This window comes from Asaia bogorensis NBRC 16594 (genome assembly GCF_001547995.1).
Lineage (GTDB): Bacteria > Pseudomonadota > Alphaproteobacteria > Acetobacterales > Acetobacteraceae > Asaia > Asaia bogorensis.
The window spans coordinates 2,830,218-2,887,888 of record NZ_AP014690.1 but is presented as its reverse complement, the minus strand read 5'-3'; the positions used below and the strand labels follow the sequence as shown (position 1 = coordinate 2,887,888).

General features: G+C 59.7%; 55 protein-coding genes (2 of these 55 cut by a window edge). 36 read left to right on the top strand and 19 right to left on the bottom strand.

The features are described from left to right. Together gyrA and ssb are read right to left on the bottom strand one after the other, a co-directional pair. Positions 1–1,183: the 5' end (the start) of a DNA gyrase subunit A gene (gene gyrA, locus Asbog_RS12665; RefSeq protein WP_231944719.1), read on the bottom strand. 1,622 nt of this gene lie to the left of the window's left edge; 1,183 of the gene's 2,805 nt are visible here — the first part of the coding sequence; it begins with the start codon at positions 1,181–1,183; its stop codon lies beyond the left edge, outside the window. 119 nt (positions 1,184–1,302) lie between these two features. Continuing rightward, positions 1,303–1,848 carry a single-stranded DNA-binding protein gene (gene ssb, locus Asbog_RS12660; RefSeq protein ID WP_023979306.1) on the bottom strand — a complete coding sequence of 182 codons (546 nt, stop codon included), beginning with the start codon at positions 1,846–1,848 and terminating at the stop codon, positions 1,303–1,305. A gap of 167 nt (positions 1,849–2,015) precedes the next feature. Here ssb and uvrA point away from each other — a divergent pair, with 167 nt between their 5' ends. Both uvrA and Asbog_RS12650 read left to right on the top strand, forming a co-directional pair. Beyond that, entirely contained in the window at positions 2,016–4,946 is a 2,931-nt protein-coding gene (gene uvrA, locus Asbog_RS12655) for an excinuclease ABC subunit UvrA (RefSeq protein ID WP_062165404.1), read from the top strand. Continuing rightward, positions 4,943–5,887, top strand: coding sequence for a 2-hydroxyacid dehydrogenase (locus Asbog_RS12650; protein ID WP_062165403.1), 945 nt, complete (start codon positions 4,943–4,945; stop codon positions 5,885–5,887). The genes uvrA and Asbog_RS12650 overlap by 4 nt, the downstream gene beginning before the upstream one ends. Positions 5,888–6,243: 356 nt before the next feature. Here the strand turns inward: Asbog_RS12650 and Asbog_RS12645 are convergent, their stop codons facing one another. From Asbog_RS12645 to Asbog_RS12625, 4 genes are all read right to left on the bottom strand, one after another. Beyond that, positions 6,244–7,854, bottom strand: a complete 1,611-nt coding sequence (locus Asbog_RS12645) for an efflux transporter outer membrane subunit (RefSeq protein ID WP_062165402.1) — start codon at positions 7,852–7,854, stop codon at positions 6,244–6,246. Then, entirely contained in the window at positions 7,851–9,032 is a 1,182-nt protein-coding gene (locus tag Asbog_RS12640) for an efflux RND transporter periplasmic adaptor subunit (RefSeq protein ID WP_062165401.1), read from the bottom strand. The genes Asbog_RS12645 and Asbog_RS12640 overlap by 4 nt, the downstream gene beginning before the upstream one ends. Next, positions 9,032–12,196, bottom strand: a complete 3,165-nt coding sequence (locus Asbog_RS12635) for an efflux RND transporter permease subunit (RefSeq protein ID WP_062165400.1) — start codon at positions 12,194–12,196, stop codon at positions 9,032–9,034. The genes Asbog_RS12640 and Asbog_RS12635 overlap by 1 nt, the downstream gene beginning before the upstream one ends. A 469-nt stretch (positions 12,197–12,665) precedes the next feature. Further along, positions 12,666–13,250, bottom strand: a complete 585-nt coding sequence (locus Asbog_RS12625; RefSeq protein WP_231944584.1) for a helix-turn-helix domain-containing protein — start codon at positions 13,248–13,250, stop codon at positions 12,666–12,668. A gap of 328 nt (positions 13,251–13,578) precedes the next feature. Between Asbog_RS12625 and Asbog_RS12615 the strand changes: the two genes are divergently transcribed. The 21 genes from Asbog_RS12615 (at position 13,579) to Asbog_RS12500 (ending at position 32,888) form a co-directional block, all read left to right on the top strand. After that, positions 13,579–14,088, top strand: coding sequence for a hypothetical protein (locus Asbog_RS12615; protein ID WP_062165397.1), 510 nt, complete (start codon positions 13,579–13,581; stop codon positions 14,086–14,088). A 575-nt stretch (positions 14,089–14,663) separates the two neighbouring features. Beyond that, on the top strand, positions 14,664–15,101 hold the full coding sequence (locus Asbog_RS12605) for a hypothetical protein (RefSeq protein WP_062165395.1): 438 nt from the start codon (positions 14,664–14,666) through the stop codon (positions 15,099–15,101). Next, a complete protein-coding gene (locus tag Asbog_RS12600) occupies positions 15,088–16,413 on the top strand; it encodes a phage terminase large subunit (RefSeq protein WP_062165394.1) in 1,326 nt (441 codons plus the stop codon). Before Asbog_RS12605 ends, Asbog_RS12600 begins: the two co-directional genes overlap by 14 nt. A 79-nt stretch (positions 16,414–16,492) precedes the next feature. After that, positions 16,493–17,866, top strand: coding sequence for a phage portal protein (locus tag Asbog_RS12595; RefSeq protein WP_231944583.1), 1,374 nt, complete (start codon positions 16,493–16,495; stop codon positions 17,864–17,866). Beyond that, positions 17,856–18,293, top strand: coding sequence for a phage scaffolding protein (locus Asbog_RS12590; RefSeq protein WP_062165392.1), 438 nt, complete (start codon positions 17,856–17,858; stop codon positions 18,291–18,293). Before Asbog_RS12595 ends, Asbog_RS12590 begins: the two co-directional genes overlap by 11 nt. A gap of 24 nt (positions 18,294–18,317) precedes the next feature. After that, on the top strand, positions 18,318–19,673 hold the full coding sequence (locus Asbog_RS12585; protein WP_062165391.1) for a hypothetical protein: 1,356 nt from the start codon (positions 18,318–18,320) through the stop codon (positions 19,671–19,673). After that, positions 19,673–20,158 carry a hypothetical protein gene (locus Asbog_RS12580; RefSeq protein WP_023979317.1) on the top strand — a complete coding sequence of 162 codons (486 nt, stop codon included), beginning with the start codon at positions 19,673–19,675 and terminating at the stop codon, positions 20,156–20,158. The genes Asbog_RS12585 and Asbog_RS12580 overlap by 1 nt, the downstream gene beginning before the upstream one ends. Positions 20,159–20,208: 50 nt before the next feature. Next, positions 20,209–20,799 carry a hypothetical protein gene (locus Asbog_RS12575; RefSeq protein ID WP_146926532.1) on the top strand — a complete coding sequence of 197 codons (591 nt, stop codon included), beginning with the start codon at positions 20,209–20,211 and terminating at the stop codon, positions 20,797–20,799. 2 nt (positions 20,800–20,801) lie between these two features. Then, positions 20,802–21,788, top strand: a complete 987-nt coding sequence (locus Asbog_RS12570; RefSeq protein WP_062165389.1) for a hypothetical protein — start codon at positions 20,802–20,804, stop codon at positions 21,786–21,788. A gap of 117 nt (positions 21,789–21,905) precedes the next feature. Next, a complete protein-coding gene (locus Asbog_RS12565; protein WP_062166005.1) occupies positions 21,906–23,396 on the top strand; it encodes a phage tail protein in 1,491 nt (496 codons plus the stop codon). Positions 23,397–23,399: 3 nt separating this feature from the next. Continuing rightward, positions 23,400–23,825, top strand: a complete 426-nt coding sequence (locus Asbog_RS12560; RefSeq protein WP_023979321.1) for a hypothetical protein — start codon at positions 23,400–23,402, stop codon at positions 23,823–23,825. Positions 23,826–23,827: 2 nt separating this feature from the next. Beyond that, positions 23,828–24,145, top strand: a complete 318-nt coding sequence (locus Asbog_RS12555) for a hypothetical protein (protein ID WP_231944718.1) — start codon at positions 23,828–23,830, stop codon at positions 24,143–24,145. A 1,192-nt stretch (positions 24,146–25,337) separates the two neighbouring features. Further along, the gene (locus Asbog_RS12540; protein WP_062165385.1) at positions 25,338–26,207 is read left to right on the top strand and encodes a hypothetical protein; all 870 of its coding nucleotides are present in this window, start codon (positions 25,338–25,340) and stop codon (positions 26,205–26,207) included. A 52-nt stretch (positions 26,208–26,259) separates the two neighbouring features. Further along, positions 26,260–26,460, top strand: a complete 201-nt coding sequence (locus Asbog_RS12535; protein WP_035440173.1) for a hypothetical protein — start codon at positions 26,260–26,262, stop codon at positions 26,458–26,460. Further along, complete coding sequence (locus Asbog_RS12530; protein WP_148640456.1) at positions 26,457–27,524, top strand: hypothetical protein; 1,068 nt, start codon at positions 26,457–26,459, stop codon at positions 27,522–27,524. The genes Asbog_RS12535 and Asbog_RS12530 overlap by 4 nt, the downstream gene beginning before the upstream one ends. 7 nt (positions 27,525–27,531) lie before the next feature. After that, positions 27,532–28,185, top strand: coding sequence for a hypothetical protein (locus Asbog_RS12525; RefSeq protein WP_062165383.1), 654 nt, complete (start codon positions 27,532–27,534; stop codon positions 28,183–28,185). Continuing rightward, entirely contained in the window at positions 28,182–28,556 is a 375-nt protein-coding gene (locus Asbog_RS12520) for a hypothetical protein (protein ID WP_062165382.1), read from the top strand. Before Asbog_RS12525 ends, Asbog_RS12520 begins: the two co-directional genes overlap by 4 nt. Before the next feature lie 39 nt (positions 28,557–28,595). Next, positions 28,596–29,738, top strand: a complete 1,143-nt coding sequence (locus Asbog_RS12515) for a baseplate J/gp47 family protein (protein WP_062165381.1) — start codon at positions 28,596–28,598, stop codon at positions 29,736–29,738. After that, positions 29,738–30,973, top strand: coding sequence for a hypothetical protein (locus Asbog_RS12510; protein WP_062165380.1), 1,236 nt, complete (start codon positions 29,738–29,740; stop codon positions 30,971–30,973). The genes Asbog_RS12515 and Asbog_RS12510 overlap by 1 nt, the downstream gene beginning before the upstream one ends. Further along, the gene (locus Asbog_RS12505) at positions 30,973–31,632 is read left to right on the top strand and encodes a hypothetical protein (protein WP_062165379.1); all 660 of its coding nucleotides are present in this window, start codon (positions 30,973–30,975) and stop codon (positions 31,630–31,632) included. The genes Asbog_RS12510 and Asbog_RS12505 overlap by 1 nt, the downstream gene beginning before the upstream one ends. Further along, positions 31,632–32,888 carry a glycine-rich domain-containing protein gene (locus Asbog_RS12500; RefSeq protein ID WP_062165378.1) on the top strand — a complete coding sequence of 419 codons (1,257 nt, stop codon included), beginning with the start codon at positions 31,632–31,634 and terminating at the stop codon, positions 32,886–32,888. Before Asbog_RS12505 ends, Asbog_RS12500 begins: the two co-directional genes overlap by 1 nt. Positions 32,889–32,930: 42 nt before the next feature. On the opposite strand, the gene Asbog_RS12495 is transcribed toward Asbog_RS12500, so the two are convergent. From Asbog_RS12495 to Asbog_RS12455, 9 genes are all read right to left on the bottom strand, one after another. Continuing rightward, complete coding sequence (locus tag Asbog_RS12495; RefSeq protein WP_083511010.1) at positions 32,931–34,262, bottom strand: c-type cytochrome; 1,332 nt, start codon at positions 34,260–34,262, stop codon at positions 32,931–32,933. Next, on the bottom strand, positions 34,262–36,040 hold the full coding sequence (locus Asbog_RS12490; protein ID WP_062165376.1) for a GMC family oxidoreductase: 1,779 nt from the start codon (positions 36,038–36,040) through the stop codon (positions 34,262–34,264). Before Asbog_RS12490 ends, Asbog_RS12495 begins: the two co-directional genes overlap by 1 nt. Positions 36,041–36,067: 27 nt before the next feature. Continuing rightward, entirely contained in the window at positions 36,068–36,763 is a 696-nt protein-coding gene (locus Asbog_RS12485) for a gluconate 2-dehydrogenase subunit 3 family protein (protein WP_062165375.1), read from the bottom strand. A gap of 151 nt (positions 36,764–36,914) precedes the next feature. Beyond that, positions 36,915–37,772, bottom strand: a complete 858-nt coding sequence (locus Asbog_RS12480; protein WP_062165374.1) for a hypothetical protein — start codon at positions 37,770–37,772, stop codon at positions 36,915–36,917. Between the two features lie 27 nt (positions 37,773–37,799). Beyond that, entirely contained in the window at positions 37,800–38,810 is a 1,011-nt protein-coding gene (locus Asbog_RS12475) for a hypothetical protein (RefSeq protein WP_062165373.1), read from the bottom strand. Beyond that, entirely contained in the window at positions 38,807–39,724 is a 918-nt protein-coding gene (hslO, locus tag Asbog_RS12470) for an Hsp33 family molecular chaperone HslO (RefSeq protein WP_031241176.1), read from the bottom strand. The genes Asbog_RS12475 and hslO overlap by 4 nt, the downstream gene beginning before the upstream one ends. A gap of 52 nt (positions 39,725–39,776) precedes the next feature. Continuing rightward, positions 39,777–40,760, bottom strand: coding sequence for an ornithine carbamoyltransferase (gene argF / locus Asbog_RS12465; protein ID WP_062165372.1), 984 nt, complete (start codon positions 40,758–40,760; stop codon positions 39,777–39,779). Continuing rightward, entirely contained in the window at positions 40,757–41,983 is a 1,227-nt protein-coding gene (locus Asbog_RS12460; protein ID WP_062165371.1) for an aspartate aminotransferase family protein, read from the bottom strand. Before Asbog_RS12460 ends, argF begins: the two co-directional genes overlap by 4 nt. A 129-nt stretch (positions 41,984–42,112) precedes the next feature. Then, complete coding sequence (locus Asbog_RS12455) at positions 42,113–43,699, bottom strand: D-aminopeptidase (protein WP_062165370.1); 1,587 nt, start codon at positions 43,697–43,699, stop codon at positions 42,113–42,115. Between the two features lie 60 nt (positions 43,700–43,759). On the opposite strand from Asbog_RS12455, the gene Asbog_RS12450 reads away from it, so the two are divergent. From Asbog_RS12450 to Asbog_RS12410, 9 genes are all read left to right on the top strand, one after another. Then, entirely contained in the window at positions 43,760–44,392 is a 633-nt protein-coding gene (locus Asbog_RS12450; protein ID WP_062166003.1) for a regulatory protein RecX, read from the top strand. A gap of 47 nt (positions 44,393–44,439) precedes the next feature. Beyond that, complete coding sequence (locus Asbog_RS12445; RefSeq protein WP_371861673.1) at positions 44,440–44,946, top strand: CHAP domain-containing protein; 507 nt, start codon at positions 44,440–44,442, stop codon at positions 44,944–44,946. 51 nt (positions 44,947–44,997) lie between these two features. Further along, a complete protein-coding gene (locus Asbog_RS14305) occupies positions 44,998–45,300 on the top strand; it encodes a twin-arginine translocase TatA/TatE family subunit (protein ID WP_146926528.1) in 303 nt (100 codons plus the stop codon). Between the two features lie 7 nt (positions 45,301–45,307). Then, positions 45,308–45,925: a methylthioribulose 1-phosphate dehydratase gene (locus Asbog_RS12435; protein ID WP_062165369.1), complete on the top strand. Its 618-nt coding sequence runs from the start codon at positions 45,308–45,310 to the stop codon at positions 45,923–45,925. Continuing rightward, positions 45,922–46,479 carry a 1,2-dihydroxy-3-keto-5-methylthiopentene dioxygenase gene (locus tag Asbog_RS12430; RefSeq protein WP_062165368.1) on the top strand — a complete coding sequence of 186 codons (558 nt, stop codon included), beginning with the start codon at positions 45,922–45,924 and terminating at the stop codon, positions 46,477–46,479. The genes Asbog_RS12435 and Asbog_RS12430 overlap by 4 nt, the downstream gene beginning before the upstream one ends. Beyond that, entirely contained in the window at positions 46,476–47,168 is a 693-nt protein-coding gene (mtnC, locus tag Asbog_RS12425; RefSeq protein WP_062165367.1) for an acireductone synthase, read from the top strand. The genes Asbog_RS12430 and mtnC overlap by 4 nt, the downstream gene beginning before the upstream one ends. Further along, on the top strand, positions 47,165–48,094 hold the full coding sequence (locus tag Asbog_RS12420) for a bifunctional riboflavin kinase/FAD synthetase (protein ID WP_062165366.1): 930 nt from the start codon (positions 47,165–47,167) through the stop codon (positions 48,092–48,094). The genes mtnC and Asbog_RS12420 overlap by 4 nt, the downstream gene beginning before the upstream one ends. A gap of 37 nt (positions 48,095–48,131) precedes the next feature. Next, on the top strand, positions 48,132–48,527 hold the full coding sequence (locus tag Asbog_RS12415; RefSeq protein WP_062165999.1) for a fosfomycin resistance glutathione transferase: 396 nt from the start codon (positions 48,132–48,134) through the stop codon (positions 48,525–48,527). A 122-nt stretch (positions 48,528–48,649) separates the two neighbouring features. Then, entirely contained in the window at positions 48,650–48,862 is a 213-nt protein-coding gene (locus Asbog_RS12410) for a hypothetical protein (RefSeq protein WP_023979346.1), read from the top strand. 44 nt (positions 48,863–48,906) lie between these two features. Here Asbog_RS12410 and Asbog_RS12405 read toward each other — a convergent pair whose 3' ends face one another. Beyond that, complete coding sequence (locus Asbog_RS12405) at positions 48,907–49,173, bottom strand: hypothetical protein (RefSeq protein WP_146926526.1); 267 nt, start codon at positions 49,171–49,173, stop codon at positions 48,907–48,909. Between the two features lie 371 nt (positions 49,174–49,544). Here Asbog_RS12405 and ileS point away from each other — a divergent pair, with 371 nt between their 5' ends. From ileS to mutL, 4 genes are read left to right on the top strand one after another with little or no spacing between them, the layout of a single operon-like run. Continuing rightward, positions 49,545–52,433, top strand: coding sequence for an isoleucine--tRNA ligase (gene ileS, locus Asbog_RS12400; RefSeq protein ID WP_062165364.1), 2,889 nt, complete (start codon positions 49,545–49,547; stop codon positions 52,431–52,433). Further along, positions 52,430–53,011, top strand: coding sequence for a signal peptidase II (gene lspA, locus Asbog_RS12395; RefSeq protein ID WP_083510875.1), 582 nt, complete (start codon positions 52,430–52,432; stop codon positions 53,009–53,011). Before ileS ends, lspA begins: the two co-directional genes overlap by 4 nt. A gap of 43 nt (positions 53,012–53,054) precedes the next feature. Next, positions 53,055–53,591, top strand: a complete 537-nt coding sequence (locus Asbog_RS12390) for a DUF3035 domain-containing protein (RefSeq protein ID WP_062165363.1) — start codon at positions 53,055–53,057, stop codon at positions 53,589–53,591. Between the two features lie 9 nt (positions 53,592–53,600). After that, positions 53,601–55,481: a DNA mismatch repair endonuclease MutL gene (gene mutL, locus Asbog_RS12385; RefSeq protein WP_062165362.1), complete on the top strand. Its 1,881-nt coding sequence runs from the start codon at positions 53,601–53,603 to the stop codon at positions 55,479–55,481. Between the two features lie 81 nt (positions 55,482–55,562). On the opposite strand, the gene Asbog_RS12380 is transcribed toward mutL, so the two are convergent. The 3 genes from Asbog_RS12380 to parE form a co-directional block, all read right to left on the bottom strand. Beyond that, positions 55,563–56,297, bottom strand: coding sequence for a YfdX family protein (locus Asbog_RS12380; protein ID WP_062165361.1), 735 nt, complete (start codon positions 56,295–56,297; stop codon positions 55,563–55,565). A gap of 125 nt (positions 56,298–56,422) precedes the next feature. After that, positions 56,423–57,328 (bottom strand): EamA family transporter, encoded by a 906-nt coding sequence (locus tag Asbog_RS12375; protein WP_062165360.1) that lies wholly within the window; start codon positions 57,326–57,328, stop codon positions 56,423–56,425. Further along, positions 57,328–57,671, bottom strand: partial view of a DNA topoisomerase IV subunit B gene (parE, locus tag Asbog_RS12370; RefSeq protein ID WP_062165359.1) — the end only. 1,675 nt of this gene lie beyond the right edge of the window; the window shows 344 of its 2,019 coding nt (coding positions 1,676–2,019); its start codon lies off the right edge, out of view; the stop codon is at positions 57,328–57,330. Before parE ends, Asbog_RS12375 begins: the two co-directional genes overlap by 1 nt.

Below are 57,671 nucleotides of genomic sequence, written 5' to 3'. Positions count from 1 at the left end.
CCATCAGGGATTCGCGTGCGGTGGCGGCATCGGGGGCGCTGCGGATGAGAGCGATCACCTCATCGATATTGGCGACCGCGATGACGAGGCCGACCAGCAGATGCCCGCGATCACGCACCTTGTTCAGGTCAAAGCGCGACCGGCGCAGGATGACGTCTTCACGGAAGCGGATGAAGGCTTCCAGAACGTCCTTGAGCCCCATTGTGCGGGGCTTGCCGTCATCAAGGGCAAGGCAGTTGACGCTGAATGAGGTCTGAAGCTGGGTGAAGCGATAGAGCTGGTTCAGCACGACTTCGGGCGTTGCGTCGCGCTTGAGTTCGATCACGATGCGCATGCCGGAGCGATCGCTCTCATCGCGGATATCGGAGATACCCTCGATTTCCTTGGCGCGGACGAGATCGGCGATCTTTTCCTGCAGCGTTGCCTTGTTCACCTGATAGGGAATTTCGGTGACGATGATCGCCTGACGATCCTTGCGGATATCCTCGATTTCGGCGCGGGCGCGCATGGGAACGGAGCCACGGCCCGTCTCGAAGGCCTGACGGATGCCACGACGGCCCATGATGATGCCGCCCGTCGGGAAATCCGGGCCGGGGATGATCTTCATCAGATCATCGAGGGTGGCTTCGGGATTCTCGATCAGGGCAAGCGTCGCGTCGATGACTTCGCCGGGGTTGTGCGTCGGAATATTGGTCGCCATGCCGACGGCGATGCCGGAGGCGCCATTGACCAGAAGATTGGGGAAGGCAGCAGGCAGAACCTTGGGTTCGCTTTCGCTTTCATCGTAGTTCGGCTGGAAATCGACCGTGTCGCGGTCGATATCGTCGAGCAGGAAGGACGCCGATTTGGCCAGACGCGCTTCGGTGTAACGCATGGCGGCCGGGCTGTCGCCGTCGACCGAACCGAAATTGCCCTGACCATCGATGAGACGGACGCGCATCGACCAGGACTGGGCCATGCGCACCATGGCGTCATAGATCGAGCTGTCGCCATGGGGATGGTATTTACCCATGACATCACCGACCGCACGGGCCGATTTGCGATAGGGCTTGTCGGAGGTGAAGCCGCTCTCACGCATGGCGTAGAGGATGCGGCGATGGACCGGCTTGAGGCCGTCACGGACATCCGGCAACGCGCGCGAGACAATGACCGACATGGCATAGGCGAGGTAGGAGGAGCGCATTTCCTCCTCGATGGTCACCGGGATCTGGTCAAAGGGTGCGGCTGGCGGCGTCAGGTCGGTCAAGGCAGTTCCGTCTTGTTGCTGTGTCGGTCAGGGAGAAAGGCGTGGAAAGGGGCCGATCAGAACGGGATCTCGTCGTCCAGATCGCCACCTGGTGCGTCCCAGCCACCGCCGTTATTGCCACCCTGATTGCGCGAGGGAGACTGGCTCATGCCATTGCCACCGCTGCGAGCCGGGGCATTGCCGCCGCCATAGGAACGTGATGGGCCGCTTTCATAGCCGCCCCCCATGCCGCCACCGGACTCACCATCGCGGTTATTGTCGAGCAGGGTGAGTTCTCCACGGAACCGGTCAAGCACGATTTCGGTCGTATAGCGCTCCTGTCCGCCCTGGTCGGTCCATTTGCGTGTCTGGAGCTGGCCTTCCACATAGACCTTGCGGCCCTTGCGCAGAAAACGCTCGGCGACATCGGCCAGACGCTCGTTGAAAATCACGACGCGGTGCCATTCGGTGCGCTCCTTGCGCTCGCCCGAGGCGCGGTCATTCCAGCTTTCGGAGGTGGCAACGGTCAGGTTGACGATCTTGGCACCGGACTGGGCATTGCGTGTTTCCGGGTCGCGGCCCAGATTTCCCACCAGAATGACTTTGTTTACACTTCCTGCCATGGCGACCGACCCTAAATACTGAAAATCGAGCCATCTTAGCCCAGCCCAGCGCTGGCGTCACGCCTCGGGCGGCATTGCTGCCGACTTTAATCCTGTGGGGGGCAATCCTACATAGGTCTCGAAACGTTCTCGTCTTTCCGTCCCCCAATCTGCCTTGCGTGGTGCTGATGTCTGATCTGCCGTACAACCAGTCCATTCGTGTGCGCGGTGCCCGCGTGCATAATCTGAAGAATATCGACGCCGATATTCCCAGGGACCAGCTGACGGTGATCACGGGACTGTCAGGCTCCGGCAAGTCATCGCTCGCTTTTGATACGATCTATGCTGAGGGGCAGCGGCGTTACGTCGAGAGTCTGTCGGCCTATGCGCGTCAGTTTCTGGAACTGATGGGCAAACCGGACGTGGATTCGATTGAAGGGCTGTCGCCTGCCATTTCGATCGAGCAGAAGACCACATCGAAAAACCCGCGTTCGACTGTCGGGACGATCACCGAGATCCACGACTATATGCGCCTGTTGTGGGCGCGTGCCGGTGTGCCCTATTCGCCAGCCACAGGGCTGCCCATCGAGGCACAGACGGTCAGCCAGATGGTCGATCGTGTGATGGCGATGGAGGAGGGTACACGGCTGATGCTGCTGGCCCCTGTAATTCGCGATCGTAAGGGAGAGTATCGCAAGGAGCTGGCCGAGCTTCAGCGCAAGGGCTTTACGCGTGTGAAGGTCGATGGCGAGACCTATGAGATTGCTGAAGCCCCTCATCTGAACCGCAAGCTGCGTCATACGGTTGAGGTTGTGGTCGACCGCGTGGTGGTGAAGCCGGGTATCGAGACGCGTCTGGCTGACAGTTTCGAAACAGCGCTGAGCCTTGCCGATGGTGTTGCCTATGCCGAGCAGGTGCGTCGCGCCGGAGAGGAAGGCGCGAGCGAGCACATCGTGTTTTCGGCCAAGTTTGCCTGCCCGGTGAGTGGCTTCACGCTTGAGGAAATCGAGCCGCGCCTGTTCTCGTTCAATGCGCCGATGGGAGCCTGTCCGGTATGCGACGGGATAGGCACAGAGACGCATTTCGATGCGCGGCTGATCGTGCCTGACGAGAATCTGTCTCTTGCCGAGGGGGCGATCGCCCCCTGGCGCGATGCCAAGACGCCTTGGTACGACCAGACGCTGGAAGCGATGGCGCGTCATTTCAGGGAGAAGATGACAACGCCCTGGAAAAAGCTCGGTGAGCATTTTCGCCAGGCGTTGCTTGAGGGAAGCGAAGACTCGGTTCTTTTCACCTACAAGGATGGCAAGCGGGCTTACGAACTCACCAAGCCTTTTGAAGGGGTGATGCGTAACCTGCAGCGTCGTCTGGCCGAGACGGACAGCATGTGGGTGCGTGAAGAAATGTCACGCTATCAGTCCGACGTTCCCTGTCATGCCTGCCATGGTGCGCGTCTGAAGCCTGAAGCGCTTTGCGTGCGTGTGAACCACCTGAATATCGCGCAGGCCTCCGATTTGACCATCCGGCGGGCACTCGATTGGTTCGGGGGCGTCGAGGCGTCCCTGACGCCGCAGCGTGCCGAGATTGCGCGGCGTATCTTGCGCGAGATCCTCGACCGGTTGAGGTTTCTGGATGATGTGGGACTCGATTATCTGACTCTTTCACGAGGTTCGGCCACGCTGTCGGGTGGAGAGAGCCAGCGTATCCGGCTTGCGAGCCAGATTGGATCGGGGCTGACGGGCGTGCTGTATGTGCTCGACGAACCCTCTATCGGATTGCATCAGCGAGACAATGAGCGTCTGCTCGGGACGCTCGACCGGCTGAAGAAGCTCGGTAATACGGTTATCGTGGTCGAGCATGACGAGGACGCGATCCGGGCTGCCGACTGGCTGATCGATATGGGGCCGGGGGCGGGTGCGCTGGGTGGCACAGTCGTAGCCTGTGGTCGCCCCGAGGAAGTGGCGCAGAACGAGAACAGCATCACAGGAGATTACCTCTCTGGCCGACGCATGATCCCGGTACCGGAAAAGCGTCGTGTCTGCGACGGGGACCGCATGCTGACCCTTGTGGGGGCGTCCGGCAACAACCTGCATGACGTGACGGCGCGTTTCCCGCTGGGTTGCTTTGTGGCCGTTACCGGGGTGTCGGGTGGGGGTAAATCGACCCTCGTGGTCGATACACTTTACAAGGCGCTATCGCGTGAGCTGATGGGAGCCAATCAGTCGCCGTTGCCGTACAAGGCGCTTGAGGGGCTGGAGCATCTCGACAAGATTATCGACATCGATCAGTCCCCTATCGGACGGACGCCGCGCTCCAACCCAGCGACCTATACGGATCTGTTTACGCCAATACGCGACTGGTTTGCCGAACTGCCGGAAGCCAAGGCGCGCGGGTACAAGCCGGGGCGTTTTTCATTCAACGTCAAGGGTGGGCGTTGCGAGGCATGCCAGGGTGATGGTGTGCTCAAGATCGAGATGCATTTTCTGCCCGACGTGTTCGTGACCTGCGATACCTGTAAGGGGCAGCGCTATAATCGTGAGACGCTGGATGTGAAGTTCCGCGGTAAATCGATTGCTGATGTGCTGGCCATGACGGTGGATGAGGCTCTGCCCTTCTTCCATGCTGTGCCGCGTATTCGTGACAGGCTGGCGATCCTTCAGCAGGTGGGGCTTGGCTATGTCACGCTGGGCCAGCAAGCCACGACGCTCTCGGGTGGCGAGGCCCAGCGCGTCAAGCTGTCGAAAGAATTGGCACGACGGGCAACGGGACGGACGCTCTATATTCTGGATGAGCCCACGACTGGTTTGCACACCGAGGACGTGCGCAAATTGCTGGATGTGCTTCATGCGCTGGTGGATCAGGGGAATACCGTTCTCGTGATCGAACATAATCTGGACGTGATCAAAACAGCGGACTGGCTGATTGATATTGGCCCGGAAGGCGGTGATGGTGGCGGACGGATCGTTGCCGAGGGGCCACCGGAGGTCATTGCAGCGACCGAGGGGAGCCACACCGGGCGTTTCCTCGGGCCGCTCCTGCCGCCTCGGGCCGTCGAGGTGCAAGCACCCGCCAAGAAGAAAGCTGCTCCAGCGGCTCGGAGAAAGGTGCGTGTGTCATGACCATCATAGTGCCCTTTTGCGGGCGGATCACGCCGCGCGAGAGGCAAGAGAGCCTTGAGTCGATCAATGCCTGCCTGAACAATATAAGGGTTATGCCGTTTGAGGACCTGACAGACGGAGAGCGACGTACGGCGCGTATGGCTGTGGTCGCCAACCCGGATCCGGCTGATCTGTCCGACCTACCCATGCTTGAATGGGTGCAAAGTCTGTGGGCCGGGGTCGAGCGGCTGGTCGAGGAAATGCCGAACCCGGCGATACGCATTGTCAGGATGACTGATCCGCAGCTGGCGCTTACGATGTCCGAGGCGGTGCTGGCCTGGACGCTTTATCTGCATCGCGACATGCCGCTTTATCGCGAGCAGCAGACAAAGACGCGCTGGTGTCAGCATCCGCTCGTCTTACCGCAGGACCGCCCTGTTGGTATTCTGGGCATGGGGAATCTGGGGCGAGCGGCTGCGCAGAGATTGAAGGAAAACGGCTTTCCCGTGACGGGCTGGAGCCGCACGCCTTGGGCAACGGCGGATATTCCCATGACATACGGTCCATCCGGGCTCGAAGCCCTGTTGAGGCAAAGTGCGATTGTTGTGGTCCTTCTGCCACTGACGCCGCAAACCCGTGGACTGCTTGATGACTGGCGTTTCGGGCAGATACGCGAGGGGGCATCACTCATCAATTTTGCCCGGGGTCCGATTATCGATCAGGCGGCGCTGGGTAGGGCGCTTGACCGTGGGCACCTGTCGCATGCTGTGCTTGATGTTTTCGAACGTGAGCCTCTGCCGAAGGACGACTGGTTGTGGAGTCATCCCAAGGTGACGGTACTGCCTCATATCTCTGCCCCGACCCAGACGGGGACGGCCTCGCAGCTTGTGGCGCGTAACCTTCAGGCGTTTTACGATCAGGGTGTTATCCCTGCCTGTGTCCAGCGCGATGTCGGGTACTGACAGGCGGGCCTGAACGTCAAAAAAATCTTGTGGTGCCGTCGCTGCTGGTGGGCTCGCTGGCCGATGCCGGGGGCCGAGGGTCATTTGATCCTTGTGGATCAGACGGGTGGCACTATCCACGCATCTCCGGGACTTTCCCATCAGAGCAGCATGATGCGCGTCTTTCTGACCAGGACCGGACGGATATAGAGGCGGATTGAACGGCTCGGCGAGACATGGGCCGCGACAGGGACGGTGGGTCTTGCGTCTGATTTTGTGGATTGCGCTGGAATGGTAAGTCGTCAGAGTGAACCTGCCATCCAGACAAGGTGCTCCGGCGTTGTCGTGAGGCGGACAACGCCGAAGGTGGGCGGGGTTTACTGGTCGTACATCGGGCGAAGGGTTTTGCCCGTTGCGGCAGCAGGTGCCTGAGGGGCGGCACTGCTGAGATTTTCGAACTGCTCGGGGTGCTGCGAGATATTGACGCCGCCAACGGGCTGTGGGTGGTGCAGATCGTCATATTGCAGCGGTGTGATGGAGAGCGTCTGATCCATCGTGGGCAGGAGCTTCACGTTCCAGCCGCCGCCAAGGGCGCGGACCAGTCCGATATCAGCCTGGTAGAGACGTGTTGCCACCTCGATCTGATGGATGCGGGTTTCCAGCGTCTGGACCTGGGCGAAGATGGCTTCAAGATATGTGCCTACACCGCCCTGATAGAGCGTCATGGTCATGTTCTGGGTCGCCAGGGTCGCGTCGACGGCTTTTTCGAGCGTACGATTTTCCTGATCGAGGCGGCTGGTGCGTGACAAGCCGTCTTCCACTTCACGGAAGGAGTCCAGCACCTTGCTGCGGTAGTTGTCGCGTGTCTCGCGATAGGCCGACCAGGCATGCTGGAGTTCGGCGCGTCTCATGCCGCCCTCAAAAATGGGAAGCTCGAACGAGGCGCCGTAGGACCAGAGCGAATTGGCCAGATTGGCGAGATCGAAGCCGTTCTGGGCGAAGCCGCCACCCGCCTGAAGCGAGATGTGCGGGTAGAACGCGGCACGGGCAATGCCGATCTCGCGATTGGCCTGAGCCATTTCGCGTTCGGCGCTCGCGATGTCCGGGCGGCGCTGAAGCAGCTCGGACGGGACGCCGGCGGGAAGGCTGGGTTGATGGAAGCCCATGACCTGCGTCGGCGCGATATGAAACGACGAGGGTGAGGCATTGGTCAGGATGGCGATGGCGTGCTCGGTGACTTCACGGGCGGCCTGCACATCAAGCTCGGCGGCCTGTGTCGAGTAGAGCTGCGCCTGGGCACGGGCCACGTCGAGGCGTGGGGCAGCCTGATTAAGCAACTGGTTCTGCGTGATCTGCAGAGCCTTCTGATAATAGCCGATCGACTGGTTGTAGATGGCGATCTGCGCATCATAGCCGCGCAACTGCACGTAGTCGGAAGCAAGCTCAGCCTGAAGGCTCAGCCGTGACATGGCGAAGTCGGCGGCTTTTTCCTGCGCGTACTGCTTCTGGGCGCGCACATGGTTGCGGATGGACGACCAGAAATCGGGCTCCCAGGAGGCCAGGCCGTGATATTCCTCATCCGTCTCGGTGATGTTGCCCTTGTAGCGGAACAGGCGGTCTTCGGACTGCTTGTTGTCAAAGGCGCCGGCACCGAGTGCGAGATGGGGTAACAACTCAGAACGGGCCTGAACGACGAGGGCGCGTGCCTGAATGAAGCGTTCGGCTGCGGCCTGCAGGTCGGCATTGGAGGTTGTGAGCGTCGCTTCCATCTGGTTGAGAAGCGGGTCGTTCAGCAATGTCCACCAATCTGTGGGCAGTGTGGTATCAGCCGGGGTGGCCGTGGCGAAGGGGCCCTGGCCGTGCCAGCTGGCTGGCACGACGAAGGTGGGCGGCTTGTAGGTTGGCGCGAGGTCACAGGCTGACAGACCGAAGGCTGTCAGAACCGTGCCGCAGGCCAGAGCCAGCTTCTTGATCTTGCTTGTGGTCATTCCGAGGCCCCGAATCCGGACTGGTTGTAGCCGCGCTGGGGTGTGGTGACGTTGACCTTGTCACCTTCCAGCAGGTCGGCTGGCGGGTTGGCGATAATGCGATCCTTGGGCGAGATGCCTGCCTGGATTTCGGTTGAGGTATCCGCCATGCGGCCTACGACGACGTTCTTGTAGTGGACCGTGTTGTCGTCATTCACGACGACGACCTGCATGCCTTTTTCCTCGAAGACGAGGGCGGAGGTCGGGACCTCGAACAGGTGGGCCGTTTCGTTGTGGGCCTTGAGCTCGACTGAGGCGAAGGTGCCGGGCCAGAGAACCTCACCGGGGTTTTCCATGGTGAATTCCGAGGTCACGGTGCGGGTGTTCGGGTCATAGCCGCGTGCTGTGGTGAGGAAGCTCGCGTGGAACTTCTTGTCCTTGAACTGGGGCACGCTGACATCGGCGGTGATGTCGGGCTGGAGGATATAGGAGAACACTTCCGGCACGGACACGAAGAGGCGCAGCTTGTGCACGTCGGCCACGGTAAACAGTTCGGACGCTGCACCCGTGCTGTTGAGATTGCCGCCACCATCATGGACGTAATCGCCCACATTGATGCTGCGCGACGTCACGATGCCATCGAAGGGGGCCACGATGGTCTTGAACTTCTCGAGGGCCGCGAAGTGATCGACGTTGCGCTGGGCGGCATCGACTTCGGCCTTGGCCGACTGCTCGTTCGCATTCGATACAGAGACCGACTGGCCTGAAACCGATTGCGACTTGCCCATCGCGCGCCAGCGTTCGGCGGTGACGGCGGCAAGGTGGTACTTGGCGAGTACCGCATTCAGGTCCGCCTGAGCCTGGGCGTACTGCGCATCCAGCGCGGGTGCGTTGATTTCGGCCAGTGCATCGCCGGCCTTCACATGGGCGCCGTAATCCTTGAACCACATCTTCACATAGCCCGAGACCTGCGGATAGATCGGCGCCTGATACCAGGCATCGATATTACCGGGGAGGGTGAGGGCTACCTTGTCAGGCGACTGGATGGGGTTCAGCACCGCGACATTCGGGATGGCGTTCTGTGCCGTTTCAGTGGCGAGGGCGTGATTGTGGTGGACGCGACCGACAACGAGGGCGCCGACCCAGAGCGCGAGGACGCATCCTCCCGCAACAGCGATGATCTTGGGGGAGGTGGCCATTAGACGGTTTCCTTCTGGCGGGCAGAGCGGTTGTGCAGGATCGCGTAGACGCAGGGCACGAAGAGCAGGGTGGAGATGGTAGCCACGATCAGGCCGCCGATAACGGCGCGACCGAGCGGCGCATTGGTGGAGTTCGATGTCGCCATCGGGATCATACCGACGATCATGGCGAGCGCGGTCATGAGAACCGGACGGATACGACCGTAACCGGCCTCGATGGCGGCGCGTAGTGCATCGCCATGAACCTCGAGGCGCTCACGGGCAAAGGACACGACGAGGATCGAGTTGGCGGTGGCCGTACCCATGCACATGATGGCGCCGGTGAGGGCCGGAACCGACAGGCGGGTGCCGGTCAGGAACAGGGCCCAGGCAATACCACCCAATGCGCCGGGAAGAGCCGTGATGATGATGAACGGGTCCAGCCAGGACTGGAAGTTCACGACGATCAGCAGATAGATCAGCACGACGGAGACGCAGAGGCCGAAGACGAGCTGGACATAGGCACCATGCATGGTGGTGGCCTGACCGTGGACATCGACCGCTGTGGTGCGCGGCAGGTTGGGCGCATCCTTGGCGATGGTGTCGTTCACGGCGTCGAGCACATTGCCCAGATCGGTGCCCTCGACGTTCACGTAGATATCGATCTCGGACATCGAGTTGTAGTGCGAGACCTCGCCCGGCGTGCCGGTGGGTACGACATTGGCAATGGCGCCCAGAAGCTGCGTCTGGTCGTTGGGGTTGCCGTCACCCTTGTCGATGGGAACCGTGAGCAGGTCGTTCAGGTGAGTGAGCTGGTCCTGCGACGTGTAGACGTTGAGCGGGAAGGTCACGTTATCGACCGGATCGAGCCAGAACTGGGGATCGACCACGCCGGAACCCGCGAGGGTGAGCAGTTCGTTCGTGGCGAGATCGTTCTCGCTCAGACCGGTTGCCTGACTGAAGGTACGGTTGCCATTCACCATGAGGGTGGGGGTGGACATCGTCTGCTGGATCACGACATCGGCCGTGCCCGGGATCTGGCGGATCTTGCCGATCAGGTGCTTGGCGTAATTGTAGTTATCCGAGACGCTGGGGCCGGAGAGCTGAATGTCGATCGGTGCGGCCGAACCGAAATTCAGGATCTTGTCGGTCAGGTCGGCAGGCTGGAAGGTGAACACCGTGCCGGGGAAGCGTGCCGAGAGATCCTTGCGGAGCAGGGCGCGGTAATCCCACACGGGTGATTCCTCATCCTTGAGCGCAATGGTCAGATCGCAATCCTGCGTGCCGATGGTCGGCGTGGGGATAAAGGCCTGGTTGTGCGGACCTTCAGGCAGGCCGCAATTGGAGATGATGTTCTCCACCTTGCCCGGCAGGAGCTGGTTGATGCGGTTATCGACCAGGGCGGCAATGCGGCCTGCGACTTCGATACGGGTGCCGAGCGGGGCACGCATATGCATCTGCAGCGAGCCCGATTTGACCTCGGGGAAGAAGTCACGCCCCGCGACGCCATAGAGACCCAGCGAAGCAATGGAGATCAGCAGGAACACGCCGACAAACATGCCGCGACGGGCCACGCAGCGTGTCAGCAGCGTGTTGTAGCCTTCGCGGAAATTGTTGAAGCGGTGTTCGAAGCCACGCTGGAAGCGACCGAAGAAGCCCTTGGGCGCCGGGGCATGGTCGTCATGGCCGTGGGCATGGTGGACCTGACCGGCGAGGAGGAACTTCGCCATGGTGGGCACAAGGGTACGCGACAGGATGAAGGACGCGATCATGGCGAACATGATGGCGAGCGCCATGGGCATGAAGAGATAGCCCGCGACCCCGGACAGCTCGAAGAGCGGCAGCCACACGATACAGATGCAGGTGGTCGAAACGAAGGTGGGGATGACGATCTGGTTGGCCGCATCAATGATGGCGAGTTCGAGATCCTTGCCCATTTCGAGATGGGTATCGATGTTCTCGATCATCACCGTGGCGTCGTCGACGAGAATACCGACGGCGAGGGCAAGACCGCCAAGGGTCATGATGTTGATGGACTGACCCGCCCAGCCGAGCCCGATGATCGAGCAGAGAATGGCAAGCGGGATGGAGGTGGCGATGATGACGGTAGAACGCCACGAACCAAGGAACAGCAGCACCACGATGCCGGTCAGGATGGAGGCCGTGATCATTTCACGGACCACGTCCTTGATCTGCTCCTTCACCATGACCGAGGCATCGGCCAGGATGGAGACCTGAACGTCCGGGGGCAGGATGGCGCGCAGGCGTGGCAGAAGGGCCTTGGTGGCGGAGACCACGTCGAGCGTCGAGGCCGTACCACCCTTCTGGGTGATCATCTCGACCGCCTGACGGCCCTTGACGAGCACGAGGTTGGTCTGGGGATGGCCGCCGCGATACACATCGGCCACGTCGCGGATATAGATGACAGCGTTGCCAACGCGCTTGACCGGGATGGCAGCGATGTCTTCCATCGATTCCGGCGCAGCGTTGGTCTGGACCATCCAGTCCGTGGCGTCGATCTTCTGGTCGCCTGCGGGGAGAACGATGTTCTGTGCGGTAAGCGCTGCCTGCACATCGGCAGCCGAGAGGTGATGGGCGCGAAGCTGCTCCTGGTTGAGAGACACCATCACGAAGCTGTCCATGCCACCATAAGGATGGGCGACGACGGCGCCGGGAACGGTGGCAAGGAGCGGACGAACACGGATGACGCCGAGTTTGAACAGATCGGAAGGTGTCTGTTTTTCGGAGGTGATCTGAAGCGCGATGACAGGAACCTGTGAGGGATCGAGCGCGACGATCATCGGGGCCGGCACCTTGGGCGGCAGGCCGAGGAGAATCGTTTGTGAAATGGCTGTCACTTCCGCTTCAGCCGTGCCGACAGGTGTGCCCGGCTGGAAGTAGATGTTGACGATCGAACGCCCGTAATAGGAGTTCGACTCCATATGCTCGATGTTCTGCACAGTCGTCGTGACTGCCAGCTCGAAATTATAGGTGATTCGCCCGGCGAATTCGTTCGGCAACAGACCGGGATAGGTCCAGATGACCGATACGACAGGCACCTTGATCTCGGGGAACACGTCGGTTGGCGTCTTGAAGATCGACATGATTCCAAACATCAGAATCAGGATCGAAAAGACGACAAAGGTCAGGGGCCGCCTTAAGGCAGTTACGACGATGGCGTTCATGAATTCATGCGCTCTCTTCTCGTACGAAGGGAAGATGCCTTACGGCAGTTTATGTTGTTGCATTAATCCGAATTAACATTAAGAAAATGATAGCGTAGCGTTGACGCCGATCATTACTTATCCAGATTACTCATCTTCGGATCGTATAGGCGCTGACATAAAATGTCGCATAAATGTTGTTTTAGAGAATGGTTGCAGAACGCATCTGCACCGGTCTTGTGGCTTATCGCCATAATCTATTCTTGACTTTATGGCACAATGCCATTAATAAGACGTTAATCGTCCAGAAGTCAGTTCGGCTTCAAGGCGCAGCTGGTCGGTTGTTGCTGATCAAAACGCAAGGGCGCGAGGCGCAAGGAATGGTTGAGAACGCGTATGTTCTCGTTTTGTTCTTGCTGCGTCCCGCTTCAGGCGCTATGTCTGCGTACGAAGAAGGCTGTTTTCTGGATGTGCGATAAAAACAAGGACGCTAAGAATGGTCCTGATCTTGTTTCCTGGGCGCCTCTTGCATGTCGCAAGGCGTGCTTTTGTCCATGTGAGACGCCATGTCCTGCTGCTGGAGCACCAACTCTGGGTGCAGAGCCGCCAGGCGGAGAGCCATCTCTTCATCCGTGCGACCGTTCAGCACCCCTTTCAGGAGAAAGTCGGTCGAGACCCGCAAGCGATTGGAGAGAGACATGATGAGGAACACGCTTGGCGCGCGATCGCCCTTCTCAATCTTGTTCAGGGTCGAGGCATCCACGCCCAGTAGGCGCGCGCATTCGCTCTGATTGGGAAAGACGAGTTCTCTTGCCCAGGTAATACGACGCCCGATGGCGCGTTGAACGATCGCAAGCGAGTCGGGACGTTTGTTTTTGGCCATGAGGCATTCATAGCAATGGCTCATTGCCAAATCCAGAGGGGAATTATCAGTCGTAAGCACGACTGAACTTATGGCATTTAGCCATGTTTTGGGGTGAATCAGGTGGGTATCATGAAAATGTCCGCAGAAAATCCCAGTCGGGCCAGGACCGGTGCCGAACTGGCGAGAATGCTCATGAGCATGGATCGTCATGCGAGGGTGGGGCTCAGGCCAGAGCGCAAAAGGGGGCGTTCCTTAAATGGCGCATTATCCGGCCAAGACGTGAATAAGCCTATCTCCAAGTTGGTCGTGCGTGCATCGGAAATCACGCGATGCAGGGTGGTGGCCCTGGAGTATGACCGCGATGAGTCTGGAGCGCTGCCGGCAGGTCACAAGGTGAGTTGGGGCGCTTTGTGGCCCGAGGGTGAAGCGCCTGTCTATCACGAGGTCTGCGGGTATGGGGCGGTACGTCCGGTGATCTGAAGTGGTGCGAAGGTCAGGCTGAATTGTGCGGCGTCTGGATATAGGGGGCAGGATTGGGATGACGAAGAGCGAGGCGGATCGGGTTCGGGAAGAGAACATGCCAACGCCTGAGAGGATGCGTCGTCATCATTTCAGGAAGGAGGGTGAGGCACTTCGGCTGTGGTCGACAGTGGCCTGGCTGTATAAGGCCGGCGATATCGGAGACGACGAGGTGGCGGCGGCGCAACGTTGGCGCGCGGAATATGACTACGCCGAGAGGGGGGTGGTCGAAGCGCAAGGGGAGCGGATGGCCACGGAGAAAGGCGATATCCACACGTGGATGCTCGGACGGGGCAAGTGCGCAGCGCGGTTGAGACAGCTCCACATGCTCATGGGGGATAGCCTGCATAGCCGGATCGAGATGATGCTGATCAGGGAGATGAGTTTTCCTGATATGGCACGGTTGATTTTCCCTGAAGGGGCACGCGCGCAGGCGAGAACCAAGACCGCAGCACAATGTGCTCTCGCATTGGAATGGCTTTGTGAATATTATAATAATAAAAGTATTGCAAAAATTCATAAAATATAGTATAAATAACATATACTGAAATAATTATATATGACAAATCCCGACATCAACGTCGGGGATGTGGTTGTGTGCAGAAATCACCTGTTTGTCGTTGTGCATACCGGTTTGGAAAATGCTGTTCTGAGCCCGGTGATTGCAGCTTCGGAATTGCGCCATCGCGCGGATCTGCCCTTGGGGTGGAGTGATATCGCAGAAGCGAACCTGCCCTCGGGCGATATGAGGGTAAGGGCAGTGCCTTGCCTCCGCAAAAAGGCAGGCCTCGTACGCCTGGGCTCTGTGCGTCTTGCCTGTATTGCGTTGATCAGACAGCGCCTCAGGCATGAGATGGCAGAGAAAGACCGAGAAGGGGTCGGATCCTTGGCGTCGCGCCGTCGATGTCATCTGTGATTGTGACGGTAGGGGGCAGCACAGCGTCATACCTGATGCTGCAGGCTACGAGGCGCATGCGATGCCATTATCAGGCTTATGGCGGGTCTTAATTTGGGATCCGGTATTATCATGCGCCGGGTTCGATATTGGCATGGACAGGTTTTTTTTCGACGCACCACTCCTCAGGCTCAGGCAACGGAGTTGGAATGGACAGCAGAAGCGCCATCCGGGGGCGCCCCAGAGGCAAGGGCTTGCAGAGCGTCTTTCTCGATCATCTCAGAAAGAGCGCCAATGTTTCGGAGGCGGCACGTGCCGCGGGAATTGATCGCAAGACGGCCTATAACTGGCGTCGTAGCGATGAACTGTTTTGTGAGAAATGGAGGCAGGCGCTGGAGGAGGCGACAGATCTTCTGGAGGCTGAGGCCAGGCGGAGAGCCATCCATGGCTACGAAGAGCCGGTGCTTTACGGGGGGCGGCTTGTTTGTGATGCCGAGGGTAATCCGGTGACGCGCAAACGCTATAGCGACGGGTTGCTGCGTATGCTGCTGCGGGCGCATCGCCCGGCGAGCTTCAGGGATGTGCCGACAAAAGGCGACGAGCCCGAGCCGGAACTGACCCTGGGCGAGGGTGATGACACGCTCTGAGTCGCGTTTTGCGCTGACACCGGTTCAGGAAGAGGCCAATCGGCTGCTCGGGGGGAGGGCCCGCCACATATTTCTTCGTGGCGGATCGCGCTCAGGCAAGACATTTGTGTTAATCCGGGCGCTGGTTGTCAGGGCCTTGCGGGAGCCGCACTCGCGGCATGGCGTCTTCAGGCACCGCCAGAATGCACTGCGAGCCAGCATCATCCAGGATACGTTTCCGAAAGTGATGCAATGCTGCTTTCCGCGGCATCGGTACAAATGGGACGGGCAGAGCAACAGGATCCTGTTTCCCAACGGGTCGTCGATCCTCTTTGGGGGGCTGGATGATTCAGCGCGTACAGAAAAAATTCTCGGGTTGGAATTTGCGACGATCTACCTGAATGAAGCCAGCCAGATAAGCTATGGCGCGCGGAACATGTTGCTGACGCGTCTGGCACAGCGTTGTGGGTTGATGCCGCGGGAATATATTGACGCCAATCCGCCTGCTACCGATCACTGGTTATACGCCGTTTTCGAGAGTGGCATCGAGCCGCGGTCGGGGATGCGTCATGCTGACCCTTCGCTTTATGCGTCGATGGTCATGAACCCTGAGCAGAACCGGGCCAATCTCAGCGAGGCCTATCTTGGCCAGCTGGATGCACTGCCCGAGCGCGATCGGAGGCGTTTTCTGCTGGGAGAGTATCAGACCGTTATCGAGGGTGCGCTTTGGCGGGTCGATATGTTCCAGCGCGCTGAACCGGTTTCTGATCAGCATCGCGAGGCCCTGCTTGGGCAGATGAAGCGTGTCGTCGTGGCGATCGATCCCTCAGGGGCCTCCGGGCCCTCGGATCTGGGTGCGGATGAAATCGGTATTGTTGTGGCCGCTATCGATCACAATGGGATCGGGCATGTGCTGGAGGACTGCTCCACACGTGATACGCCCATGGGGTGGGCACGTCGGGCCATACAGGCGGCAGCGCTCTGGCAGGCAGACAGGATCGTGGCGGAACGTAATTTTGGTGGGGCTCTGGTGGAAGCGACGCTCAGAAGCGTCGATCCCAGGGCTGCGCTCAGAATGGTGACGGCATCGCGTGGCAAGGCGGCGCGCGCCGAGCCTGTTGCGGCGCTCTATGAGCAGGGACGTGTGATCCATCACGGGCGCTTTGCGGCCCTTGAGTCGCAGCTTTGTCTCTTCTCGAACCGAGGTTTTGGCGGGGCAGCCTCGCCAGATCGCGCGGATGCGCTGATCTGGGCGCTGAGCGATCTGATGATCGAGCCTCAGGCAGTGCCGGGCCGTTGGCAGGACCGGGGGTGGTTCAGTCTTTCACGATAAGGGAGGTTACATGGATTGGGTGGCGCTTCAGGGACGATATGCCTCTCCACCTGGTTTTTCTCCAAGGATGCTGCGGCTTTTGGCCCTGCAAAGGGTTCTGGATGGAACACAGTATGATGTTCTGCCCTATCCTTTTGCGACGGAGCGTAATGTAGCGGGGGAATATATCCCCCTATCCCAGCGGAGACCCTCTGTACGGACCAATCTGTGCAGGACCGTTGTCGATGAAGCGGTCTCGCTTTTATTTGGCCATACGCATTGGCCGCTTGCTGTCTCGAGTGAAAAGGAGACGGCGGATGCCCTGAACCGTTTTGCCTGCGAGGCTGGTCTGGCGTCACTCATGACGCAGGCGGCAATACGTGGCTCGGTTGGGTCGGTAGCGCTCTGGATCGAGCTTGTGGGCTCCAGACCGATGCCTCGCGTGCTTGAAACAGCTTATCTGACGCCTGAATGGGATCGTGTGGGTGCCTTGCTGCGTGTGACCGAACGCTATGTCGTGACCGGGCAGGCGTTGCAGCAAAGTGGTTATGCTATCGCGCCTGAGCGTGCGGCCATGCGCTTCTGGTGGCACCGATGCTGGGATCGTGACTGTGTGCGGGTTTTTGTGCCCAATCCCGTCGATCAGGAGGGGGAGGCCCCACTTGATGCAGAGCGGTCGCATCAGCACGGTTTTGGTGTGGTGCCGATTATATGGATCAGGAATTTCGGCGGGAGCGGTGGCGAGGCTGAGGGGGAATGTAGCTTCGAGAAAGCAATCGATACGGTCATTGAGGCCGATTATCTGCTTTCACAAGCCGGGCGGGGGCTGAAATACGGCTCCGACCCGACGCTCGTGCTCAAGACGCCGGACATCCCCGAAGGCATGGCACGACAGGGAGGGGCGGCCTCCGCCCTGACCCTGCCGCCTGAAGGCGATGCCAAGCTGCTGGAGATCAATGGCGCTGCTGCCGGTGCGGTTCTGGCGCATTACCGTGAATTGCGTCAGCTGGTGCTGGAGCAGTTGCACGGTAACCGTATGCACGGCGATCGTCTGGGGGCTCCACAATCCGGCCGCGCCATGGAACTGATGTGTCAGCCCCTTATCTGGATGGCTGATCGTTTGCGTGGTGCTTATGGCGAGGGTGGTGTGCTGCCACTGTATCGCCTGCTCTGTCATCTCTCGTCGGTCATGCCCGAAGGGATACAGATCGGGACGAAAACCTATCGGAATCTCGACGCCGGGGGACTCTCCCTGCATTGGCCGGCCTGGTTCACTGCTGATGAATCGGAATTGCTGCCGCTCGCGCAGGGGCTTTGTGCGGCGCAGTCGGGGGGATTGCTGAGCCGTGAAACAGCGGCCCGGCTTTATGCCAGTGCCGCCGGCATTGCTGACCCGGCTGCCGAGTGGACGGAAATCAGGGCTGCAGAAACGGCCCGAACAAACCCTGTAGGGGAAAATGGACATGGTGGATGATGTCGATGCGCTTCGTCTCTCTCTTGCTGAACTTGCTGCTGAACGGGATTCCCTTGTTCAGGCGCATCAGGAGGAACTGGCCAGAGTAAAGGCAGCCGCACGCGATACTGTGCTTGCCGGGGCGCTGCGTGCTGAAGCTGCGCGGCTTGGGGCCTATGACCCTGATCTGGTTGCAGCGCATGTCGATCGCTCTGCCATAACCTGGTCTGAAGAAGGGGCGCCGCAGGGCGTTGAAAAGGCGCTGCGCGATGCACGCGAGGTGCGACGCTTTCTTTTTCGGGAAACGGGACAGCGTTTGTCGGGCGAGGCGCAGGAAAGTGCCGGGATCGTACCAAAGCCGGCACCAGCCCAGGGACAGGATGCGCGCCAATTGCCCGCGCATGATTATGCCCTGCGCAAGCGGCAGTTTCTGGCTGGAATTATCTGAAATACGGGTCTGGGGTGAGTAGAGATGGGTATCGAGAATTTTCCCGAGCAGCTTCGCGCTGCCATTCAGCAGGGTTTTCTGGCACGTGAGTTCGAGACGGGGCTTCATTCCCGTCCTGGATTTCGGGCGATTGCGGATCGTGAGGTTTTTCCCAATGCAATTGGTGAGACGCTGACGAAAACACGCAAGAGCCTCAAATCACCGGTAACGACGCCACTCCTGCCTTCGGGTAATACGAATTTCGACAACGGGCTGTCACCGAGTGGCTGGTCGGTCGAGCAATATACTCTCAGTATCAATCAATATGGTGATACGATTGATCTGAACATGGTCACGACCGGTGTTGGCATTGCCTCACAGTTTTTGGCCAATGCGCAGACAAATGGCATGCAGGCCATGCAGTCGCTGGACCGCCTGGCACGCAATGCACTGTTTGGCGGCGTTTCTGGCGGTGTCGGTGGTTATCTGGGCGGTAATACGCGTGTGACGGCGACGGCGACGGCGAAAACCACGACGGTTTCGGTCGATGATATTCGCGGCTTCCAGTTTGTCATCGTATCCGGTCTTGTTCGGCCTGTCGGAGCAAGTGCAGGCATGACGGTGACCATTGGCGGCGGGGTCTACACGGTTACCGGCGCCATTCCGGACGCTGTGAATGTCTCGACGGCGCCTGGTGGTATCTCCGGACAGTTGCAGCTTGCCACCTCGGCAACTGTGGCGGATGCCACGACAGGTATGGCGGTTGTCGCATCGACTGCCCCGCTGGTTCTGCGGCCCAACGGCAAGGCGACAACGGCAGATCTCAAAAGGGCCGATGGCGATACGCTCGGGATCCAGAACGTGCTGGCTGGTGTGGCTTCGTTGCGACGCAATAACGTGCCCATGATCGATGGCGCGTATAATTGTTATCTTGATGATCTGCAGTTGCTCTCGCTCTTCAGGGATGCCGATTTCAAATATCTCTATCGCGGCGCTTATGGGTCTGAGGAGTACCGGTCCGGGCAGGTAATTGAATTGCTGGGTGTGCGTTTTGTGCCGACGACCGAAGCGCCGCAGCAGGCCTCACTGGGTGGCGGGCCAATTCATCGTGCGTTGCTTCTGGGGCAGGGGGCTCTGGTAGAGGGGGACTGCGCCTGTGTGGGGCATTCGGATATTCCCGATGCCGAGCGGGCGCTTGTCGACATTGTGGACGGTGTGGCGATGGTCACCCGTGAGCCGCTGGATCGTCTGAAACAGATTATCGCGCAGTCATGGTACTGGATTGGTGGTTTTGCCGTGCCGACAGATGTGACGGCCGATGCCTCCATCATCCCGACAGCAACCAATGCCTATCTCAAGCGCGGTGTGGTGATCGAGAGTCTCGGCACGGACGCTCGCTGATGAGCCGGGGAGGTCTTGCCATGTCGATCGGTCAGCCTCCGGCCGGACTTTCAGACGGGAGCGGTGTGATGGAGGATGATATGTCGTGTGGCGGCGTACCGCCATCCGGTGATCAACTCACCGATGAAGAAAAAACCGAAATCCGCCGCTTCTGCGGGTATGCAGCCCTCGGTGATGTCGGGTCGGGAGAGAGTTCCTGGCGGTTTTTTCAAAGTGCAGGAACGCTGGAGTTCCGACTGAACACGCTTGCGCCCTCCGAGCGCCGGCGCATGCGCTATTTTCTGGCGACACTGCTGCAAATGGAGCGGGCGATTTCTCGTGCCTCCGATACACTGGATACGCAAGTGGCCTCGGTATGGACGCGTAATACGCGTGAATTATCCGAGCGCGTCAGATTGCTTGATTGGTGGCGGCGCAGGGTGTGCGGCTTTCTGGGTGTGGCACCGGGCCCCGATATGCAGGACCATGCTCTGATCGCCCTGTGACAGCGCGCGTCACCGAAGCAGAACACCTCAGAGAATTCGGGAAATGAACCATGCAAATGCTTCAGGAGCGTGTGTCGTCCGGGTTTGCGCAGGTTGCACGCCGCATCGGGCGCATGGGACGCCAATATCGGGTTACTGACCCGCTTACGCCGTTGGGTCATGCGGTAGGAGCCCCTTATCTGTGCCTTGATGTCGATGCGGGATTTCGTATGCGCAAGCCTAAAGGATGGGGTCAGGTCATGACTCTCGGGCTGAGCGATGCGCGGGATCTGGCTATTGGTGATTATATCGCGCTGGGTGAACGGTTTTATTTCGTTGCTGAAACGGAACCGTGCAGGCCAGCACTCTTTGTCGCGTGCAACCGCGAGATATCGGTCATGGGGATGCGTGGAGCGGAGAGGCTGCTGGCCGATCATTGTCCGGCCAGTCTGTGGATGACTGGCAAGGGCGAGGATCGGCTTAGCGGTATGCCGGGTGCCTTGCGGTCAGGGAACTATATGCTGCATTTGCCGGTCATGCCGGGTTTCTGTCTGAAGCCCTATATGCAGGTCATGGACGAGAAGGGCGCGCGTTATCTGGTCGATACCGTCGAACTGTCGCAGAACGGAACCCGCGCGCTTTTATCCATGCAGCAGGTCTGATCATGGCAGGTGCTTTTCTTGTCGCGCGCGGGCTTGCTCTATGCTGCGCCGCGCGTTTCGCGCTTGTGGCAGAGCCTTCGACCGGCCTGGCTCAGGGACGGGTGATATTCCGGGCCGGGGCTTTGATGCCTTCGGATCTGTTTGCCTCGCCTTCGCTCAGGGAGGCGGTCAGCTACGTAACGATAACGCTGGTTTCGGGTCGCTATGAACGCTTGCCTGTCCCTTTGGGTGATGTCTGGGCTGAAAGTTTCTATCTACCGCCTGATGTGACCCTGGATGTGCGGGGGCGTGTCGCGACGATTACACGTCTTCTGGGGCGTGCCGCACCGGGGGTGGCGTCTCTGCGATGGCTCAGGGATGACGGCTCTGATATTTCTGCCCGCTATGTCGTTCAGGATCGGGATTCGGCGCAGGATATTGTTCAGGCGCTTGCCGCAGAAATGACTGGATGTGACGTCGAGGCAGGCACACTGCGTGTCTCTTCGGGGGCTCTTGAAGGTGGGGTGAGCGGGTATGCCCGTTCCAGGCGTTTGACGCGGCGGCAGAGCCAGCTTTTCCGGGTGTCGATCTGGACGGATAGCGAGTGCACATGTGAGGCACTGGGCAGGCTTCTTATAGAACGACTCCTGCCTGATGATTGGTTGGCTTTGCCTGACGGGACGACTGCCCAGCTCGTTTTCGAGGGTGAAGAAGACCGGGATGCGATGCAGACCCAGAACCTGTTCCGTCGGGATGTGCTGCTGAGAGCGATCTGGGATGATCATGCTTCTGTCTGGTCACCCCGAATGCTCGCGGGCGGGGGATGGATGCAGGCAGGGGGGACGCAATTCCCCTTCGATGTGCCGCCCGATCTTTCGCGCGCTGAAACGCCTGTGGGCAGCCTGGATGCGCTGGCAGCTTTGGAAGACATGCCGATTGCCTATCGCGGCTGGCGGTTGAGGCCGGATGGGACAGTGATTGAGACGTCGTCTTTTGATGGATGTGGCTGACCCAAGGATTATTTTTCCCGGACTTTCGGCTTTGCAGTGTCTGCCTTGCGGCCAGGACTGCGTCGGATTGTTCGCCTCCCGCAAGACGGTTTTCGAAAAAAACAGGAAGGAATGTTCATGCCACAACTCATACAGAGTGGCACGCTCAATACGGCTGCGCTCTCTGTGCCTGATCTCTATATCCAGATCGCGCAGCCCGAGACGCTTGTTATCGCGGGAATCTCATCCGGGTTGCTTGGCCTTGTGGGGAGCGCGTCATGGGGGCCGAAAGACGTCCCTACGATTGTCGGAAGTGTTGCGCAATGTCGTGAGATCTTCGCCGGTAAACGGGGTTGGGCGTCCAACCTGAATGTGGCGGTGGATATTGCCGTGCATCAGGGTGCGAACCAGTTTTGCCTGGTGCGTGTAACTGATGGAACAGATACGCCGGCGCGCAGCACCCTTGGCAATGCGCGTATCACGGCATGTTATACGGGGTCGGCTGGCAACGGGATTTCAGTTGCCCTGACAAAGCAGAGCTATCGTGACGGGATGTTTGTCCTGACGGTGGCTCATGAGGAACTGGGGGTTTCATCCTATACAGGCGGGGACTGGACTGCGTTGCAGGCGGCGCTTGCTGCCGATACCCGTGCGCTCGTGCAGATCGACCTGTCGGCCGATACGGCGATTGGCGATCCGGGCGTTGTGCAGCTTGGTGGTGGCAGTGATGGTGCAGAGCCGGGCCCGGGGCGTTTTGTTGGCGCGTCGGATACCCGAACCGGGCTTTATGCCCTGACCAGTCAGGGGTGTTCGGTTGTCACCTGCGCTGGTGTCGGGGACACCACGATCATGGTGCCGATGTTGGGCTTTGGCCAGGATCAAGGGCTATACGCAGTTGTATCGGGCCCGAAAAGCGAGACGTTGGCGCAGGCCGTCCAGACGAGAATGGCACTCGGGCTATCGTCTCACGCACTGAAATACATGCATGGCGACTGGCTGTGGTGGAATGACGACACGCTTGGGTTGCAGCTTGTCAGCCCTGCGCTCTTTGCAGCGGCAAAGCTGGCTGCGCTTTCGCCGGAGCAGTCGGGACTGAACAAGCCCCTGACAGGGATTGTGGGAAGCCAGAAAAATGGTCTCGAGGCGACGCGCTTTGGTTATACGCTGGCCGAGCTTGGGCTGCTGATCGAGAACGGGATTGACGTCATCTGCAACCCGTCACCGGGTGGGCAATACTGGTCGATACGGGCAGGCCATAACACTTCGCAGAATGTGGCGATTCAAAGCGATGCCTATACCCGCCTGACAAACTACCTGGCGCGCGCGCTTCAGGGGACGATGGGGCAGTATGTTGGTAGTGTGATCAACGATACACTGTTTGGTAATATTCGTGCCTCGCTTCTTGGCTTTCTCTCGGGCCTGCTGTCGCAGAACATCCTCGGTGTGACAGGAGGCAGATTGCCTTACGCGGTGATCTGCGATGCGACGAATAATCCCACTGAGCGCATTGCGACGGGATATGTGCAGGCTGATGTGCAGGTGCAGTACCAGGGCATCAATGAAAAATTCATCATCAACCTGCAGGGAGGCGCTTCGGTGAGCGTCAGCACTGCCAGTGGGAGTGTGTGATTGATGGCGAACCCCTATAGTATCGGGCGGGATTGCAGGATCACGCTGCTTTGGAACGGGTCACGCATTGATCTGCGTGATGTGACCGGGTTCCAGTCAGAGCAACATACGATCATTCAGCGGGCCACGCCGCTGAATGGACTGCCTGTTGAATTCAATACGCCCAGCGGCTGGCGCGGGATTTTCACGATTGCCAGGGCCAATGCCAATCTCGACAGTCTGGTGGCAGCGATCGAGGCCGCTTTCTGGAATGCTGGCAGTATCGGGAGCGGAACGCTTTACCAGTATATCCGTGAGCCAGACGGCACGACCAGCACCTGGGAATATAGCGGTGTATCGCTGTCCTTGAAGACGGATCGCTGGCAGGCGGAGGGAATGATTCATCAGCATGTGCAATTCTATGCCTCGCTGAGGAGCAAGATATCTTGAGTATGTTGCCTGAGACACTGGAATTCGGTTCGGGGCGCAAGCTCAGCCTTTGCGAACTCGATCCGGGCGACATGCTTGATCTGATCGAGGCGGCGGGGAGCGCTGTGTCCGGACCTTCGGCATCACCCTGGCTGGCCTATGCACAGATGATCTGTTCGGTTCGCGCCGTTGATGGTGTGCCGGTGCAGATGCCCCAGACCAAGGACGAGATCAAGGATCTGGCGCGCAGGATTGGCAATGATGGGCTTGCAGCATTGCAATCTGTCTATGACGGGGCGGTGCAAGAAAATGACGTCGTTATGGCGCCAGCAAAAAACTGACGCGGCACCCTGTTTTTCGTGAGACGCTTTATCTCGTGAAAAACGGGGTGCCGTGGTCGGTCGTCATGGGGTGGACACGGGCCAGACGTGTGGCCGCCTGCATTGTCATGGCAGAAATGGACGGATTCCAGTTTGACTGGGAGGCGTGCTGTTACCGGCAAGACCAAGCCTGATCACGCTGAGGGAAAATCATGCAGTTTCATATGCCTGGATTCAGGGGCAAGGTCGGGGATGTATGGCTCTCGGTGCTGCGACGTTCGGGGGGGAGCCACTCGTTTGTGCCGCTGCGGCGCAGGGCCCTCTTGGCCCGGTCGAGCCAATTACGCGATAGCCGCGCTTCGGCTTTTTTTCCTGCGGGAACAGTGTCGCGTTCTGTGCTGTCCTTATCCACCAGAGCGAGAAACACGGGGGTATCGCAGGTATCGGATGCGCGGAGATCGCGAGGGCTGGACGTTTCCGCCATTGCGGGGGCTCATCTGTTGGGTCCTTTCAAACCCTTGATTGGTCACCCGGCCATGTCGGAAGCTGGAAGGGGGGTTGTTCTCTCATCTGTTATGCCGGTCCGTTCTGATATTTCGTCCTTCAGGTATTCAGATGCGACAACGAAGTCTGTCGCGTTTTCTGATACTACGTTGCGACGCCGATCTGGCTTGATATCGTATGGGCAGTTGCAGGGTATGGGTGCGCGGGAAAAGCCGTCTGTCTCCACAGACAGGGGCAGTTTGACAGGTCATGTCGGGGTAGGCCTGCGGGCACATGCCAGGCGATTTGTCGGCGTTATGCCGTTATCTCCGGCATCGGGGACTGGGCCGAAAGGCCCGGCCCTAGATGCTGTGGCGCGGCCACCGACTCATTCTGTCATTCGCGTGGCTTCAGGGCCGCGGGAGCGCGGTATTTCCGCAATGCGACTACCGGTTGCTAGAGACAGGGATCTGGCAGTCTTGCCACCCTTTTCCTTGCCGGGTGCGAAGGGGAGTTCGGTTGGCAGCGGGGCTGGACGAACCGGGCATTTGCAGCATGAGGAGGGGTGGGCCGCCGCCGAACGATCCTCTCAGAGTGATGGGCAATATCTGCCGATACTGACCAGTATGTCCCGCGCGCTATCCATGCGGAGTTACGGCGCAATGATTGATGAGATCGCCACGCCTCAATATCCGAATATGAGCATCGGGCTGAAGTAGGAGGGTTACGCATGGGTGTGTCGCTTCTCGAGATGGAAAATGCCCTTGGAGCAATAGGACTGATCGACAGGTCAGCACCGGTCGTGCTGGGTGATCTGATCCTCAGTGGGGCGGAAGTCCCGGACGAACTTGTGATGGGTGGCCGGCAATTACTGGTGATCCATCGGCTTCTCGGTGGCGGCCGCGTTATCGATGCTGTCGGGAATGATCCCACACGGCTGGTCTTGACCGGTCGCTTTGTCGGTCCCTTGGCGACTCTGCGGGCGAGACGGGTCGAGGCCATGCGTGAGGCTTCGCGAGCGCTTTCCTTCTCGGTTGCGGATTTATCGGCCAGGGTCTGGATTGCCGAATTTACCTGGTCGTATCAGGCGCGGGGCACGATTTGTCCCTACAGGCTTGTGCTGGAGCGCGAGGCTTTGCCGCCCGCTATTTCCCTGAGCATGGGGGAAATAGCGGGGGCTGATCTGGGTAGCGGTTTGAGCACGATAGCGGGCCTGCTGGGGGAGATGTCGGAGGCTGGATGGGTTGGTACGACCATGCTGACCTCACTGACGGGTCAAATCATGCCGGTTGCGCAGGTTCTGGGCGCGGGTGGTGGGGTGGCGCGTGCGCAGGCTGCTTTGGGTAAGGCAAGCGCGCTTTGGCAGACGGCCATGTCTGTATCGCGGGTGCCAACGGCGGCAGTTTCGGTGACGGCGCCGCTTTCTGTTGCCGCTCGTGAACTAGGACAAGTCACGCAGGACGCTGGAGCGGCAATGGAAGCCGGCGCGGTGAATGGCGCGGGCGCTCTGTCCTTGCTTTCACAAAATGCCGGGGCGTCTGTTTTGGGTGTCGAGGCCAGCAGTTATGCGAACCGGGCACTGCGCACTCTGGCCGGTTGAAATCATGGCGTTGGGTTTCGGCCTGTCATGAATATGAATCGGGAGAATTGCGATGAAGATACAGGTGACGTGCGACGATGTGTCGCTTTTCCATCTGGCGGTCCGCTATTTTGGTGATGCCTTGCAATGGTGGCGGATTGCCGCGTGCAACGGGATGAGCGACCCGGATCTGTCCGGCTTTGAGGTGCCGGTGCAGATCCTGCTGCCGGATGAGGCGTCAGTCGGGCAGACGGGAGGGTTGCCAGAGGTATGACGGGCAGGATCCGAAGCTGGCAGGTTCGACTTCTTCTCGATGGAACGAGCCCGGAGGGCGTGCATGTTTGCGGTTTCCGATTGCAATGCACGCGATATGAACGGTGCGACACGGCGCATATTGTTATCGCCGCGCAGGATGGATCTGCCCTGTTTTCCCGCCTCACAGGGCGGAGTGGTTTTGACAGGCCGGATATAGAGTTACAGGTGATTGATCGCCTTGCGGGCGAGGCTGGATGGCGCAGTGTGTTTCACGGGGCACTGGATGCCATAACGCGAGAGAATGATCCGGTATCGTTTCGTCTGGAGTGTCGGGACTATCTCTGTTTTTTGCTGGATACGCGTCTTACACGCTCGTGGAGCAATCAGACAGCTATCGAGATTGTCCAGCAGGCTGCGCGGGCTGCCGGACTGGAGTTTCAGAGCGACCTGAACGGGAACGATATCGCTGGGGATTATTATTGCGGGCAGTTCTGGCAGCTGGAGCACAGACGTTTGTCCGCCAGTGCGCAGCATCGCTATCAGACGGCTTTTGATCTGGCTTTTTCGTTGGCGCGTGATCACGGCTATGAATGTCAGGCCCGTGGACGAGCAATCATCATCAACCGTCCATCAGATGCCGATAGTGGTCAGATTTTTGAACCGGACGGCATGACGATGCAGCATTTTCGTTATGATTTCGGTCTGAGTGGGGCGGTATCGGTCGGTGTGCGCTCATGGGATTCGCGCCAGCGCGCGAGAAGCGAAATCTTTTATGATGGGCAGGAATTTTCCACAGAGCCCCCTGCATCGGGTGCAGCGCTTTATACGTTTCGGGGGCCTGGCCTGCGCATGGACGATATTAGGCGATTGGCGCAGGGGAAGCATCGTCGGATCGTCTCTCATGCCTGTGAAGCCAGGCTCTCATTGCCAGCCATTGCGGAGCTGGAGCCGCGTCATTTCATTAAGCTGGGAGGAGAGATGATAGATCGACCAAGGACACTGTCGGTGGATGCGGTCGATCATTTTTTCGATCTCTCCCAGGGATATCGGCAGGAAGTCACGCTTCGGGACCGTATTTTCTGAAGGGGGTATGATGGATAATCCGGTATGGGCAGCAGCTCACCAGATGCGTGTAACCCATGCGGTGCATGGGATCGTTTGCGCGGTAGACCCCTCAAGTCATGCGGTGAAGGTACGTCTGCAGCCTGATGATACTGAAACAGGCTGGCTGCCCGACGCGGCGCTGACACAAGTTGGCGACCTGCGTTTGTCATGTCCCTGCGCGATCGGCACTCATGTTCTGCTGATGCCGATTGAGGGGGATGGCGAAAACTTCGTCATCACATCGGTACTCTTCGACGTGGTGGCTGGTCCCGCGATTTCACCCCAGACGGGCAAGGTGGCGCAGCCCGGGGAATTGCTTGTGCGTACAGGGTGCGGTGCCCCTTCTGAAGAGGGGCAGGGCCAGTCCGGGGAAGGGGGGTGGTTTCATATCCAGCGCGAGGGTGTCTCATTCGGGGCAGGGAACTTGCGCTGTGTCGTCGGGCAATCATCCATCGTGTTGCGTGCCGGGACGGTGCAGATGAGTCTGGGAGAAGGTGGACTGGAGATATCCGGTGCGGGTGTACGGGTTTCGGGGGGTAATCTTTCTGTTTCGGGCGGTGATGTGCGCACAGATCTGCATAGTCTCGACGCCCATGTGCACCCCTATGCCAACGGGATGACGGGAAAGCCTGTCGGATGAGCGATTTTTATCACGTTTTTGGCGAGGATCTGTTTTGTGATCCTGCTGGCAGCCTGCGCGAGGCGTCGGGAGATCTGCTAACACGACAATCCATCCTGCGCCGACTGTGTACAAACCCCGGTGCCTATCTCTGGCATGTCGATTATGGGGCTGGCCTGCCTGCCCGTATCGGTATGCCTATCGCCGAGGTCGAAACACGGGGGCTGATTACAAGTCAGCTCGGCCTTGAAGCCGGTGTCGATCAGACCCAGCCCGTGACAGTCGAACTGCAGGCCAAGGCGCCGGGTACTTATCTGTGCACGATCACCTATAGCGGGCGCGATGGATCAGACCGGCAGACATTCACATTCAATCAGGATGGCACGATCTGAGCCCAGCTCGGCTCGCGCCGGCATGGAATCAGGAAGCTCATGGCGTTTTCTCTGCGTTCTTTCTCATCCCTTGTTCAGACGGCGGTTGTTACGGCGCAAGCGAGCTGCGCAGGAAAACTGACACTCGATATAGGAACGCCAGGGCGTGCGCTTGTCGAGAGCGTTTCGGGACTTGGGCTCTGGCTGCAATACATGCTGATGCAGGTACTGTGTCGGACACGGCTTGCGACATCGAGTGGCGCTGACTGCGACAGCTTCGTCGGGGATTTTGGCATGACACGACTGCCCGGCGTGAAGGCGCTGGGATCCGTCACCATGACCTGTTTTTCCTTTCAGGATATCTCGGCTGTGGTGCGACCTGGCGTCACGGTAAGAACAGCGGCGGCTGTGACGTTTCAGGTTATTGCCGATACAACCCACGAACGTTGGTCGAGTGCGACGCGGGGGTATGTCCGCCCGACTGGCGTAGCCTCGCTTACCTTGCCCGTAGAGGCCCTTCTGGAGGGCGTTCAGGGTAATGTTGCGACAGGTGCCATATCGCTTATGGGCACGTCGGTTGCCGGGATTGATATCGTCACCAATGAAGCCGCTTTTGCCAATGGGGCAGATCAGGAGACTGACGCCCAGCTTCGGCAGCGTTTCCCGCTCTGGCTTGCCGCCAAGGCAAGCGCCTCACGGGCCGCAGTGGAAAGCGCCATTGCTGAAACCCAGAATAATCTGGACTACGCGATTTTTGATGGTGTGGCGCCGGATGGGACGACGCGTCAGGGGTATTTCACGGTTGTTGTCGACGATGGAAGCGATGCAGTGCCTGACCAGGTGCTACGCCGTGTGTATGCTCAGGTTGATGCCTGCAAGGCCCTTGGTGTTGGCTTTGCCGTCCAGCGACCCGTCATGTTTTCTGTCTCGGTTTCGATGGTTGTGAGCATAACTCTCGGCGCTGATGCCGATACGGTGCAGCGTACTCTGCTCGAGGCCATCAGCGCTGATATCCGGGCGTCACGTATCGGGGGCGGATACGCCTATAGTCGGCTTGGCTATGTGGCCTATGCGGCGGCGGGTGATGCAGTGCTGTCGATATCGCAGATACGTCTGAATAACGCGCAGGAAGATATTGTGGGGGAAGCCAGTCAATCGCTTTTCCCAGGCACGATCTCCGTACAGATCGTTCAGGAGGGGTAATGCCGAAATTCAACAGTTATTTTCCAATCCCCTCTATCGGTGGGGCGGAAGTTCTTGTCGTTGCGACATCAGATGGTGTCGAGACGCTCAATGCCACAGCAAGCCAAATTGCCGGCGCACCAGCCGACTCACCGGCCAGCGGTGAATTCTTTGCCGAGGAGGGTGCCAAGGTCAGTCGCTATGGCGACCGGTTCTTTATCGGCGCTGCCGCCGATTACCCGGCGCTCAATACGCGTGACGTAGACCGACAGGACTGGCTTTCAGCGTTGATGGCGACGACGTCCATCGGGCCCTGGGCGCTGGAAAATGCCCAGGCGGCATGCCTCGCCCGGTTTGGCAACAGTGCCTTTGTTGCAGGATCACGTACGTCCGATGCACTCAAGTCACGCGACAAGCTGGGTCATGTTCCCAGTTCGATCGGGATGGCAGCTTGGGGGATCGCTGATGATACGACGAGCCCGACCCAGACCACAGCCTACGCTTATTACGGTGAGGCCTGGCGTATGCCGGGCGTCAATTACCAGCCGAGCTTTGTCATGGAGCTTGAGGCCGTCAATCTGGGTGGACCAGCTTACGGTGTGTCGACACCCTATCATCCGAATTGCGGTGGCGGCACCTACGCCATACAGATCGGTGCTGGTGGCGGGCAGACCGAAGGAACGGCTGATTGTGAGGCCGGGATTGTGTTCGTCAACAATCCTGATTCCTGGAAAACCGGTATTCTGTTCAGCAACACGTCGCTTGCCGGAACGAATGGTAATGACGGGGGCTATGGAAACGCGGTCTCGATGGCGTGTAATCAGGGCATTGAGTGGCGCACACCAGAGACGCGGGAGCATGTGCAGGGGCTGGATGCTGGGGCCATGCTGTTTTCGACGGTGACGCGCACTGCAAACGGCCAGCGTGTGCAGTTTTCGGATGATGGTCTGCTTGTGACCAATATGGCGGGGCAACTGCTCTTCTCGGTGTCGCCCAATCTGTCGCCCACCAATACGCTCAATATACAGGCCGGCAGTGGCCTCGGTGCTGCGGGACTATATGTGCAGAAGGGTGATAGCGGATCGCCCAATCTCGGCCTTTACCCAGCTGCGGGTGGAGAAATACAGATGTCATCGCCCGTTGCCAGCCCGGGAGCCGCGGTACCTGCGAGGGCAGAAGGTGGTTTTTTGCATCTGAACGTGAACGGCACGGATTATCGCGTCCCGCTATTCACTGTTGAGCAGGTGGGTGGCTGATGGCTCTTCTGCGAGACCGGGATCTGGATGGGCTTCAGGCAACCGACCGGAAGCTTTTGTATGATACGGGCATAGCACCCGGTACGGCGCGCGATTTCGCTCGCCGTATGCGCCTTCTGCTACCGCAGGGATGGTTTCCAGCCTATCGGGGCGATGAGTTGGAAGAAGCGCCGGTGTTGCAGGCGCTTCTGACCGGGTTCGGAGCGGTATTGGCCTATATATGGCAGCTGATGGGGGTTGTGCGAGCCCAGACACGCCTTGGGACGACGAGTGGTGCCTTTCTGGATATGGCGCTCATTGATTATTTCGGATCCGGAAAAACTGCGCGCCTGCCCCTCGAAAAGGACAGCCATCTGCGCCGACGCATTGCTGCAGATCTGGTAGCGCCACGCAACACACGACAGGCGGTGTCGGAGGCTGTGCGTCAAATCTCTGGTGCAGCCCCTCGGATCATCGAAACGGGGACAGCGCGTGATTGCGGTGCATGGTGTCATCTGGGTGGCTATGGCGCTGTGCGCAGCCGGTATGGGGCGCGACATGGCGGGCAGTTTGTCATTGAGGTTTTTCCGAAACTGCCGGTTCAGCAATTCGAACTGTATGCCGCAATCAAGGCGGTAAAGGCGTGCGGCGTGATCGCATGGGTAAGGATGGAAGCTTAATGGATCGTCCAATCATCTATTCAGGCGCCGTGCCCTTTGATACGGATCTCCTGCGTCTTGGCCGCTACGCGAAGGAAGGTGTGGGACGACTTGCAGAGATCCTGCTGGGTAGCCAGACGGTTATGGCATCGGGTCTTGCTTGTGTGGTCTCGTTATCGGATCTGTCGGTCTCTGTCGGGCCGGGAACGATCATTGCGCCCTATGCGCTGGATGGCTCCCATATCGGAAGTGTTTCTGCGGGGCTCGCAGCGGCGCCCGCGATTGTTCCGAGCCTGTTTTATAACGACGAAGTCCAGCACATTCCTGTTTCTTTGACTGGTGCTACGTTAACGCTCTTTGCGATCTGCAGCGAGCAGGATGACAGTCCGGATGTTCTGCCTTTTTATAATGCCGATCAGCCGGACCAGACCATGGCGGGGCCTGATAACCGCGGTAAGGCGCTGCCTACGCGCAGGACGGGGCGCATCGCGTTTGTCATGGCTTCCGATCCGCCAGCCGTCGCCGGTGCTGTGATTGTGCCCCTTTACGAGGTGACAATTCCTGCGGGCGCACAAACCCTGTCGGGGGTTGTGGCACAGCCGGGGGCAGCGTTCATGCCGCATTTGACCCAGTTTGCGACGATGGATTTTGCCCAGCAGGTGAGTCAGCCTTATGCTGTTTGCGCGACGAGCGGTCTTTTGACTATTCCGGACTGGGCGAAACAGGTTGAGCTGCGGCTTATTGGTGCGGGCGGTGGCGGTGCATCTTGCAGTGTTATCTCACCTGATGCCGGGGCTTTTTCGGGAGCGGGTGGTGGTGCCGGGGGCGATGCATGGGGGATCTATGCGCTCGATCCGGCGCACGACCGCACATTGTCGGTCACGATCGGTCTGGGGGGCGGTCCGGATCAGAAAGGTGGGCCGAGCTACGTAACCTATGGCGGCCAGCCTCTTCTTTCTGCCGATGGGGGAGAAGCTGGATATTTTTCGGCCGCACGGAATTCCTGCGGAGGCAGCGGCGGCAGTGCTGCTGGCGGGATTCTGTGGAACCAGAATGGTGGCGCAGGCAGTGACGGGCAGTTCGGCAATCTGGTTTTCGCCGGGAACGGTGCCGATGGACCATGGGGCGGTGGTGGCAAGGCAGGGGCGTTGCTCGGGCTGACTGCCACCAAATACGGGGCAGGTGGCGGAGGCGCTTATATGGCCCGCCAAGCGGGAGAGGTGACAGCCGGTGGGCGGGGCTTTCAGGGGTGCCTGATCTATCGGTTTCTCTATTGAGGCCGCTGAAGATGTTTAGCGCATATCTTCAGTGCCGGAATATCAGTTCAGTGGATTGGACGCCGTGTTCCTGATCCACTCGGCGTTGTGTGCCCGGAAAGAGCGGACATCGTCTGCCGTTACAGCGCTACCCGTGTTGCCCCAACTATGGCGTATGAATGTCACGACATCGGCAATATCCTGATCGGTCAGGACGTGACCAAATCCCGGCATGGTCAGTGATGATTGCGCCTTGGCGGTAGCGGGTACGCTTGCGCCACGCAGGACGATCAGAATGAGTGATCCGGGATCCTTGTCCATAAGGGTGGGATTACCTGCCAGAGGCGGGAAGGCTGGTGCGTAGCCATGTCCATCAGTGCGATGACAGGCGGCGCACCGATCGACATAGACCTGTGCGCCATGATCCGGCAGATGCCCTTCATGCAGCGCATTGGCTACGGTCATATCGGCCTGCCATGGTGTCTCTTTCTTGCGCGCTGGGAGTTCCGTCTTGAGATAGCGCGCAATGGCGTGGAGATCGGCATCGCTCAGATGTTGTGTGCCATGCACGATGGCTTCGCTCATGCCACCAAATGCCGATCCATGCTGGTTTCGACCGGTGGCAAGGAAGGCCACAATGTCCTCCTCACTCCATCGCCCCAGACCTGTTCTATCGTCCTGCCGGAGATTGACCGGCGTCCAGCCATCCACGGCGCCACCACCTGCCAGATAGGTGGAGCCCTGATCGCTGGACAGCGATTTTTCCTGCATGGTCAGGGCACGGGGCGTGTGGCATGCCCCGCAATGACCGGGACCCTCCACTAGATAGGCCCCGCGCGCGATCTCAGCGGAGCCGAAGGAGCGGTTGGCATTGGCCATCGCAGCCTTGGGCGTGGGCGCAAAGGCCCAGCGCCATAGCGTCATGGGCCAACGCATTGAGAGAGGCCAGGGTATGGTATTTGCTGGCGGGGCTTTGGCGAGTGGCGCGACACCCTCGCGGAAATAGATCCACAGCGCATGGATATCGGCGTCGGTCATGCGCGCGTAGGACGGGAACGGCATGGCCGGATAAAGGGGTTTGCCGTTTCTGCCGATGCCCTTACGGAGGGCTCTGGTGAAGTCGGCTTCAGTATAGGTGCCGATCCCATGCTGCGCATCAGGCGTGATGTTGGGCGCATAGAGTGTGCCGATTGGCAGGACGAAAGGATTGCCACCCGCATAGGGGGCAGAAGGGTCGTGGGTGTGACAGGCTGAACAATCGGCCGCCTCGGCCACGTAACGTCCCTGATCGATCAGGCCGCGGTGATCGGTAGTCTGGGCGTGACCCATCGGCGGGACCGCGAATGTACCGATGAGGGTAAAGCCCGTGGCGAGCAGGAAAGACAGGCGCTTCATCATAGCGAGACCAGCGGGCCGGGCTGTGAGAGATACTGGGTGCGGATATGATACGCCGCCCAGTAAGCCAGGGCCGCAACGGTGCCTGTCGGGTTGTAACCCATGCCCTGGGGAAAGGCATTGGAGCCGATGACAAAAACGTTCGAGACATCCCAGCTCTGCAGGTAGCGGTTCAGGGCGCTGTCCTGTGGGCTTGTACCCATAACCGCCCCTCCGCCCAGATGGGTGGTCTGATAGCGTCGTGTATCGAAGGCCTCCCCATGTTCGAGCCTGCCCAGCTCGTAGCGTCTGGCCCCAAGGGCTTTCATGATCGGTTCGATCTTGCCCACGACATACTGGTTCATGCGGATGTCGTTTTCCTTCCACGTGAAGGTCATGCGCAGAAGTGGCTGGCCGTAACTGTCTTTCCAGGTCGGATCCAGATCAAGATAGACGTCGCGATAGGCCATGTTGCTGCCATGCGCGTCCATGGCCATCGAATGCCTGTAGGTGTCGACAAGCCCCGCCTTGTAGCCGGCTCCCCAGCGCGGGGCGGATTTCCCGCCGCCTGTCATGGCGGCAGCGATCGGTTTGACACCGGCCTGGTTGACCCAGATGGGTGACCCGCCGATGAAGCCCAGCGGGCCGTGATCGAAATTATCGCTGTTGAAATCGTCTATGGCGACGCCTGCGCCGCCTGCCCCGATAAACTGGTTGGTATACTGGTTTTCAGAAAGCCATGCCCGGGACGTTGTGATGGTCTGATAGACGAAATTACGTCCTACCACGCCGGTATTACTGACCGGGTCATAGGGTTTGCCGATACCGGAAAGAAGCATGAGGTGGACATTGTGGAACTGGAAGGCCGCGAGAATGACCAGTTCCGCCTCGATGGTTTTCTCGCGGTTTTCACGTTGGTCGAGATAGGTCACGCCGGTCGCCTTGCGGCGATCGCTGTCCAGATTGACCCTCAACACATGAGCATCGGTAATCAGGGTGAATTCGGGGTCGTTGCGGAGCGCGGGCAGGATATTGATGTTGGGTGATGCCTTGGAATACATGTAGCAGTCGTAGCCGCTACAGTAACCGCAGAAATTGCATGGCCCCATCTGAAGGCCGTAGGTATTCGTATATTGTTTCGAGGCATTTGCGGCTGGCAGGGAATAGGGATGATAGCCAGCCTCCGCACTTGCCTTTCGGAACAGGCTGGCGGTGTAGACATCCCGCATCGCAGGCAGTGGGAAGTTGTCGCTGCGGGACGGGGCGAAAACGTTCCCCTTTCCGATAATCTGCCCGTTGATTTTGTAAGCTTCACCTGAAGTGCCGAAAACCTTTTCCGCCTTGTCGAAAAATGGTTCCAGTTCCTCGTAGGTGACGCCGTAATCTTGCAGATTCATCGTTTCAGGAATGAATTTTGCGCCATAGCGTTCGATGACGTGGCTTTTGAGTCGAAGGTCATCCGGGGCAGCGCGAAAATGCACACCGGACCAGTGCAGACCGGCACCCCCGACGCCTTCACCTGGAAGGAATGCGGCCAGCTGCCTGTAGGGCAGGGCTGTCTGATTGATGGTGTTGCGGATGGTGACGGTCGTTTTGGCCGGGTTCTGGAAAAGGCGATGGCGAATGGCCCCGCGCAATTCGTCGATGGAGCCGGGATATGTTCCTTCATCGGCTGTTTTACGCTCGGGTCCGCGCTCAAGCATGACGACATCTCGCCCTGCCTCGCGCATTTCCTTGGCGAGGATGGCGCCTGCCCAGCCGGCCCCAATGATGACAACGTCAGTCCGTTTTGAAGTCATGCGTCTGATACTCGGTAATAAACGGGGTCAGGCCTTCTGGCCGTCGATTGATACGGGGCCGAAGGGATAGGCCGCCCCTTCCTGATTGACCCAGTCCATGAAATCGGCGCGTGAGCCGGGGAAGCCCAGCAACATCCAGCCTTGCATATGACGATTGCCACCATGGATCGGGTCGGCAAAAGCACCTTCAAGCGTGTTGCGGCGCAGCTGCTCGAAAAACAGACGGGCATTGAAGGCGGGGAAATGGACCGCGCCACCTTCGAACGCGCTCAGAAGTTCAATCTGGATATTCTGCGTCAGGTCGGCAAAATCCTTACCACGCTTTGCATTAGCGTAGTGATTGGCCGCTTCGATACCTTGTCGATAGAGATCACAAGGTGCCAAAGGAAGCTGGTAGCCCAGATTGGCGGGGCCATCCTGAAATGGGCCTTGCATGTACCAGAGTTCGCCGCGGCCGTAGGGGGTTTGCATCTGCCTGTCGATGAATGTCGGCACGCCCAATGCGGTCGCGCCAGGGCCAAACGCGTCATTGGGGTAGATGCAATCGCAGGCGGCATCGAGAAAGCGATGTTCAGCAGGGGAGAAGAAGCGCTTGCCTTCATCCTCGCTGGCGGAGGCCGCAAAGGCTGGTACCTGAAATTCCTGTCCGGCAAGCAGAAAGAAGGCCGTCGTGCCCGCTGCGTTTTTGACGAAGCGTCGGCGTGAGGATGAATGGGCGCTCAATCTGTTCTCCTGACAGAACGACACTGCGTGATTCCCATATCCTGGGCGCAACTTCCTTCTTCGCGATTGCCGGGGGAAATGCAAGCCGCTTTCTGAAGAACCAACCGGTGAGACGGGTCAAGCGTACACCGGTTGGCCTGATAGCGCTGGCTCAGGAATGTTTGGAGGGCAGGGAGAGCGTGCCGGGCTTGGGGGATTTGACAGCAGGTGTTGCCGCAGGCGCACTTGCTGAAGAAGCGTCATCTCCCAGAGGGAAGATGGCGTCTGGCTCCTGAGGTGCAGCAGATTTGACAGATGCAGCCGGCGTCGCGCTGGTGGTGGCCGGTGCAGCCACTGGCGCATTGGCGTTCGTGACGGCGCTGATGGCAGCCGGGGCAGGCAGTGCGGTGCCCGGCCCGATGTCCTGTTGTGTGATAGCTCCCGGAAGCGGGGCGCCGCTCGCGTCGACCAGCCAGTCATGCAGCGATTTCTTGATCTGGAATTCAAGTTCCACATTCATATCCTGCATCATCTGGGTGGTCAGATCGTACAGGACCGCGCGGGATTCCGGATCCTTGTCGCCAGGATTGAGGCTGCGGGTGATATGGGCCAGGGCGTAGCCAGCGCGACCGCCGGAGGGGGCGGAAAGATCGACATGAGCTTCGAGCTCACCGAGTAGCGTTCCCCCGGGTGCATGAAGGATGCTGGCTTTGGTAATCGTGAATGTGCCATTGCCTTCCGAACCGCTTGCAATAAGGCGGTCACGCGCCATCTGCTCGAGCGCCTGCTGAGGGGGCGTGGGCGCCTTGGCGGAGATGTCGCCGGGTGTGCTGCCGGGAGGCGCAGAATCCACGACTTCAATATGCGCCACGTTGAGATGCATCTTGCTCAGATAGCTATAGTCGAGCGGCGCGAAGCTTTGGGGCTCGCTGTCGCCGCAGGCTGTGAGCAGGGGCGAGACACTGCCCAGCAAGAGACAGACTGAACCAAAACGAAGGAAAGACTGAATGCGGGACCGGCTGCGCGACATGATCTGCTCCTGAGGATAGGGCGGTTGTTATTTCTTTTTGACGAGAGAACGCAGCCGATCGATCAGTTTACCCGATGGCTTGGGATCCTTGCTCGTGTCAGCTGGGCTATGCCCCGCCGGTTGATGCTGGTGCAGAAACGCCCAGGATTCGGAAATCATGTCGGCAGATGCGGCATCGGGAACGGCGGGCAGGGGAGCTGAAGGTGCGTTGACCTCGCTCATGAGCGAGGAGGCCTTGCCGAGGCCGTAGTCGCGTGCCTCGAAAGCCTGCGCCTGGGCGATCATCTCGGCGTGCTCGGGCGTGCCGAGATACCAGCCCAGAATAAGAGAGGGCAACATACCGGCCAAAGTCTCGTCGCTGACAACGACATTGGCCTTGGGGCAGTAGAAAGACGGCGGTGCATCGAGCTGCCTTTCCCACCATGCCAGATAAAAAGCGCAATCCAGTTCCGGGTCGTAAAACCGATGGATCAGCTGATGATCAACGACGAACGAGATCTGGGAACGCAGAGGCGCCCCGGAAAACGGCGAAAGAACGACCAGGGTTTCCGGCCCTATGCGCGCGCCAAGCAGTCGTCTGACGTCACGCGCGGAAAGAGGCTTGTCATCGACGCGGGCGATTTCGCGATCCTGCTCGATGAGCGCGGTCTGTACCTGTCTGAGGTCTGCCATCATGCGCACCGACCAGGCGGCGGCAAGCTGCGTCGCGAGAAAGAGCGGCAAGGGGCGGGCGCCACCCAAAGCGGAAGGGGTTGCGCTCAGCGCATTTCTGAACAAGGCGTCGAACCAGGGTGAGACGCTGGAGAGAATATCTGAGGGTTGCAGCCTCTGGACAACTTCGACATGAGAGCCGCAATACTCACGGCTCTCATTAAAATACCATACTGCCTTGCGGTCGCTCAGGGCGTCGCTGAAGGTGACGCAGGTAATATCGTCTGCAAGGGAGATCAGCTCCTGCGGGAGCCACTGATCATAAAGCGAGCCTATGGTCTCACCGTCGATCTGGGCCGTTTTGAGAAAAGCCTCGGCGTTCGTCATCGTGCGATCTCGGTGCGGTCGAAACGAAATCCGACATTGCAGAACTCGCAGTTCATCGTGATCTGACCCTCTTCAGCCATATGGTCGAGATCATCTTCCGGGAAAGTAGAGAGCACACTTGCCAGACGCGCACGGTTGCACCGGCAGCCGAGACTGACCGCTCGCGGACGATCCACGATGACATCCTGTGAGCCGAACAGGCGTTCGATAAGGGTAGTGGCACTCAGCTTGGGGTCGAAAAGCTCGGCGGAGGTCAGGGTATTGCCCAGAACGCTCGCCGTCTCCCAAGCATCCTCATCGCTATCGGCCCCTGATGAAATTCCGCCCTCTTCGGCAATCTTTTCCAGAAGCAGAGCCCCGGCCTGCCAGCCATCCGGGGTCTTTTCGCAATAAAGGCGCATCCAGCACTGATGCTGCTCACTGGTGGCGAAATAATGCATGGCCATATCGGCAAGGGTTTCGCCCTCGAGCGCTACAATGCCCTGATGGCGCTCGGTGTGAGCCCCCTGATCAATCGTGAACGCGAAATATCCCTCGCCGAGAAGCGAGCGGGCCGACCCGGTTTCGAGCGTGTCGGGCGACCGCAGATAAAACCGCAATTCACCGGCGTCGGTGCAATCGGTCACCAGCATGGAGACCGGACCATCGCCCTTGATCTGTAGCGAGAATGATCCCTTGAACTTCAAACCGGCACTCAGGCCGGCAACAAGCGAGAGCGCTTCGCCGGCAAGAATGCGGCCGTCATCCGGAATATCGTGACGCGTCAGCATGATGTCAGCCAGCTTGCCAAGCCGTACCAGTCGCCCACGCACCGGTCGCTTCGCCAGATGAAATGGCGTGATGCCATGCGAGATCACGAGATCAGGCACTTCATCCGGGCGTTGCGTATCAAGAAAGGCAGGTGTCTCGATCATCTGTGCTTCAACAATTACTTCATACTCAGGGTGAAACCATCACCCGACCGGATCAGGCCGGGCTACCGAAGTCGCGCCAGTTCTCGCCCCCAAGAACCCAGAGCAGAAGACCTTTCTGGGCATGGAGGCGGTTTTCGGCCTCGTCAAACACAACGGAGGCCGGGCTTTCAAACACGTCTTCGGTCACTTCCTCACCGATATGGGCAGGCAGGCAGTGCATGAACAGGGCCCCTCCGGGCGCTTTCTGCATCAGGGCCGTATTGACTTGGAAAGGGCGCAGAGTGTTCAGACGCACCGCCGATTCCTCATCGGACATGCTGGTCCATGTATCGGTTACGATGCAGCCCGCCTCCCTGACGGCCTCGATGGGGTCATGAACAAGGCGGATGTTCCCCCCTTCAGCGCGCGCCCAGTCCAGAACGTCCTGACGGGGCTTCATGGATTCGGGCGTTGCAAGGGTGAGAGAGAACCCGAAGCGGACGGCGCCTTCGATCAGGGATGCAGCCACGTTGTTGCCATCACCGATCCATGCCCAGTGCGAGCCCGCGACAGGACCGCGATGCTCTTCATAGGTCATGATATCCGCCAGGATCTGCACGGGATGCGAGTCCGGAGTCAGCCCGTTGACGACGGGAATGGAGCTCCAGCGCACCAGTTCGCCCAGCATATCCGTCTCGCCGGTGCGGACAACGAGAACGTCCAGAAAGCGCGAAAGAACTCGCGCCGTATCGGCGAGGCTTTCGCCTCTGCCGATCTGCATGTCTGACGGCGACAGCACAGAGACATCGCCGCCCAGTTGACGCATGCCAACCTCGAAAGAGAGGCGTGTACGTGTGGAAGGCTTGGACAGCATCAGCCCAAGCGTACGTCCGGCTAGCGGGTGCGCGGGATGCATCGGAGCGCGGCGGTTATTCTGCATCGCCTTGACCGCACGACCGACATCGATGATGTCGCGCAGCGTGGCGCTGTCGAGGTCGCGCAGGTCGAGGAAGTGGCGGATCGGTGTATGAGCGCTGGCGTTCGTCTGAATGGTCATGCCTGGCTCTCCGTCCGGCTGTTCGTCTTGTTGTCTGATGTCGCGTCTTCCTGCGCTTCCAGTGCCCGGGCCGCTTGTGAGAGAATGCCGCAGGCTCCGCGACAGTCTTCCTGGGTCACAACCAGCGGCGGCAGGAGCCGCAGCACATTCTCACCTGCTGTCACGGTGAGGAGGCCTTCAGCCAAGACCTGAGCCTGAACCTGGGCAACAGGCATTCTGCATTTCAGACCCCACATCAGACCGCGGCCACGGGCAAGCTCGAATACGCGCGGATGATCATGCACCAGAGCCGCCAGTTCATTGCCGAGCATGGTGCCCTTTTGCGCGACCTCATCGAGGAAGCCATCGGCAAGAATGACATCCAGCACGGCGTTGCCAGCAGCACAGGCCAGCGGATTGCCGCCAAAAGTCGTGCCATGCGAACCTGCACCCATCGATGCAGCAACTTCCTCACTGGCAAGAATGGCCCCCATGGGGAAACCACCAGCAATGCCCTTGGCCACCGAGATGACATCAGGTGTGACGCCATACCACTCATGAGCAAAGAGTTTGCCGGTGCGGCCCATGCCGGTCTGAACCTCGTCCAGCGCAAGGATCAGGCCAAATTCGTCGCAAACCTGGCGCAGCCCGGTCATGAACTGCGGATCAGCCTGCTTGATGCCTGTCTCGCCCTGGATGGGCTCGATCATGATGCCGGCTGTCTCGGGCGTGATGGCGGCACGCAGCGCATTCATGTTGTTGAAGGGGACGTGATCGAAGCCCTCGACAGGGGCACCGAAGCCTTCGAGATAGGCCGGGTTGCCCGTGGCGGCGATCATGGCAAGCGTGCGCCCGTGAAAGGCTCCGTTGCAGCAGATGATGCGCGTACGCTTGGGATGACCGCGACCTGCCTGGGTCTTACGGATCATCTTGACCATGCCTTCATTGGCTTCTGCGCCGGAATTGCAGAAGAAGACGCTGTCGGCAAAGGAGTGAGCAACCAGCCTGTCGGCCAGTTTCTCGGCCTGCGGGATGCGATACAGGTTGGACACGTGCATGACGCGTGCGGCCTGTTCGGCGATCGCCTTGACCAGCCCCTCATGACCATGCCCGAGCGACGAGACGGCAATACCCGCCCCGAAATCGAGAAATCGTCGCCCGTCAGCCGTGTACAAGCAAGCGCCCTGACCATGCTCGAAAGCAAGGTCGACTCGTTTGAATGTTGGCATCAGAGCGGAAATCATGGCGATATGAGAGCCCGGTTGAAATGGATTGGAAAGACGCAACAACAAGATCCCCGCACCTGAGCAATCAGGGCAGGGCACGGGCTGCTGCCTTACCATGATGGGGTTAATCCCCCCGGTTCGTCAAATTCAGTCTGTTATGGCGTGATAAAACAGGTCGCGCGCCAGCCAGCATCCGACACGTATGCCGCGCAGGGCCTGAGCCGCATCCCGCTGGAAAGAGAGCGTCCAGTACCCCGGCGGCGAATGATCGAGCGCACGCAGACACGGGATAAGCCAGACATCATCCCCAAGCGGCAGAAGCCGCTCCATGCGCCCTTGCCCCAGCATGCCCGAGAAGGCGCCATAGAGCGCGCCGCCTGCATCGGACAGGGTCAGGATGCTGTCGAGTTCCTCACACAGATACCTCCCTGCCAGATCCTGATGCGATTGTGTCATGGCCAGACGCGACAGGATACGCCGGGTATTTTCCTGTGGACGGTCCATGATCAGTCCGTGCTCGGGGTGCCTGTCATCCTGAAATGTCAGGGTGGTGCCGTCGCGACCGGCACCGCTCTGGGTCCAGTTATCCAGGCGCTCGGGCGGATAGGCATAACGAAGTGCCAGAGCGCTGCCTGACGCGCCATTCTGATCTGAAGACGTGATCGTGGCCGAAAGACCGGTCTGCGCGTCAAGATAATGCCCGATTATGGCCGGGTTGCCGGGCACCCTGGCAGGCGGGGATGGGGGGATGCCGAGCGCGGCCCCAGCCAGTTCTGCCGCCGCCGAATGTGCCTCTGACATGTGGTTGAACATGACCACAACCGACAGCCGTTCCTGTGCCAGATGCAGTCTGTGGCTACGCCAGCCGCGCAGGGCGCCGCCGTGTCCGGTCATGGCGTGGCCAAACAGGCGTCCGCGCTGCAACCCGAAGCCGTAGCGGGCAGGGGTGCCATCGCCAAAGGTCACGGGCGCGCTGAGCCGGTTATAAAACCCTTGGGGATCATCGCGCTGGGCGTCGATCGCACATTCCCAGGCAATCATATCGTCCAGGCTGGCCCCCAGCCCGGCATCGCCCGTCCAGAAGATGTTGTTGACCGCCTGACGATAGCCGGTGGCTTCACTGCCCTCATAGCCTTGCGTTCCGTCCGGCATGGATTGCGTGTTTGCCGCTAGAAAGGCGCTTTTCATGCCATAGCGTTCGAAAATTCGTGTGCGCAGCAATTCGGCAAAGCTCTGTCCTGTGCAGGCCTCAAGCGCTTCGGAAATGAGATGGAAGTTCTGGTTGACGTAGGAGTAGCTGGTGCCGGGCCTGAAATGCAGGGATCTGGTGCCGGCAATCACCCGTCGTGCCTCTGCCAGGCCAAAAACCGATTCCGTAGGGGCGCCATGCAGCATGGCCACCGCCCAGTAATCACGCAGACCTGACTGGTTGTGAGCGAGGTGAAAAATGTCCGGCGGTGGCTCCTGCAGCAAGGGCAGGCGAGAGGCGATGACGGCATCCAGCCGGGCCTTGTCCGTTACGGCGTCGAGCAGGGCGCAGGTGAACTGCTTCGTGATCGAGCACATGCGAAACAGTGTCTGCGGCGTGAATGGCGTACGGGTTTCGGCGTTGGCAAAGCCCCAGCTATGTCGCGCAATGATCTCGCCCTTTTGGATCACCGCTGCTGCCCCGCCGGGCCCCGGATAGGCAGAGGGCAGGGTCGCGAGAACACGATCGAGCAGAGCGTGAGGCATGGGGAATCTCCGGTGGGTTTTTACCATGTTGCTGCCATGAAATTATGGCACAATCCTTTCATGTCAGCGATTCCGGATCAGACTCCCCCGCCGACAGCGGAAACCCTGCGTGAGGCGGCCCTGCGTCATCTGGCGCGCTTTGCCGCGACCGAACAGGGGCTTGCGCAGGTGCTCGACCGCGCCGTGATGCGCTGGGCGCGTAAATTCGCCACACAGGGAGGCGAGACAGACCAGATCGACTCAGAGCGCGAGAAAAGCCGCGCCGTTATTGCCGCAATCGTGAGCGATATGCGTCGTATCGGCGCACTGGATGATGCCGCCTTCGCGCGTTCCCGCTCACTCAGCCTGACCCGGTCCGGGCGGTCCCGCCGTGCCGTGGCGGCCAGCCTCACCCAGAAAGGGATCGGGGCCGAGACGTTGGGCGAAGCGATGGAAGAGGCTCTCGGCCATCGGCATGACGACGAAGCAAAGGAGCGTGAGCTGGCGGCAGCCCTTGTTCTGGCCCGCAAGCGTCGGCTTGGCCCCTTCAGCCGGGATGAGGGCGAGATGGCCCGCAGTGACGCAGGGGAGGTTCATCAGCGGGCCCTGGCGATTTTTGCCCGCGCCGGATTTGGCCGAGATGTGGCCGAACAGGCGCTGGCTCTGGATCTGACAGAAGCGGAGGATCGCGTCATGGCGCTCAAATCGTCATGAGAGACACTGGGTTGGAAAGAAAGACCTTGCGCAAATTGAGCCCGTTTCTGGGGCGTGGGTTTGGGCTGGGCCTGTGTCTGGGGCTCGCAGCCTGTGGGGGTGGCCCGCGGGAATATAGCCGCGCCAGTTTCAATGGCCCGCTCCAGTGCGCACCTTATGCACGAGCCAAGACAGGCGTGGCACTTTATGGGGCTGCATCATCATGGTGGCGTGGTGCCTCAGGCAAATACCGGCGAACGCAGACGCCGGCGCAGGGCGAGATCCTTGTGTTTCGTTCGACCGGGCGCCTGCCATCAGGTCATGTTTCTGTGGTGCGCAGTACGGTCTCGTCGCGCAAGATCCTCGTGGAACATGCCAATTGGGAGCCGGGCCGGATTGATCGATCCGTGCCGGTCATTGATGTCTCTCCCGGGAATGACTGGTCTCTCGTGCGCGTTTACTGGGCCCCCATCAGGAGCCTTGGTGCGCGTGCCTATCCCACTTACGGCTTTATCGTACCGCGTGATCTGGACGATATTGCGCGCTTGCAAGTGGCGCGTGATCACGCCATGTGAGAAGCGAGAAAAAAGACGGCTGGATGGTCCCGTCACACAAGGAGAGAGATTATGGGTAGCATGAGTCCCCTGCACTGGCTGATAGTGCTTGCCGTTGTGCTCATCCTGTTCGGTGGTGGCAGCAAGATCAGCGGGCTGATGGGCGACTTTGCGAAGGGCATCAAATCCTTCAAGAAGAACATGGCCGAAGACGAATCCATGGACACCCATCCGGCCCAGCCCAACGGGCAGATTGCCCCCCCGCCGCATGGCAATGCCCAGGGCGCGTCTCAGGGTGTTCCCCACGGGAATTTTCAGGCACCCCAGTACACGCCTCCGGTTTCCGGCGGCAGTGTGAACAACACCAATCACTGAGCTGTTCATGACCGAGGTTTCTGACCGGCTCTGGTCGGGTGCTGTGCAGGATGTGATCCGGGCCGGACAGCGAATGGACCAGCGCGGCTGGGTTCCTGCCACGGCGGGCAATCTGAGCCGACGCCTGTCTGACGGGCGCATCGCGATTACACGCTCCGGAGGTCACAAGGGCTTCCTGGCCGAGCAGGATGTGATCGAGATCGACCCGCAGGGGCACCCGCTTGATGCGACGCAAAAGGCCAGTGCCGAGACATTGCTGCACACACAGCTTTACGCTTTCGATCCTTCGGTCGGGGCAGTGCTGCATGGTCATTCTGTTGCAGCAACCGTGCTTTCCATGGTGATGCCGGGGGCGTCCCTCACTTTGGCGGGTTACGAACTGCTGAAGGTTTTCGAGGGTCAATCGACCCACGCGACGTCCATTGACGTGCCTGTTTTCGACAACGACCAGGATATCGCAAGGCTGGCAGGCGTCGTCGCGCCCTCACTCGGAAAAATGCCTGCGGGCTATATCATCCGGGGACATGGTGTTTATGTCTGGGGGCGGGACATGGCGATGGCGCTGGCCCGTCTCGAAGGGCTGGAATTCCTGCTGGCCTGCGAACTCGAAAGGCGGAAAGCATGAGCCGACTGACGATCTATCGCGATGACGCGCCTGAGACCATTCTGCTCGATACGCAGGATGGACGTGAAATCGTAGAGACGCTGCGCCCTCTGAATGTGCGTTTCGAGCGCTGGCAGTCCCCCGTGACGCCGGCGAAGGACGCGCCCCCTGAGGAAATTCTGGAGGCGTATCGCCCCTATCTCGACGGGCTGATGGGTGAGACTGGTGCAGGCAGTGCCGACGTGGTGCGGTTTGACCGCCACACCCCCCAGATTGCCGCCATGCGCGAGAAATACCTGTCTGAGCATACCCATAGCGAAGATGAGGTTCGTTTCTTCGTGCATGGGCAGGGGGCCTTCGTGCTCCATGTGGGCGACAAGGTCTATTCCGTGCTCTGTGTCCAGGGTGATCTGATTTCCGTCCCGGCGGGAACGCCTCACTGGTTCGATGCTGGTCTGTCGCCCGACGTCGTTGCGCTGCGCGTCTTCACAGACACGACAGGCTGGGTTGCCGATTATACCGGTGACGAGATTGCCCGTCGTTTTCCCGTCACGATTCCGGATATTGCCGCATGAGCGCTATTCGTCTGATTCTGCTCGATATCGAGGGAACAACCCTGCCGATTTCCTTCGTCAAGGATGTGCTGTTTCCGTATTCGGACAAGGTCATGCCCGATCTGCTGCGCGAAAAGGCCAGCGATCCGCTGGTCAAGGTCGCGCTGGCCGATATCGAGGCGGCCAATCCAGGATGTGATCCTGTGGCGCAGCTCCATGACTGGACGGTACGCGACGAGAAGGTGGCCCCTCTGAAGTCCCTGCAAGGCCTTGCCTGGAAAACGGGTTTCGAAAGCGGTGAACTCAAGGCCCGTCTCTACCCAGACGTACCCTCTGCCCTGAGGGCGTGGCACAAGGCAGGGTTGCGCCTTGCGGTGTACTCTTCGGGCTCTGCCAGCGCACAGCGCCTGCTCTATGGCTATTCTGATGCGGGTGATCTGACAGATCTGTTTGAGGCATTTTACGACCTCGATATTGGCGGCAAGAAGATTGCCGAAAGCTATCGCGAGATTGCTGCTCGGGCAGGTGTTGCCCCCGAAGAGATCCTGTTCCTTTCCGATGTGGGGGCCGAACTCGACGCCGCTCTTGAGGCCGGGCTCAAGGTTTGCCAGCTTGTTCGTGCCGAGGATGGCACCCAGCCTCATGCAGGTGTTCGTCAGGCTATCGACCTGGCAGGTGTCAGCCGACAGTTCGAGCTGCCGGTTTCATGACCCTGTACGAGAACTGGACGGCGATACCCGCAAAAGCCCGTGGTGCCGCCGTAGCTCTCGGTAATTTCGATGGTGTGCATCTCGGGCATGTCCATCTTCTCAGATCCCTTCACGGTGCGCGGCCCGACCTGGCGCTTGGGGCAGTCACCTTCGAGCCGCATCCGCGCGAGTATTTTCGTCCTCAGGACCCCCCCCTGCGTCTCATGCTGCCCGAGACAAGAGCCTTCTTTCTGCATGAGCAGGGCGTACGCTCCATCTTCCAGCTGCCGTTCGATGCCGATTTCAGTCATCTGAGCCCGGACCAGTTTGTCGAGGATGTGCTTCACAGCGCGCTGGGCGTTCAGCATGTGGCTTGCGGGCCTGATTTCGCTTTTGGCCATCGCAGAGCGGGCAATATCGACTACCTCGCGCGCAAGCTCGAGACGCTCGGTATCGGGCTGACTGTGGTGCCGCCCCTGACCGATATCAGCGGTCCTTTTTCGTCCTCACGAATCCGGCGTCTGCTACAGGAAGGTTACCCCGAGCGCGCCGCTGAGGAACTCGGCCGGTCATGGTTCATCCGGGGCGAGGTCGCCCATGGCGATAAACGCGGGCGCCTTCTCGGTTTTCCTACGGCCAATATTCCCCTCGGACGACATATTGAACCCGCACGTGGTGTTTATGCCGTGACAGTGCGCCACCCTGACGGAAGGATCAGCCCGGGTGTCGCAAATATTGGCCGCCGTCCGACAATCAATGACGGGCAGGAAAGTCGGCTCGAGGCGCATCTTTTCGACCTGAATGAAGATCTTTACGGTCAGACGCTTGAGGTCAGCCTGCACAAGCTTCTGCGTGATGAGCGTCGGTTCAACGGCCTTGACGAACTGAAGGCACAGATTGCCGAGGATGCTGCAAGCGCACGTCTCGTGCTTTCCGCTCTTCCTTGATTGAACACGCGAGACCCTGGTTTTGTCTGACAGAAGTCTGATCAGGGGCATCAATCACGTCACGCTCTGTGTTCGCGATCTTGATCGGTCAATTCCGTTTTATCGCGATCTTCTTGGCTGCGCCCTTCGTGAGAGATGGGAGAAGGGAGCGTATCTCGAGGCTGGCTCCCTTTGGCTTTGTCTTGAGTTGCTGCCTGACTCGCAAGCCATTTCCCGGCGTGATGACTCCCATCTGGCTTTCACTGTCGAGCCCGCAGGATTTGCCCCGATGTGTGAAAGGCTCCTCGGCAAAGTAACGCTCTGGAAGCAGAACAGAAGCGAAGGCGATTCGCTCTATTTTCTCGATCCTGATGGTCACAAGCTCGAAATCCATGTGGGATCGCTTTCGACCCGTTTGCGATCGCTCCAGGCCGCATCAGGCGGGGATCATTGAACGATGACCCCGACAGGAAAGGCCTGAGGAGGACTTGCCTTTTTTGTGAAGTTTTATATGTTTTATCTCACATGACTTGATGTTATAGATTACCCACGGTTAATGAGGCGTGGGAGGCTGTCATGTTCGGTGCGATGCAAATGTATCAGATGCAGGCAATGGAACAGCATATTGCCCAAAAAGAGAACCGCCGCCGTGAGAGCGTTTCACGCTTGATGCGCCTGCGCGATTTCCTGCGGCAGGACTTGGCTTCACTTGGTGAGCAGATCGACACGACACTCGATGCCGTCTGTTCCGGGCCTGGTCTTCCGACGACGAGAATTCGCCGCTCGTAAGGCCGATAGAGAGCGGGCTGGGGTTGTGATCGGGGTGCGCCTGGTCAGTTGACGATCGTGCATGAAAACGGGGTCTGGAGAACGCGATAGAACTCCTTGCCATGCAGGAAAAAAATCAGTCTTAGCGACATATTTCCATCCATCAGAAACTTCAGATTGGTGTTGCAGTAACGATTGGCTGTCGCGTCATAGAGAAGCTGTTTGAGCTTGTCTCTGGAGAACGCCTGGATACAGTTGTCAGCCTCCCGGGTCAGTTCGATTTCCTCAACGAGAATCCGCCCATCGCGACTGGCCGCCGTGATCGTTTCCATCTCATTTTCATAATCGGGTGCTTTTTTGTTGAGAACGGCAACCACCCTGTCGATCTGTGCAATCGTGATTTCAGTATCGAATTTGAACTATCCAGCACGAGACTCTGTACATGCCAGGCATGACACGATCGAAAGAGCGAGCAGGATAAGGTTCTTTATCGGATTTTCCCGTATTTTCAGTAATGGTAACATCAAATACAGATTGATAACATGCCTCCTGACAGTGAAGGCAGCGTATATCGTCGCCAGATCCATTCCTTGGCTGACCGTTATCCAGCCCCGATCATCGCCGCATTGCACCTCGGCACTTGACCCGCGAGCCTCCCTATTCGCATAACTCCCGGTTCCCTGACTCCGTCGATTGATCGAAAATGCCTGATTCCAAAAGCCAAGATCCTCAGGACCGTTATCGCGACACGGTCTTTCTGCCCCGTACCAGCTTCCCGATGCGTGGCAATCTGCCGACGCGTGAGCCGGAAATTCTGGCGCGCTGGGAGTCGATGGGGCTGGATGAGAGCATTATCGAGGCAGACAAGGGCAAGCCGGTTTTCACCCTGCATGATGGCCCGCCCTATGCAAACGGTCACCTGCATATCGGTCACGCCCTGAACAAGATCAACAAGGACGTGATCAACCGTGCCCAGCGCATGAATGGCGCTCGTGTGCGCTATGTGCCTGGCTGGGATTGTCACGGCCTGCCGATCGAATGGCGTGTCGAGGAAGAATACCGCAAGGCAGGCAAGAACAAGGACGATGTGCCTGTTCTGCAGTTCCGCGCCGAATGTCGCGAATACGCGCGTCGCTGGCTCGACATCCAGGCCGAAGAATTCAAGCGTCTGGGCGTGCAGGGCGAGTGGAAGAACCGCTACGCCACCATGGATTTTTCATCCGAATCTGCCATCGTGGGCGAGATCGGCAAGTTCCTGCTGAATGGCGGACTGTATCGCGGCCTGCGCCCGGTCATGTGGAGCCCGGTCGAGAAGACAGCGCTCGCTGAAGCCGAGATCGAATATCACGACATCACCTCCACCACGATCCATGTGGCCTTCCCCATTGAGGCAGATCCGACGCCCGGTCAGGCTCTTCAGGGGACTTCTGCGGTTATCTGGACCACTACGCCCTGGACGATTCCGGCCAATCGCGCCATCGCCTATGGGCCTGAAATTGCCTATGTCGTGCTGCGTGCCGACATTATGGAAGAGAACAGCCTCGTTGCTCCCGGCTCACGTTTTCTGGTCGCCGAAGAGCGCGTAAGCGATTTCTGCAAGCAGGCCGGTATCCAGGACCATCACATTCTCTACACCCTGCCCGGCGAGGCGCTCGAGGGCACGATCTGTGCCCACCCGCTGCGTGGCTGTGGCTATGAATTCGACGTGCCAATGCTGCCCGGCGAGTTCGTGACGACCGATGCCGGTACGGGCCTTGTGCACATGGCCCCGGCTCATGGTCAGGACGACTTCCTGCTGACACGGCAATACGGCATTGAAGTGCCCGAACTCGTGCAGGATGACGGCACCTACGCGCCGTGGGTTCCCCATTTTGCCGGTATCCACGTGTTCAAGGCGGCTGACCCGGTCTGCAATGCCCTGACCGAGGCGGCGCAGCGCTGGGCTGCCAATGGCAATGCCGCTGCGGGCCTCGTGGCCCGGTCGAGCATCGTGCACTCCTATCCGCATTCATGGCGCTCGCGTAAGCCGATCATTTTCCGCGCCACCCCGCAGTGGTTCATCCGCATGGATGGTGATCAGGCCCTGCGTCGCAAGGCGCTGGATGCGCTGGCAGATGTCACCTTCGTCCCGGAGGCCGCTCGCAACCGCCTCACCTCCATGATCGAACAGCGCCCTGACTGGTGCATCAGTCGACAGCGCGCCTGGGGCGTGCCGATTGCCGTTTTCGTGGAAAAGAGCACGGGCGAGGTGCTGCGTGATCCGGCGGTCATGCAGCGTATCGTGGATGCCATGGCCGAGCATGGTGCCGATATCTGGTACAGCGCTGACCCTGCCACCTTCCTGGGTGAGGGACGTGACCCTGCGCAGTACGAACAGGTGTTCGATATTGTCGATGTCTGGTTTGAAAGCGGCTCGACCCACAGCTTCGTGCTGGGTCAGGATGGCCTGAACTTCCCGGCCGATCTCTACCTTGAGGGCTCCGATCAGCATCGCGGCTGGTTCCAGTCCTCGCTGCTCGAGAGCGTCGGCACACGTGGCGTGGCCCCCATGAAGGCCATCGTCACCAATGGCTTCGTGCTTGATGAGCAGGGCCGCAAGATGTCGAAGTCGCTGGGTAATGTGATTGCCCCCAAGGAAGTGACCGACAAGCTGGGCGCGGATATCCTTCGCCTTTGGGTTGTCAATTCCGACAGCAACGAAGACCTGCGTATCGGCAACGAGATCCTCAAGCAGCAGGGTGAGCTTTATCGTCGCCTGCGCAACACGCTGCGCTGGCTGCTGGGCGCGCTCGACGGGTTTACCCCTGAGGAGGCGGTACCTTTCGAGCAGCTTCCCGAGCTGGAGCGCTATATCCTGCATCGCCTGAGCGATCTGGGCGGTCTTCTCAAGCAGGCGGTCCAGACCCATCAATGGGTGGGCGTATATCCGATGCTGCACGGGTTCTGCACGACCGATCTTTCGGCCTTCTATTTCGACGTGCGCAAGGATGCGCTCTATTGCGATGCGCCGTCCTCACTGCGTCGTCGTGCTGCCCGCACCGTGCTCGATATCCTGCATCGTGCCCTCGCGACCTGGCTTGCGCCGGTTCTGGTCTTCACGGCTGAAGAAGCATGGACATCGCGCTTTGGCGAAGAGAGCTCGGTGCATCTGCAGACATTCCTCGAGCCCGATCCTGCATGGCATGACACGGCGCTGGGCGAGCGCTGGAACCGTATCCGTGCTCTGCGCCGCGTCATCACGACCGAGCTTGAGGGAGCGCGTCGGGGTGGCGTGATCGGCTCGTCTCTCGAAGCCCGTCTCAGCCTGCCCCTGACCGAACAGGAACAGGCCGTGTTTGGGGACGTCGACTGGGCTGAACTCGCCATTGTCTCGCAGGCCGATATCCAGCTCCTGACCAATGTGCCGTCGCTTTATATCGATGACAGCGCCACCACCGAGCACGAGGGCGTTGTCAGCGCTCATCCGGGACCGGGTGTGGGCGAGGCAGAGGGCAGCAAGTGCCTGCGCTGCTGGCGTGTCCTGCCCGAAGTCGGGAGCCAGACGGCTCATCCGGGTCTTTGCCTGCGCTGTAGCGATGTGGTGACAGCGTGAAATCAGCCAAAGTCACGCTCTCCTTCGGTCGGCCGGCAACCTTGCTGGCTGGTCTGGCAGCGTTCATCATCGTGCTTTGCGCCGATCAGGGCAGCAAATGGTGGATCCTGAACGTCTTTGACCTTCCCGCAAAAGGGAGCGTGGTCATTGCGCCGGGGCTAAATTTCACGATGGTGTGGAACCACGCCGTGACGTTTGGGATGCTCGGCGGTGTCGGCCGTTACGGGCCGTTGCTGTTTTGCACAGTGGCCCTCGTCGCCGTGCTGGCCCTGCTATGGCAGACATTGCGTACGTCGCGCATGGTCGTGGCTATTGCCTCGGCTGCCATTGCCGGCGGCGCGGTCGGGAATGTCATCGACCGTATGCGCTTTGGCGCTGTGGTCGATTTCATTCATGTCCATGCCTATGGCTGGAGCTGGTATGTTTTCAACATTGCCGATTCGGCCATTGATTGTGGTGTGGTTGCCTGGGTGATCGACTCCATTCTGGCAGATCGTCGCCAATCAGCGTCCAGCGGAAAGCCCTCACCTGTTTCGGGTAGCGCCTCCGATCACGGTTCGGTACATCGCGAGCATTGATCTCTTGTCGATGCCGAAACGCTCATTTAGGATCGGGTCCGATATGGCTCAGCTCTCCCTTCCGTCCGTCCTCCGCGTCCTGCCGGTTCTCGGCCTGACAGCGCTCCTTCCGGCCTGCTCCGGCTCTGACGTCTCACGCGCGTTCGGTCTCGAACGCTCGATGCCGGATGAGTATACGGTCACGACCCGTGCGCCCCTCTCCATGCCGCCGTCAGAGCAGCTGAGCCTGCCGGGGCAGGGTGACCATACGGCGGAGGAAAACCCCCGTATCCAAGCGCTTGAAACGCTTTCGCCCAATGCGGCCCTGCACCCCACTACCGGCAGCAACAGCGCCGGTCAGCAGGCTCTGGTCGGGCAGGTGGATCAGGCATCGAAGGCCCCCAACAATGCCGAGCTCGGCTCTGCCGGTGCGGGTCTGACCGACGAGCTCATGTTCTGGCGTGGTGGCAATGCGGGCAGCGTTGTCGATAGCGAGGCAGAAAATCGTCGCATCCAGCGTGCTTCTGCCTTGGGTCAGAACCCCTCCACCGGTGCCACGCCTACCAAGAAGTCGAAGAGCGCATTCCTCGGCGTCTTCTGATGCCTGGTCATGACGCCGTCTGAGCGCCCCCAGCTTCAGCCCAGATTACGCCGCCTTTCCAGCCATGTGATCGATCTGATCGCGGCAGGCGAGGTGGTGGAGCGCCCGGCTGCTGCATTGAAGGAACTGGTCGAGAATGCGCTCGATGCTGGCGCGACCCGTATCGAGGTGGCTTTGGTCAGCGGCGGATGCGACCGCATCGAGGTTCTCGATAACGGCTGTGGCATGTCGCCCGATGACATGCTCATGGCTGTCGAGCGACACTGCACCTCCAAATTATCCGATGAGACACTGACCCGTATCGTCACGCTGGGCTTCCGTGGTGAAGCCTTGCCCTCCATCGGTGCCACAGCCAGACTGAGCCTGACCTCACGCCCGCATGATGCCGATACCGCGTGGCAATTGCGCCTTGAGGGAGGTGTCTTGACCCCCCCATCCCCCGCGCCCGGCGCGCCCGGAACGCGCGTGGTGGTGGCCGATCTGTTCTTTGCCACACCCGCAAGACGCAAGTTCCTCAAATCTGCCCGTGTGGAGGGCAGCCATGCCGAGGCGGTCATGCGCCGACTGGCACTGTCTGCTCCGCATTGTGCCATGCGTTTCACGCTGGATGAGCGTCTGGTTTTCGACTTCCCTGCCCATTCGACCATCGCCCGCGTTCAGGCGGTTCTGGGTGAAAGCGACTCCCTGATCGCACTGGATGAGGAGCGCAATGGCCTGCATCTGAGCGGTTTCATCTGTGGGCCTGCGGCCACGCGGGCCACGGCAGCCGCCCAGTTTCTGGTCGTGAATAACCGCCCCGTTGCTGATCCGCTGATGAAGACGGCCATACGTGTCGCCTATCGTCCTGTCATCGAACCGGGACGTCATCCTGTTCTGGCGCTCCACCTGCAACTGCCTCATGACCGCGTCGATGTGAACGTGCACCCGTCCAAGACCGAACTGCGTTTTGCCGATGAGGCGGATGTGCGCGGTCTGATGATCGGCGCCATGCAACGCGCTCTGGGGCATGGCGCGGGTGAGGGCGGCGTGAGGATACGTTTTGCCGCCCCGTCGCGTCAGGCCATCCACTATCCACCGCCAGACCCAATGCGCGTAACGCCGGGTTTTCTGGCGAGCCATGCCGCGCTCATCGGGAATGGCGCTCCCATGGCAACGGGGTCTGTCAGCCCGTATGATGGCTTTCAAGAGCCGGACAATCCTCGCGATGACCGCTCACCTGTCGCGTCGCTGGCTGCATTCGAGCCCTCATCCCGCCCGCTGGTTCAGCCAGATGCCGCTCAAATGGCGCGCTTTCCGCTCGGTGCGCCGGTCGCACAGGTTTTCGATACCTATATCCTCGCTGTTGGTCAGGATGGTGATCTGATCCTTGTCGATCAGCACGCCGCCCATGAACGTCTGACCCATGAGAAACTGCTGGCTCAGTACACGAGTGGGTCGCTCAAGGCGCAGCGCCTCCTGCTTCCCGAGGTCATTGACCTGCCGCCCGGTCAGGCGGGCCGACTTATGGAGTGGAAAGAGGCGCTCGAGGCGCTGGGACTAGAGATCGAATCTTTCGGGGGGGGCAGTGTGCTGCTGCGCACTATGCCCGTACTGCTTCAGGGCGGTGACGGGAGCGCCTTGCTGCGCGATCTCTCGGAAGAACTGGTGGCAGATCCCGACCTGACACCGGGTGACAGCGCAGCCCTGGAGCGTCGTATCGATGCCGTGATTGCTCGCATGGCGTGCCACGGCAGTATCCGTGCCGGACGACGGCTACAGCAGGACGAGATGGCGGCGCTCCTGCGACAGATGGAGCAGACGCCGCGCGCAGGCACATGCTCGCATGGTCGGCCAACATGGTTGCGCCTTGGACGGGACGAGCTGGAAAAGCTTTTCGGCCGGATACGCTAGGCTGATTTCTATCCCTTGAAACCCGACCCTGCACGCCCTGCCGTAGCGGGGTGCACAGAGCCAGAGGGGAGGGGCAGGAGATCAGGAGGGGCTATGAGCCATCTTGTGACGCTTGGCGGCAGACGGATGCGTGACTGCTACGACATCACCGGAAACGAAGAGGATTGAGTCGACAGCGTTCTGCAGCGCATCGGCAGCCGATTTCGTATCGCCGCCATCCATGAATACGGAAGCGCGATGCACGTCACCCGAGATCATTTCCAGCGGTGCCAGAGCCACGACGTATTGCACGCTCGTGCCTACGACATGAAGATCCTGATTGACCAGCTTCGTGTCACCCGCCTTGAGATGCTGGTTCGCACTGGCAAGAGCAGTCTGCTGCGCCGGAGCCAGCGTATCGGTCACCGCATATTCGCCACCAACGGGCAGCCAGTGCAGGGGCACGCCACTGGCGGCAACGCGCTTGGGCATGCCATGGCTCGGGACAGGTTGCATGGCATCCTCGGCCTTGATGAAGGCCTTGCTATCCTTCGCGGCCTTTTCCAGGCGGGTCTCGGCGTCGTTGATCAGGCTTTGTGCCTGTCCGTTCTGGTTGTTTGTCAGGGCCTGTTGCGCCAGAAGGATGTTGGCAAATGCCTTCTGCCCGTCCTTGGATAGACGGCCAAAGTCACGGGTGGCATTCACCTGATCTGCCTTCATCAGGGCAACGCTGCGAGCAGCGCTATCATCACCGGGGGCGGCAGCAGAAGCCGGCGTAACAGCAAACCCGGCGGACAGTGCAACAAGGGCAGCACCTGCACTCATCAGTCGATGCATCAGTAATCTCCTCAATACATATCCCGCAAAGCGGCATTTCGAGGATCAGAACGATGTCTCGACCGGCTTGTTGCATGACAAGGCTGTTAACACGACACCATCATAACCCGGATGTCTGTATTTCTTCAGGTGGGAGGAACGGTTTCGCCATCTGGAGGGGGCTTGCGCGAGGTCAGAACATTGCCTGCCGAAGCTCCCGCAATGCACAGCACGCCCATCCAGCGCGCAATAGAGAGTGATTCACCCAGCAGCAGGAGGCCGGAAATGGAGCCCAGTACGGGCTCCAGGCTGAGGAGAATACCCAGATCGCGCGGCCCGAGGCGCCGCATGGCCATCATATCGAGAATATACGGCACGGCGGAGGAGAGAACCGCCACACCCACGGCCTGCATCCCCTGATGCGGATGCGTGATGGCAGGAGAGATGGCCGGTATCAGCCAGGGCAGCAGCAGGATGCCCGCTGTGGTCATTCCCAGTGTCGTGGCCTGTGCCGCGGGCATGACACGTCCGATACGTGTTCCTGTCAGGATATAGACGACCCAACCAACGGCGCTGGTGAGCGCTGCGATCACGCCAATCGGGTCCAGATGGCCTTCCACATGGTCGGGGCGCAGCAGCAGATAGAGGCCACCCAGAACCATACCCGCCCACAGCAGATCGAGCAGGCGACGTGAGCCGATAAGCGCAAGCGAAAGCGGTCCCATGAACTCGAAGGCAACGACGAGACCAAGCGGCAGTCGCACCAGAGCGATATAGAACGCAAAATTCATGACAGCCATCGAGGCGCCATAAGGCAGCAGCAGCTTCCACATGCCCGGTTTGAGCACGGACGGGCCGGGTCGCATGACGGTGAGCAGAATGACGGCGGCCAGACAGACGCGTAACCCCACCATACCTTCCGCACCGAAGAGCGGAAACAGGCTCTTGGCGAGCGCCGCGCCAACCTGAAAGGAGGAAATTCCACCAATCAGAAGGGCAAGGCCACCAAGTTTGTCGAGACGGGTCGAAGTGGGGTGATCGAAAGCAGCCATCAGACGTCGAGCAATTCCGCCGTGCGGGCGTGCTCCTGAATGAAGCGAAAGCGCAGTTCAGGCTTACGTCCCATCAGGCTCTCTACGCGATCGCTCGTGAGTGCCCTGTCCTCCGGCGGGGTGACAACCCGCAGCAGCGTGCGCTTGGCCGGGTCCATGGTGGTCTGCTTCAGATCCTTCACGGGCATTTCGCCAAGCCCCTTGAATCGCGAGATCTCGACCTTTGCGCCTTGCTTGAAGTCGCGCTTGAGACGGCGCACGCGGTCATCATCATCCATCGCATAGATGGTCTTGGCCCCATGCGTCAGGCGATAGAGCGGCGGCTGGGCGAGGTAGAGATGGC

Coding starts and splice junctions, on each gene's coding strand:
- ssb (WP_023979306.1), bottom strand. CDS start 1,848: ATGGCAGGAAGTGTAAACAAAGTCATTCTGGTGGGAAATCTGGGCCGC.
- uvrA (WP_062165404.1), top strand. CDS start 2,016: ATGTCTGATCTGCCGTACAACCAGTCCATTCGTGTGCGCGGTGCCCGC.
- Asbog_RS12650 (WP_062165403.1), top strand. CDS start 4,943: ATGACCATCATAGTGCCCTTTTGCGGGCGGATCACGCCGCGCGAGAGG.
- Asbog_RS12645 (WP_062165402.1), bottom strand. CDS start 7,854: ATGACCACAAGCAAGATCAAGAAGCTGGCTCTGGCCTGCGGCACGGTT.
- Asbog_RS12640 (WP_062165401.1), bottom strand. CDS start 9,032: ATGGCCACCTCCCCCAAGATCATCGCTGTTGCGGGAGGATGCGTCCTC.
- Asbog_RS12635 (WP_062165400.1), bottom strand. CDS start 12,196: ATGAACGCCATCGTCGTAACTGCCTTAAGGCGGCCCCTGACCTTTGTC.
- Asbog_RS12625 (WP_231944584.1), bottom strand. CDS start 13,250: ATGACGATCCATGCTCATGAGCATTCTCGCCAGTTCGGCACCGGTCCT.
- Asbog_RS12615 (WP_062165397.1), top strand. CDS start 13,579: ATGACGAAGAGCGAGGCGGATCGGGTTCGGGAAGAGAACATGCCAACG.
- Asbog_RS12605 (WP_062165395.1), top strand. CDS start 14,664: ATGGACAGCAGAAGCGCCATCCGGGGGCGCCCCAGAGGCAAGGGCTTG.
- Asbog_RS12600 (WP_062165394.1), top strand. CDS start 15,088: ATGACACGCTCTGAGTCGCGTTTTGCGCTGACACCGGTTCAGGAAGAG.
- Asbog_RS12590 (WP_062165392.1), top strand. CDS start 17,856: ATGGTGGATGATGTCGATGCGCTTCGTCTCTCTCTTGCTGAACTTGCT.
- Asbog_RS12585 (WP_062165391.1), top strand. CDS start 18,318: ATGGGTATCGAGAATTTTCCCGAGCAGCTTCGCGCTGCCATTCAGCAG.
- Asbog_RS12580 (WP_023979317.1), top strand. CDS start 19,673: ATGAGCCGGGGAGGTCTTGCCATGTCGATCGGTCAGCCTCCGGCCGGA.
- Asbog_RS12575 (WP_146926532.1), top strand. CDS start 20,209: ATGCAAATGCTTCAGGAGCGTGTGTCGTCCGGGTTTGCGCAGGTTGCA.
- Asbog_RS12570 (WP_062165389.1), top strand. CDS start 20,802: ATGGCAGGTGCTTTTCTTGTCGCGCGCGGGCTTGCTCTATGCTGCGCC.
- Asbog_RS12565 (WP_062166005.1), top strand. CDS start 21,906: ATGCCACAACTCATACAGAGTGGCACGCTCAATACGGCTGCGCTCTCT.
- Asbog_RS12560 (WP_023979321.1), top strand. CDS start 23,400: ATGGCGAACCCCTATAGTATCGGGCGGGATTGCAGGATCACGCTGCTT.
- Asbog_RS12555 (WP_231944718.1), top strand. CDS start 23,828: ATGTTGCCTGAGACACTGGAATTCGGTTCGGGGCGCAAGCTCAGCCTT.
- Asbog_RS12540 (WP_062165385.1), top strand. CDS start 25,338: ATGGGTGTGTCGCTTCTCGAGATGGAAAATGCCCTTGGAGCAATAGGA.
- Asbog_RS12535 (WP_035440173.1), top strand. CDS start 26,260: ATGAAGATACAGGTGACGTGCGACGATGTGTCGCTTTTCCATCTGGCG.
- Asbog_RS12530 (WP_148640456.1), top strand. CDS start 26,457: ATGACGGGCAGGATCCGAAGCTGGCAGGTTCGACTTCTTCTCGATGGA.
- Asbog_RS12525 (WP_062165383.1), top strand. CDS start 27,532: ATGATGGATAATCCGGTATGGGCAGCAGCTCACCAGATGCGTGTAACC.
- Asbog_RS12520 (WP_062165382.1), top strand. CDS start 28,182: ATGAGCGATTTTTATCACGTTTTTGGCGAGGATCTGTTTTGTGATCCT.
- Asbog_RS12515 (WP_062165381.1), top strand. CDS start 28,596: ATGGCGTTTTCTCTGCGTTCTTTCTCATCCCTTGTTCAGACGGCGGTT.
- Asbog_RS12510 (WP_062165380.1), top strand. CDS start 29,738: ATGCCGAAATTCAACAGTTATTTTCCAATCCCCTCTATCGGTGGGGCG.
- Asbog_RS12505 (WP_062165379.1), top strand. CDS start 30,973: ATGGCTCTTCTGCGAGACCGGGATCTGGATGGGCTTCAGGCAACCGAC.
- Asbog_RS12500 (WP_062165378.1), top strand. CDS start 31,632: ATGGATCGTCCAATCATCTATTCAGGCGCCGTGCCCTTTGATACGGAT.
- Asbog_RS12495 (WP_083511010.1), bottom strand. CDS start 34,262: ATGAAGCGCCTGTCTTTCCTGCTCGCCACGGGCTTTACCCTCATCGGT.
- Asbog_RS12490 (WP_062165376.1), bottom strand. CDS start 36,040: ATGACTTCAAAACGGACTGACGTTGTCATCATTGGGGCCGGCTGGGCA.
- Asbog_RS12480 (WP_062165374.1), bottom strand. CDS start 37,772: ATGTCGCGCAGCCGGTCCCGCATTCAGTCTTTCCTTCGTTTTGGTTCA.
- Asbog_RS12475 (WP_062165373.1), bottom strand. CDS start 38,810: ATGACGAACGCCGAGGCTTTTCTCAAAACGGCCCAGATCGACGGTGAG.
- hslO (WP_031241176.1), bottom strand. CDS start 39,724: ATGATCGAGACACCTGCCTTTCTTGATACGCAACGCCCGGATGAAGTG.
- argF (WP_062165372.1), bottom strand. CDS start 40,760: ATGACCATTCAGACGAACGCCAGCGCTCATACACCGATCCGCCACTTC.
- Asbog_RS12460 (WP_062165371.1), bottom strand. CDS start 41,983: ATGATTTCCGCTCTGATGCCAACATTCAAACGAGTCGACCTTGCTTTC.
- Asbog_RS12455 (WP_062165370.1), bottom strand. CDS start 43,699: ATGCCTCACGCTCTGCTCGATCGTGTTCTCGCGACCCTGCCCTCTGCC.
- Asbog_RS12450 (WP_062166003.1), top strand. CDS start 43,760: ATGTCAGCGATTCCGGATCAGACTCCCCCGCCGACAGCGGAAACCCTG.
- Asbog_RS14305 (WP_146926528.1), top strand. CDS start 44,998: ATGGGTAGCATGAGTCCCCTGCACTGGCTGATAGTGCTTGCCGTTGTG.
- Asbog_RS12435 (WP_062165369.1), top strand. CDS start 45,308: ATGACCGAGGTTTCTGACCGGCTCTGGTCGGGTGCTGTGCAGGATGTG.
- Asbog_RS12430 (WP_062165368.1), top strand. CDS start 45,922: ATGAGCCGACTGACGATCTATCGCGATGACGCGCCTGAGACCATTCTG.
- mtnC (WP_062165367.1), top strand. CDS start 46,476: ATGAGCGCTATTCGTCTGATTCTGCTCGATATCGAGGGAACAACCCTG.
- Asbog_RS12420 (WP_062165366.1), top strand. CDS start 47,165: ATGACCCTGTACGAGAACTGGACGGCGATACCCGCAAAAGCCCGTGGT.
- Asbog_RS12410 (WP_023979346.1), top strand. CDS start 48,650: ATGTTCGGTGCGATGCAAATGTATCAGATGCAGGCAATGGAACAGCAT.
- Asbog_RS12405 (WP_146926526.1), bottom strand. CDS start 49,173: ATGGAAACGATCACGGCGGCCAGTCGCGATGGGCGGATTCTCGTTGAG.
- ileS (WP_062165364.1), top strand. CDS start 49,545: ATGCCTGATTCCAAAAGCCAAGATCCTCAGGACCGTTATCGCGACACG.
- Asbog_RS12390 (WP_062165363.1), top strand. CDS start 53,055: ATGGCTCAGCTCTCCCTTCCGTCCGTCCTCCGCGTCCTGCCGGTTCTC.
- mutL (WP_062165362.1), top strand. CDS start 53,601: ATGACGCCGTCTGAGCGCCCCCAGCTTCAGCCCAGATTACGCCGCCTT.
- Asbog_RS12380 (WP_062165361.1), bottom strand. CDS start 56,297: ATGCATCGACTGATGAGTGCAGGTGCTGCCCTTGTTGCACTGTCCGCC.
- Asbog_RS12375 (WP_062165360.1), bottom strand. CDS start 57,328: ATGGCTGCTTTCGATCACCCCACTTCGACCCGTCTCGACAAACTTGGT.